General features: G+C 54.5%; 60 protein-coding genes and 2 tRNA genes (2 of these 62 cut by a window edge). 13 read left to right on the forward strand and 49 right to left on the reverse strand.

Features of this window, described 5'->3' with window-relative positions; all coding sequences use genetic code 11:
* The 3 genes in view from BM477_RS04710 to BM477_RS04720 are tightly spaced (at most 41 nt apart) and all read left to right on the forward strand, a layout consistent with a single transcriptional unit that may run on beyond the window.
* A protein-coding gene (locus BM477_RS04710; protein WP_075361520.1) for a type I polyketide synthase crosses the window boundary here: on the forward strand, window positions 1-6,296 show its 3' portion. Its footprint begins 2,899 nt before the window's first position; 6,296 of the gene's 9,195 nt are visible here — the last part of the coding sequence; its start codon lies off the left edge, out of view; the stop codon is at window positions 6,294-6,296.
* The gene (acpS, locus tag BM477_RS04715; protein ID WP_084543723.1) at window positions 6,293-6,775 is read left to right on the forward strand and encodes a holo-ACP synthase AcpS; all 483 of its coding nucleotides are present in this window, start codon (window positions 6,293-6,295) and stop codon (window positions 6,773-6,775) included. The genes BM477_RS04710 and acpS overlap by 4 nt, the downstream gene beginning before the upstream one ends.
* A gap of 41 nt (window positions 6,776-6,816) precedes the next feature.
* The gene (locus BM477_RS04720; protein WP_084543724.1) at window positions 6,817-7,458 is read left to right on the forward strand and encodes a biotin transporter BioY; all 642 of its coding nucleotides are present in this window, start codon (window positions 6,817-6,819) and stop codon (window positions 7,456-7,458) included.
* 50 nt (window positions 7,459-7,508) lie between these two features.
* Here the strand turns inward: BM477_RS04720 and BM477_RS04725 are convergent, their stop codons facing one another.
* Window positions 7,509-7,949 (reverse strand): Dps family protein, encoded by a 441-nt coding sequence (locus BM477_RS04725; protein ID WP_075361521.1) that lies wholly within the window; start codon window positions 7,947-7,949, stop codon window positions 7,509-7,511.
* Window positions 7,950-8,208: 259 nt separating this feature from the next.
* Between BM477_RS04725 and gluQRS the strand changes: the two genes are divergently transcribed.
* Together gluQRS and BM477_RS04735 are read left to right on the forward strand one after the other, a co-directional pair.
* Entirely contained in the window at window positions 8,209-9,177 is a 969-nt protein-coding gene (gene gluQRS / locus BM477_RS04730; RefSeq protein ID WP_075361522.1) for a tRNA glutamyl-Q(34) synthetase GluQRS, read from the forward strand.
* 19 nt (window positions 9,178-9,196) lie between these two features.
* On the forward strand, window positions 9,197-9,748 hold the full coding sequence (locus tag BM477_RS04735) for an NUDIX hydrolase (RefSeq protein WP_075361523.1): 552 nt from the start codon (window positions 9,197-9,199) through the stop codon (window positions 9,746-9,748).
* Window positions 9,749-9,839: 91 nt separating this feature from the next.
* Here the strand turns inward: BM477_RS04735 and infB are convergent, their stop codons facing one another.
* The 4 genes from infB to BM477_RS04755 form a co-directional block, all read right to left on the reverse strand.
* Complete coding sequence (gene infB, locus BM477_RS04740) at window positions 9,840-12,686, reverse strand: translation initiation factor IF-2 (protein ID WP_075361524.1); 2,847 nt, start codon at window positions 12,684-12,686, stop codon at window positions 9,840-9,842.
* Window positions 12,687-12,745: 59 nt separating this feature from the next.
* Complete coding sequence (locus BM477_RS04745; protein WP_084543726.1) at window positions 12,746-13,105, reverse strand: YlxR family protein; 360 nt, start codon at window positions 13,103-13,105, stop codon at window positions 12,746-12,748.
* 84 nt (window positions 13,106-13,189) lie between these two features.
* On the reverse strand, window positions 13,190-14,200 hold the full coding sequence (gene nusA, locus BM477_RS04750; protein ID WP_075361525.1) for a transcription termination factor NusA: 1,011 nt from the start codon (window positions 14,198-14,200) through the stop codon (window positions 13,190-13,192).
* Window positions 14,201-14,202: 2 nt separating this feature from the next.
* Window positions 14,203-14,667, reverse strand: coding sequence for a ribosome maturation factor RimP (locus BM477_RS04755; RefSeq protein ID WP_084543727.1), 465 nt, complete (start codon window positions 14,665-14,667; stop codon window positions 14,203-14,205).
* 67 nt (window positions 14,668-14,734) lie between these two features.
* Between BM477_RS04755 and BM477_RS04760 the strand changes: the two genes are divergently transcribed.
* Both BM477_RS04760 and BM477_RS04765 read left to right on the forward strand, forming a co-directional pair.
* On the forward strand, window positions 14,735-15,949 hold the full coding sequence (locus tag BM477_RS04760; RefSeq protein WP_158024359.1) for a hypothetical protein: 1,215 nt from the start codon (window positions 14,735-14,737) through the stop codon (window positions 15,947-15,949).
* A 189-nt stretch (window positions 15,950-16,138) separates the two neighbouring features.
* Window positions 16,139-16,891: a tyrosine-type recombinase/integrase gene (locus tag BM477_RS04765; protein ID WP_187337397.1), complete on the forward strand. Its 753-nt coding sequence runs from the start codon at window positions 16,139-16,141 to the stop codon at window positions 16,889-16,891.
* A 1-nt stretch (window position 16,892) separates the two neighbouring features.
* Here BM477_RS04765 and BM477_RS04770 read toward each other — a convergent pair whose 3' ends face one another.
* The 23 genes from BM477_RS04770 to BM477_RS04870 form a co-directional block, all read right to left on the reverse strand.
* Window positions 16,893-17,108 (reverse strand): helix-turn-helix transcriptional regulator, encoded by a 216-nt coding sequence (locus BM477_RS04770; RefSeq protein ID WP_075361528.1) that lies wholly within the window; start codon window positions 17,106-17,108, stop codon window positions 16,893-16,895.
* Entirely contained in the window at window positions 17,098-17,253 is a 156-nt protein-coding gene (locus BM477_RS08355; RefSeq protein WP_158024361.1) for a hypothetical protein, read from the reverse strand. The genes BM477_RS04770 and BM477_RS08355 overlap by 11 nt, the downstream gene beginning before the upstream one ends.
* Before the next feature lie 293 nt (window positions 17,254-17,546).
* A complete protein-coding gene (locus BM477_RS04775; RefSeq protein WP_075361529.1) occupies window positions 17,547-17,852 on the reverse strand; it encodes a hypothetical protein in 306 nt (101 codons plus the stop codon).
* Window positions 17,845-18,093, reverse strand: coding sequence for a phage holin (locus BM477_RS04780; protein ID WP_075361530.1), 249 nt, complete (start codon window positions 18,091-18,093; stop codon window positions 17,845-17,847). The genes BM477_RS04775 and BM477_RS04780 overlap by 8 nt, the downstream gene beginning before the upstream one ends.
* Window positions 18,094-18,097: 4 nt before the next feature.
* Window positions 18,098-18,853 carry a hypothetical protein gene (locus BM477_RS04785; protein ID WP_075361531.1) on the reverse strand — a complete coding sequence of 252 codons (756 nt, stop codon included), beginning with the start codon at window positions 18,851-18,853 and terminating at the stop codon, window positions 18,098-18,100.
* Complete coding sequence (locus BM477_RS08360; RefSeq protein WP_158024363.1) at window positions 18,850-18,996, reverse strand: hypothetical protein; 147 nt, start codon at window positions 18,994-18,996, stop codon at window positions 18,850-18,852. Before BM477_RS08360 ends, BM477_RS04785 begins: the two co-directional genes overlap by 4 nt.
* A 13-nt stretch (window positions 18,997-19,009) precedes the next feature.
* A complete protein-coding gene (locus BM477_RS04790; RefSeq protein ID WP_075361532.1) occupies window positions 19,010-19,357 on the reverse strand; it encodes a hypothetical protein in 348 nt (115 codons plus the stop codon).
* A 1-nt stretch (window position 19,358) separates the two neighbouring features.
* The gene (locus tag BM477_RS04795) at window positions 19,359-20,900 is read right to left on the reverse strand and encodes a hypothetical protein (RefSeq protein ID WP_075361533.1); all 1,542 of its coding nucleotides are present in this window, start codon (window positions 20,898-20,900) and stop codon (window positions 19,359-19,361) included.
* The gene (locus tag BM477_RS04800) at window positions 20,900-23,014 is read right to left on the reverse strand and encodes a phage tail protein (protein ID WP_075361534.1); all 2,115 of its coding nucleotides are present in this window, start codon (window positions 23,012-23,014) and stop codon (window positions 20,900-20,902) included. The genes BM477_RS04795 and BM477_RS04800 overlap by 1 nt, the downstream gene beginning before the upstream one ends.
* 134 nt (window positions 23,015-23,148) lie before the next feature.
* On the reverse strand, window positions 23,149-23,487 hold the full coding sequence (locus BM477_RS04805; RefSeq protein ID WP_075361535.1) for a hypothetical protein: 339 nt from the start codon (window positions 23,485-23,487) through the stop codon (window positions 23,149-23,151).
* Window positions 23,484-23,888 carry a hypothetical protein gene (locus BM477_RS04810; RefSeq protein ID WP_084543729.1) on the reverse strand — a complete coding sequence of 135 codons (405 nt, stop codon included), beginning with the start codon at window positions 23,886-23,888 and terminating at the stop codon, window positions 23,484-23,486. Before BM477_RS04810 ends, BM477_RS04805 begins: the two co-directional genes overlap by 4 nt.
* Window positions 23,885-24,298, reverse strand: coding sequence for a hypothetical protein (locus tag BM477_RS04815; protein WP_075361536.1), 414 nt, complete (start codon window positions 24,296-24,298; stop codon window positions 23,885-23,887). Before BM477_RS04815 ends, BM477_RS04810 begins: the two co-directional genes overlap by 4 nt.
* Window positions 24,299-24,320: 22 nt before the next feature.
* Window positions 24,321-24,707, reverse strand: a complete 387-nt coding sequence (locus BM477_RS04820) for a hypothetical protein (protein ID WP_075361537.1) — start codon at window positions 24,705-24,707, stop codon at window positions 24,321-24,323.
* On the reverse strand, window positions 24,704-25,015 hold the full coding sequence (locus tag BM477_RS04825) for a hypothetical protein (RefSeq protein WP_075361538.1): 312 nt from the start codon (window positions 25,013-25,015) through the stop codon (window positions 24,704-24,706). Before BM477_RS04825 ends, BM477_RS04820 begins: the two co-directional genes overlap by 4 nt.
* Before the next feature lie 2 nt (window positions 25,016-25,017).
* Entirely contained in the window at window positions 25,018-26,574 is a 1,557-nt protein-coding gene (locus tag BM477_RS04830) for an HK97 family phage prohead protease (RefSeq protein WP_075361539.1), read from the reverse strand.
* On the reverse strand, window positions 26,564-27,673 hold the full coding sequence (locus BM477_RS04835; protein WP_084543730.1) for a phage portal protein: 1,110 nt from the start codon (window positions 27,671-27,673) through the stop codon (window positions 26,564-26,566). Before BM477_RS04835 ends, BM477_RS04830 begins: the two co-directional genes overlap by 11 nt.
* A gap of 257 nt (window positions 27,674-27,930) precedes the next feature.
* Entirely contained in the window at window positions 27,931-29,373 is a 1,443-nt protein-coding gene (locus BM477_RS04840; RefSeq protein ID WP_143230208.1) for a hypothetical protein, read from the reverse strand.
* A complete protein-coding gene (locus BM477_RS04845; RefSeq protein WP_075361541.1) occupies window positions 29,360-29,710 on the reverse strand; it encodes a hypothetical protein in 351 nt (116 codons plus the stop codon). Before BM477_RS04845 ends, BM477_RS04840 begins: the two co-directional genes overlap by 14 nt.
* Before the next feature lie 103 nt (window positions 29,711-29,813).
* Entirely contained in the window at window positions 29,814-30,116 is a 303-nt protein-coding gene (locus BM477_RS08620) for an HNH endonuclease (RefSeq protein WP_222842280.1), read from the reverse strand.
* The gene (locus BM477_RS04855) at window positions 30,106-31,044 is read right to left on the reverse strand and encodes a helix-turn-helix domain-containing protein (protein ID WP_075361542.1); all 939 of its coding nucleotides are present in this window, start codon (window positions 31,042-31,044) and stop codon (window positions 30,106-30,108) included. Before BM477_RS04855 ends, BM477_RS08620 begins: the two co-directional genes overlap by 11 nt.
* Window positions 31,031-31,210, reverse strand: coding sequence for a hypothetical protein (locus BM477_RS04860; protein WP_075361543.1), 180 nt, complete (start codon window positions 31,208-31,210; stop codon window positions 31,031-31,033). The genes BM477_RS04855 and BM477_RS04860 overlap by 14 nt, the downstream gene beginning before the upstream one ends.
* A 262-nt stretch (window positions 31,211-31,472) precedes the next feature.
* Complete coding sequence (locus BM477_RS04865; protein WP_075361544.1) at window positions 31,473-31,808, reverse strand: hypothetical protein; 336 nt, start codon at window positions 31,806-31,808, stop codon at window positions 31,473-31,475.
* A 4-nt stretch (window positions 31,809-31,812) separates the two neighbouring features.
* Complete coding sequence (locus tag BM477_RS04870; RefSeq protein ID WP_075361545.1) at window positions 31,813-32,238, reverse strand: sigma factor-like helix-turn-helix DNA-binding protein; 426 nt, start codon at window positions 32,236-32,238, stop codon at window positions 31,813-31,815.
* Window positions 32,239-32,385: 147 nt separating this feature from the next.
* On the opposite strand from BM477_RS04870, the gene BM477_RS04875 reads away from it, so the two are divergent.
* A complete protein-coding gene (locus BM477_RS04875) occupies window positions 32,386-32,715 on the forward strand; it encodes a hypothetical protein (protein ID WP_075361546.1) in 330 nt (109 codons plus the stop codon).
* A 78-nt stretch (window positions 32,716-32,793) separates the two neighbouring features.
* Here BM477_RS04875 and BM477_RS04880 read toward each other — a convergent pair whose 3' ends face one another.
* Window positions 32,794-33,075, reverse strand: a complete 282-nt coding sequence (locus BM477_RS04880) for a helix-turn-helix domain-containing protein (protein ID WP_143230209.1) — start codon at window positions 33,073-33,075, stop codon at window positions 32,794-32,796.
* A gap of 35 nt (window positions 33,076-33,110) precedes the next feature.
* On the opposite strand from BM477_RS04880, the gene BM477_RS04885 reads away from it, so the two are divergent.
* Window positions 33,111-33,449 (forward strand): helix-turn-helix domain-containing protein, encoded by a 339-nt coding sequence (locus tag BM477_RS04885; protein ID WP_075361632.1) that lies wholly within the window; start codon window positions 33,111-33,113, stop codon window positions 33,447-33,449.
* Here BM477_RS04885 and BM477_RS04890 read toward each other — a convergent pair.
* The 5 genes from BM477_RS04890 to BM477_RS04910 all read right to left on the reverse strand — a co-directional run bounded on the left by BM477_RS04890 (window position 33,408) and on the right by BM477_RS04910 (window position 37,437).
* Window positions 33,408-33,482 (reverse strand) — tRNA-Asn (locus tag BM477_RS04890). The two genes, BM477_RS04885 and BM477_RS04890, sit on opposite strands and share 42 nt — an antisense overlap.
* Window positions 33,483-33,541: 59 nt before the next feature.
* Window positions 33,542-34,078, reverse strand: coding sequence for a hypothetical protein (locus tag BM477_RS04895; RefSeq protein ID WP_075361548.1), 537 nt, complete (start codon window positions 34,076-34,078; stop codon window positions 33,542-33,544).
* Between the two features lie 24 nt (window positions 34,079-34,102).
* A tRNA-Ile gene (locus BM477_RS04900) sits at window positions 34,103-34,176 on the reverse strand.
* 42 nt (window positions 34,177-34,218) lie between these two features.
* Window positions 34,219-36,156, reverse strand: coding sequence for a DNA primase (gene dnaG, locus BM477_RS04905; protein WP_075361549.1), 1,938 nt, complete (start codon window positions 36,154-36,156; stop codon window positions 34,219-34,221).
* A gap of 30 nt (window positions 36,157-36,186) precedes the next feature.
* Entirely contained in the window at window positions 36,187-37,437 is a 1,251-nt protein-coding gene (locus BM477_RS04910) for a deoxyguanosinetriphosphate triphosphohydrolase (RefSeq protein WP_075361550.1), read from the reverse strand.
* Between the two features lie 122 nt (window positions 37,438-37,559).
* On the opposite strand from BM477_RS04910, the gene BM477_RS04915 reads away from it, so the two are divergent.
* Window positions 37,560-38,771, forward strand: a complete 1,212-nt coding sequence (locus tag BM477_RS04915; RefSeq protein WP_143230210.1) for a hypothetical protein — start codon at window positions 37,560-37,562, stop codon at window positions 38,769-38,771.
* On the opposite strand, the gene dusB is transcribed toward BM477_RS04915, so the two are convergent.
* The 3 genes from dusB to BM477_RS04930 all read right to left on the reverse strand — a co-directional run bounded on the left by dusB (window position 38,768) and on the right by BM477_RS04930 (window position 42,797).
* Window positions 38,768-39,952 carry a tRNA dihydrouridine synthase DusB gene (gene dusB, locus BM477_RS04920; protein WP_075361633.1) on the reverse strand — a complete coding sequence of 395 codons (1,185 nt, stop codon included), beginning with the start codon at window positions 39,950-39,952 and terminating at the stop codon, window positions 38,768-38,770. The genes BM477_RS04915 and dusB overlap by 4 nt on opposite strands.
* Before the next feature lie 72 nt (window positions 39,953-40,024).
* Complete coding sequence (locus tag BM477_RS04925) at window positions 40,025-41,383, reverse strand: YibE/F family protein (RefSeq protein ID WP_245792873.1); 1,359 nt, start codon at window positions 41,381-41,383, stop codon at window positions 40,025-40,027.
* Window positions 41,384-41,402: 19 nt separating this feature from the next.
* Window positions 41,403-42,797: a glycine--tRNA ligase gene (locus BM477_RS04930; RefSeq protein ID WP_075361552.1), complete on the reverse strand. Its 1,395-nt coding sequence runs from the start codon at window positions 42,795-42,797 to the stop codon at window positions 41,403-41,405.
* A gap of 180 nt (window positions 42,798-42,977) precedes the next feature.
* Between BM477_RS04930 and BM477_RS04935 the strand changes: the two genes are divergently transcribed.
* A complete protein-coding gene (locus BM477_RS04935) occupies window positions 42,978-43,373 on the forward strand; it encodes a Fur family transcriptional regulator (protein ID WP_075361553.1) in 396 nt (131 codons plus the stop codon).
* Here BM477_RS04935 and uppS read toward each other — a convergent pair.
* The 9 genes from uppS to hrcA form a co-directional block, all read right to left on the reverse strand.
* On the reverse strand, window positions 43,370-44,164 hold the full coding sequence (uppS, locus tag BM477_RS04940) for a polyprenyl diphosphate synthase (protein ID WP_075361554.1): 795 nt from the start codon (window positions 44,162-44,164) through the stop codon (window positions 43,370-43,372). The two genes, BM477_RS04935 and uppS, sit on opposite strands and share 4 nt — an antisense overlap.
* Before the next feature lies 1 nt (window position 44,165).
* Window positions 44,166-44,894, reverse strand: a complete 729-nt coding sequence (gene recO, locus BM477_RS04945) for a DNA repair protein RecO (RefSeq protein ID WP_075361555.1) — start codon at window positions 44,892-44,894, stop codon at window positions 44,166-44,168.
* 8 nt (window positions 44,895-44,902) lie between these two features.
* A complete protein-coding gene (era, locus tag BM477_RS04950; protein ID WP_075361556.1) occupies window positions 44,903-45,874 on the reverse strand; it encodes a GTPase Era in 972 nt (323 codons plus the stop codon).
* A gap of 61 nt (window positions 45,875-45,935) precedes the next feature.
* Window positions 45,936-47,264, reverse strand: coding sequence for a hemolysin family protein (locus BM477_RS04955; protein WP_075361557.1), 1,329 nt, complete (start codon window positions 47,262-47,264; stop codon window positions 45,936-45,938).
* The gene (ybeY, locus tag BM477_RS04960) at window positions 47,264-47,722 is read right to left on the reverse strand and encodes an rRNA maturation RNase YbeY (protein WP_075361558.1); all 459 of its coding nucleotides are present in this window, start codon (window positions 47,720-47,722) and stop codon (window positions 47,264-47,266) included. The genes BM477_RS04955 and ybeY overlap by 1 nt, the downstream gene beginning before the upstream one ends.
* Window positions 47,722-48,783: a PhoH family protein gene (locus tag BM477_RS04965; protein WP_084543731.1), complete on the reverse strand. Its 1,062-nt coding sequence runs from the start codon at window positions 48,781-48,783 to the stop codon at window positions 47,722-47,724. Before BM477_RS04965 ends, ybeY begins: the two co-directional genes overlap by 1 nt.
* A 112-nt stretch (window positions 48,784-48,895) precedes the next feature.
* Window positions 48,896-49,660: a 16S rRNA (uracil(1498)-N(3))-methyltransferase gene (locus tag BM477_RS04970; RefSeq protein ID WP_075361559.1), complete on the reverse strand. Its 765-nt coding sequence runs from the start codon at window positions 49,658-49,660 to the stop codon at window positions 48,896-48,898.
* Complete coding sequence (dnaJ, locus tag BM477_RS04975; protein WP_075361560.1) at window positions 49,660-50,757, reverse strand: molecular chaperone DnaJ; 1,098 nt, start codon at window positions 50,755-50,757, stop codon at window positions 49,660-49,662. Before dnaJ ends, BM477_RS04970 begins: the two co-directional genes overlap by 1 nt.
* 8 nt (window positions 50,758-50,765) lie before the next feature.
* Complete coding sequence (hrcA, locus tag BM477_RS04980; protein ID WP_075361561.1) at window positions 50,766-51,806, reverse strand: heat-inducible transcriptional repressor HrcA; 1,041 nt, start codon at window positions 51,804-51,806, stop codon at window positions 50,766-50,768.
* A 212-nt stretch (window positions 51,807-52,018) separates the two neighbouring features.
* Here hrcA and BM477_RS04985 point away from each other — a divergent pair, with 212 nt between their 5' ends.
* Window positions 52,019-52,909 carry a DUF3097 domain-containing protein gene (locus tag BM477_RS04985; RefSeq protein WP_187337398.1) on the forward strand — a complete coding sequence of 297 codons (891 nt, stop codon included), beginning with the start codon at window positions 52,019-52,021 and terminating at the stop codon, window positions 52,907-52,909.
* Window positions 52,910-52,949: 40 nt separating this feature from the next.
* On the forward strand, window positions 52,950-53,258 hold the full coding sequence (locus BM477_RS04990; protein ID WP_075361563.1) for a thiamine-binding protein: 309 nt from the start codon (window positions 52,950-52,952) through the stop codon (window positions 53,256-53,258).
* 12 nt (window positions 53,259-53,270) lie between these two features.
* On the opposite strand, the gene BM477_RS04995 is transcribed toward BM477_RS04990, so the two are convergent.
* The 3 genes in view from BM477_RS04995 to trmB are tightly spaced (at most 54 nt apart) and all read right to left on the reverse strand, a layout consistent with a single transcriptional unit that may run on beyond the window.
* Window positions 53,271-54,824, reverse strand: a complete 1,554-nt coding sequence (locus BM477_RS04995; RefSeq protein WP_075361564.1) for a family 20 glycosylhydrolase — start codon at window positions 54,822-54,824, stop codon at window positions 53,271-53,273.
* Between the two features lie 54 nt (window positions 54,825-54,878).
* On the reverse strand, window positions 54,879-56,144 hold the full coding sequence (gene hemW, locus BM477_RS05000; protein WP_075361565.1) for a radical SAM family heme chaperone HemW: 1,266 nt from the start codon (window positions 56,142-56,144) through the stop codon (window positions 54,879-54,881).
* Window positions 56,141-56,314, reverse strand: partial view of a tRNA (guanosine(46)-N7)-methyltransferase TrmB gene (gene trmB / locus BM477_RS05005; protein WP_075361566.1) — the final stretch only. The gene runs 654 nt beyond the window's last position; only the last 174 of its 828 coding nucleotides appear in the window; its start codon lies off the right edge, out of view — the gene reads right to left on this strand; its stop codon occupies window positions 56,141-56,143. Before trmB ends, hemW begins: the two co-directional genes overlap by 4 nt.

Below are 56,314 nucleotides of genomic sequence, written 5' to 3' on the forward strand. Positions count from 1 at the left end.
GTCACGATCGACTCCCCGTCGCAGTTTACGACTTATTGGCTGGCGTTGCAGGGATTGGCTCCGTCAATGTTGCTGGGGACAAACTCACTCAGCTACCCCAGGTTCATCCCGACCCCAAAACCCCTTTCGGGGTCGTGAAAGACCGAATCACCGTTACTAAAAATATCTGGGCTAGCCACCTATCCGCCACCGGAGCAGTACTGTCTGAAACAGAAGCTGGAGAAGAGTTAGAACTACCCGCAGCTTTAGCTGACGCCTTAGTTGGCCCCTGCTGGCCAGCCATTTATGCTGCCTTAGGCTCAGCTCATTTAGCTGATGGCTACCCCGTCATTGAAGGTCTTTTGAACGCGGTCCATTTGGATCACTGTATCGATTTAGAGGTCCCCTTAACGCAACTAGTACACCAGCATTTGTTGCTAGACGTGACCGCGCAAACGCAGCTTCTTGAAGAATCCGCTTCGGGACGGATTGTGACGGTAAACTTAGAACTCTTCGCCGATGGCACCCGAATCGCCCGCCTGATTGAAAGATTCGCAATTCGCGGCCGGATCACCACTACCGAAGCCGCCTCAACAGTTGCTGGTTTCGGCGGACAAGGCCGAAGGATTGAGATGACTCCACGCGCTTTTACCCGCCGTGTCACAGTTTCAGCACCTTCGGATATGACTCCGTTCGCAATAGCCTCTGGGGATTACAACCCGATCCACACCTCCACTAATGCGGCCGCACTGGTCGGCCTAGACGCGCCCCTAGTCCATGGAATGTGGCTGTCGGCAGTCGCTCAAACAGTACTGTGTGGCGGCACTGAGACAGGCGCTCCGCGACAGCTTCACGGCTGGACCTACTCTATGTACGGCATGGTACAGCTCAATGACGAAATCGAAATTCTAGTTGAGCGAATCGGTCGCACCACTGGTAGTGAGGACGCCTACGAGGTGACTTGCCGAATTGGAGAAAAAGTAGTTTCTCGGGGGCAAGCTGTCCTCGCTCCTCTACGCACCGCCTACGTCTACCCCGGACAGGGAATCCAGCAGGTCGGAATGGGGGCTAAGGACCGGCAAAAATCAGCCTCGGTACGGAATGTCTGGGAAAGAGCTGATCAGCACACCCGCCGCCAACACGGTTTCTCAATCATTCAAGTTGTGGACCAAAATCCCACCGAGTTGCGCGTCAATGGGCAACTGCTGCGCCACCCTGACGGGGTTATGAATCTGACACAGTTCACGCAGGTGGCTTTAGCGGTCGTCGCGTACGGGCAAACCATGCGCTTGCAAGAATCGCATGCCCTCGTGCCGAATTCTGTATATGCGGGGCACTCCCTCGGTGAATACACGGCATTGGCATCAGGAGCCGGAATTTTCGATCTCGAAGCAGTTATTGACGTGGTCTATTCACGCGGATCCGCCATGCACGCGCTGGTCGAACGCGACAGCGAAGGTCGTTCCAACTATCGCTTGGGGGCTCTGCGACCCAACCAGTGCGGAATCTCTGCCACTGAAGTGGAAAACTATGTTGAGACCCTCGCACAAGAAACCGGCGAGTTTCTCCAAATCGTGAACTTCAACCTAGAGGGTCAACAGTATGCGGTAGCCGGCACGGTAGCCGGCCTTGCGGCACTCGCTGAAGATGCTTCACGAAAAGCTCAAGCCCACGGCGGGAAGCGCCCCTTCATGCTGATTCCCGGCATCGATGTGCCTTTCCATTCACGTGCATTGCGTGCCGGAGTGCCCGCTTTCGCCCAAAAATTGGATGAGCTGCTGCCCTCTGAATTGGATTATCAAACCCTTGTTAATCGCTATATTCCAAACCTAGTCGCCCGCCCCTTTGAACTGAGTAGAGACTTCGCTGAGGCAATCTGCGCAGAAGTCCCCTCCTCAGTTTTGGAAGAGCTACTAGCCGACGGCAATCAGTTTGAACAGTTAGTAGCAAACTCTCCCGGAGCGGCCGCACGAATCCTGGTGATTGAGCTACTCTCATGGCAATTCGCTTCCCCGGTGCGCTGGATTGAAACCCAGGCACTACTCTTCACCGATAAATCACGAGGCGGATTAGGGATTGAGGAAGTAGTTGAAGTTGGTCTGGCCCAAGCTCCCACCTTAGCGAATCTGGCTGCGAAAACCCTCAAACTACCGCAATTTAGCCAAGCTCATATTCAAGTGAAGAATGTGGAACGTGACGAGGCCGCAGTTTATGCTACCGATACCACCCCGATTCCACCACGCGTTTCCACAGTTTTAGAGGAAACTCAAAACGAGGCTTCCGATCTAGATACCGAGCCAGCCTGGGAGACGCCCTCGGAGCCTCAATCGGAGCAAGCTAACCCCACCAATATTCCTAACACCCCGTCAAATAACGAGCCACTACCAGAACTGACCTTTGGCCCTAGCGAAGCACTGCTCACCCTATTTGCACTACAAACTAAACTCTTACCCGATCAGATCACCCCCATTGATACAACAGACAGTCTGACGAACGGGGTCTCTTCCCGACGTAACCAGCTGCTGATGGATATGAGCACAGAGCTAGGAGTCGCCAGTATTGACGGTGCTTCCGAAGCTGATCTAGCGACTTTGCAAACTCGAGTAGAGATTGCCGCCCCCGGATACGCCCCCTATGGCCCGGTGCTCGCTGACGTCATGAGAGCACGCTTGCGTACTATATTGGCTGGAGCTGGCCTGAAAGCTAACGAAGTCGCAGAACGAGTCACCGGCACTTGGGGCCTTCCCAGCTCTTGGATTGCCCCTGTCGAGGTGGCTCTGGTTCTGGGCACCCGTGAAGGTGAATCAGTGCGTGGCGGTAACCTCAACACTTTGGGGGCAGCCACGGCTAGTTCGCAAAAACAGGCACATGAACTCATTGATGCAGCCATCCAAGCCACCGCGCAAAGAGCCCAGGTTTCGGTAACTTTACCTCAAGCTGGAAGTAGCGGAGGGGGCGGCGTAGTAGATTCTGCGGCCCTGTCAGCCTACGCGGCATCCGTCACGGGCCCTTCCGGGGTACTAGCGCAAACCGCGCGTCTGATTCTCAGCCAGTTAGGTTTAACTAATGAGGCTGCACCAGCTTTAGCAGAAAACGACACTGATTTAGTTAATGCAGTGGAAGCTGAACTGGGACCGGACTGGCTAAAATCTGTCCAACCCGTATTTGATCCTCGCCAAGCCGTCCTCTTTGATGATCGTTGGGCCAGCGCTCGGGAAGAATTAGCCCGAGCAGCAACCCAATCCCAAGCAGTCAAGCCAGCTCGATTCACCGGCGCGGGAGAAACCGTTGCTCGGCAAGCTAGGTGGTGGGCCGAGCAGCTCACGGACGACGCTATCGCAAATTCTTTCCGCAAGGCAGCTGAAGCAGCTCTCACCAGTACAAACGGAATCTATCAAGATGAGATTGCCCTGGTCACGGGCGCGGCACCCGGTTCGATTGCTACCGCCCTAGTGGAGCGGCTCTTAGCTGGCGGCGCGCTGGTAATAATGACGGCCTCTCGCGTGAATCCGGCACGTATAGATTTTGCCCGTAAACTCTATGCGGAACATGCCGCAGCTGGGGCGGCTTTATGGTTGGTGCCCGCAAATCTTTCCTCCTATCGGGACGTGGATGACCTCATCGACTGGATTGCGTCCGCACAGGTCGAAACAAAAGGTGACGCCACCACAATTATTAAACCTGCACTGACCCCGACCCTAGCTTTCCCCTTTGCGGCTGGGCCAGTCTCAGGCTCGGTTGCCGATGCGGGAGGGAAAGCTGAAGCGCAGAGTCGTCTCTTGCTCTGGAGCGTGGAGCGGATGATTGCCCGCCTTTCCGAAACTGCGGAAGCTGCTTCTGCGGATGCCCGAGTCCATGTGGTTTTACCTGGCTCACCCAATCGTGGCACCTTCGGAGGTGACGGCGCCTACGGCGAGGTCAAGGCCGCTTTTGATGCGATTTGCAACAAGTGGTCAGTCGAAGCGGGCTGGCCTGAGACTATCACTTTAGCCCACCCGCAAATTGGTTGGGTTGCGGGAACGCACCTAATGGGCGGCAATGACGCCCTAGTGCCGGCAGCCCGCGCAGCCGGCATCGAAGTATTCACTCCGTCTGAGATTTCTACAAAACTCCTTTCTCTATGCTCCCCCGAGGCGCGCAAGCAGGCACAAGAGGGACCGCTGAAGCTAGATTTGAGCGGTGGACTGGCTACCTCTCAGATTTCACTTCCGAATCTGGCTGCCCAGGTGACGGCCGAGGGATCGCTGAGTTCTCCGACCTCTACGGTGGGGGAATCCGCACCGGTAGGTGCAGCGACTGGGGCGCTTGTTCCGCCAGCCACCATTGGGGCGCTACCTTCGCCACGACAGTGTGAGATCGCCACTGGCACAAGGTTGCGTGAAGTTACTGCCGACCTTTCTGAATTGGTCGTGATTGTTGGAACCGGCGAGGTTTCGGCATGGGGTTCAGGACGCACGCGAAGCGAAGCAGAATACGGCCTTAGCCGTGACGGAAGCGTCGATCTGACTGCTGCGGGCGTATTGGAACTGGCGTGGATGATGAATCTAGTCCACTGGTCTGAAGATCCTGCTCCAGGCTGGTACGATCAGTCCGGTACGCCAGTACCGGAAGCAGAGATCTTTGATCGCTATCGCGACGAGGTGGTAGCTCGCTGCGGGATCCGCACCCTCGTAGATGATTCAAATTTGGTAGAGCAGGGGTCAATTGACGTTGCCACCGTCTACCTTGACCGCGATATTGAGTTCTCTGTCGCCAGCGAAGCTGAGGCACGTGATTACCTGCTAGCTGACCCGGCCTCTACCAAAATTCGCGCTGGCGACGACGGTGAATGGCTAGTCACGAAAGCGGCCGGCGCAATCACCAGAGTACCTAAGAAAGCAACCTTGAGCAGGACTGTAGGTGGCCAGCTACCCACCGATTTTGATCCGGCACGCTGGGGAATTTCTGCCGCATTGCTGGATGGTTTGGACCGGATTGCGGTGTGGAATCTGGTCACTTCCGTGGATGCTTTCCTCTCCTCCGGTTTTACTCCTGCGGAACTCCTACAAGCGATTCACCCCACCGAGGTAGCCTGCACTCAAGGTACCGGGATTGGCGGAATGGAATCCTTGCGCAAGGTATTCTTGGACCGTTTCTTAGGTGAGGAGCGACCGCAAGATATTTTACAAGAAGCCCTCCCGAATGTAGTGGCAGCGCACGTTATGCAGTCCTATGTGGGCGGTTATGGGGCGATGATTCACCCGGTAGCTGCCTGTGCTACCGCTGCTGTGTCAGTGGAAGAAGGGGTAGATAAGATTCGAGTCGGGAAAGCACAATTTGTGGTGGCCGGCGGCATTGATGACTTGGGTGTTGAATCTCTGACCGGCTTCGGGGACATGAACGCAACCGCAAATTCTGCAGAAATGGCCGCTAAGGGAATTCCAGAACGCTTCTTCTCCCGCGCCAATGACCGGCGCAGGGGTGGCTTCGTGGAAGCTGCCGGTGGTGGCACTGTACTGTTGGCACGCGGTGATGTAGCGGCCCAGATGGGTCTGCCTGTCCTCGCAGTAGTCGCTCATGCGCAATCTTACGCGGATGGTTCTCACACTTCGATTCCAGCACCCGGGATTGGGGCTTTAGCGGCAGCTCGGGGTGGCCAGGCTTCGACTTTGGCACGTTCTTTGCAAGGTCTAGGTTTGACTGCAGACGACGTACGGGTGGTTTCAAAACATGACACTTCTACGAATGCAAATGATCCTAATGAAACTGAGCTGCATGCGCGCCTGTGGGGCGCGTTGGGACGCCAGCCGGGTAATCCTCTGTTTGTGGTTTCACAGAAGACTGTGACCGGTCACGCAAAGGGTGGTGCGGCACTATTCCAGATTGCTGGTTTAACTGAGATTATGCGCAATGGTAGGATTCCAGGGAACTTGGCGTTGGATTGTGTGGCCCCTGAGATTGCCGCCTCAGGCGGAGATTTCGTGTGGCTGCGCGAACCACTCGAGCTGGGTGCGGGGAAGATCAAAGCAGCTGTCCTTTCCTCCCTTGGATTCGGGCATGTTTCAGCAGTGATTGTGTTGGCGCACCCGGATTGTTTCGTGGCGGCGCTAGAGGCAGCGGGCGGCAGCGCGACCGAGTGGCGTGATCGTGCTAATCAGCGACTGCAGGCCGGGGTGCAACGTCTTGAGGGTGGCATGGTTGGTGCCGCAAAACTGTTTGAGCCAACCTCGCAGCGTCGTCTTCCTACGGAAGGCGCACATGAGTCTGAGATAGCCATGCTGCTGGATGATGAGGTTCGCTTGGGGGCGGAAGGGTTCTTTCCACGGGCAGATTCATGAGCAGCATCGCGATTGGCTCTAGGCCAAGATTTTCCAGCACCTTTGTTACGGCCCCACCTCTTCCGAAGGGTTACAGCCCGTGCGCAGTAGGCTTCGATTTGGTGGAAATACCCGGTTTTTCAACACAGTTAGAGGAACCGGGGAGCCATTTCAAAAACCTGTTTTCGTCTGCTGAGCGCCGCTATTGCGAGAGGAGCAGTAACCCCGCGGCTGCCTATGCAGCACGCTGGGCTGCCCGCGAAGCCTTCTTCAAGGCTTGGTCAAGTACCCAATTCGGCTGCCCCCCATCATTGGCGGACGATCCTCGGTTATTCGCGCAGGTTGAAGTGATCTCAGATGCTTGGTCACGTCCGAACTTACGTTTGCGGGACGAAGTTTCTGAAGTTTTCTCAGCCACTCTGCCCGGGGCGCATTCCTTTCTGTCACTCAGCCATGACGGAGACTATGCGGCTGCGGTGGTGATGCTGGCTTCACTTTAACCGCTCAACCAAGATTTGTTCAATATTTTTAAGGAGCTTTCATGTTTCAAACCTCTCGCCCGGAAACTTCCGTGGCAATTCCTCCTCTGTCTTCATTTGCGCCCCGGTTTCCCGTTCTCTTGGAGAAACTCTCCGACACCCGCTTGAATACTTTCTCACTGGCATTGGTGGGAGCGGCTCTGTTGGGGATTTCCGCTCAGTTAAGTTGGAATATTGGGGTGGTACCGATTACCGGCCAGACCTTCGTAGTGATGGTGTTGGGGGTGGCTCTGGGTGCTAAACGTGCAGCGGCTACCGTCCTGTTTTATCTTTTCGCGGGTTTAGCTGGAATGCCTTGGTTCGCTAACTTCGCCGGTGGACCGTTGATGGTGTTGCGCCCAAGCTTTGGCTACCTGCTGGGCTTTGTGGCGGCGGCAGCGTTAGTGGGTTGGTTTTCTGAACGAGGGTGGGATCGCTACAGTGGCAAGGCCTTATTAATGTACTGCTCAGCGTCTCTATTGATTTACGCTTTTGGAGTGCCCTATTTGGCGCTGGTGCTACATTTCTCTGGAGCTGATGTCTCCGCGGTCGCAATCTGGTGGATCGGAGCAGGAGTTTTTGTGCCGGGCGACGCTGTGAAATGTGTTTTGGCAGCTGTGCTTTCACCGGCGGCTTGGTCGCTGGTGGCCAGATTCTCTCGGTAATAGTTTTGGGCCCAGCGAAGTCGCTGGGCCCAAAACTATGAAACGCAAGTTTACTTGGAGTACATGCGAAGCATCCAAGCCTTCTTTTCCAGCTCACGTGCGGTTGCAATCAGCAGGTCAGCACTCAACGGGTCAGAGGCATCAATCTGCTTGATGTACTTCTTCATGGTGTCAGCGGTCTGTGCTAGGGCGGCCTCAATCAGCTTGTAGCCGTCGGGAACGTCAATGACACCCTCGGGCATCGGCTGCAAGGTGGTGGTACTAGACACGGTGGCGGAACGACCATCGGAGACCAACCCGATAGCGGCCAGGCGCTCTGCGAACTCGTCCAAATCGGTACGTGCCTCATCAACAACGCCGTCTAGGAACTCGTGTAGGGACTGGAAGCCAGCGCCCTGGATGTTCCAGTGAGCCTGCTTAGCCTGCAAGGATAGTTCGGTCAGGTCAACTAGACCCTGCTGCAATGCTTCTTTAACTAGATTCTCAGACATAATCTTCACCTCTTCTCCCCAATCTTTTTGGGGCTCTAAATATATGAACAATTTCATCCTAGACATATTCCCGACAGAATGAAAGGCGACACGGAAAGACCTCCCGCATAATTGGGACTTTTCCGCATCATAGCAACGATTCTGCCCAAAAAGAATTAGGGTTAACTTAGTGCTTTGCATAAGGTAAGCTAAAAGGCTAAGTTTTGCCTTACCCAGCCAGATTTTTGGCATCTAAACGAAGCTTTGTAAACTAGCAGACATGACTGCTACTCCCTCATCTTTCATTCCTATCAACTCTGCTGGTGGAGCCGGACGATATGCACCCTCGCCTACTGGGGATTTGCATCTGGGGAACCTGCGCACCGCAGTGATCGCCTGGTCTTTAGCCCATTTGAGCGGGCGAGACTTTAAGCTGCGGGTAGAGAATCTGGACCGCGTTCGGGCCGGCAGCGCAGATGGGCAGTTAGCTGATTTAGCGGCGCTGGGCCTGGCTTGGGACCAGCCGGTGGTCTATCAAGATTCAAGGATTGCCGTCTATGAGGATGCGATTGAGCAGCTATCACAGCAGGGGTTGGTCTATGAGTGTTACTGCTCCCGGAAGGATATTCGCGAGGCCACTTCGGCCCCTCATATTTTGCCGGGCACCTATCCGGGCACCTGTCGTAATTTAACCGATGAGGAACGGGCTACCCGACGTGTCGTGCTTTCCGAGCAGGGCCGCTCCCCTTCCTTACGCCTGCGCAGTGAAGTGAGTGAGTTTACTGTGCAGGACCAGTTCGCGGGTGCTTTCACCGGCCCGGTGGATGACGTGGTGATTCGCCGCGGGGATGGCGTCATAGCGTACAACCTAGCTGTGGTCATTGATGATGCCTTCCAAGGAATTGATCAGGTCTGCCGCGGTGATGATTTACTTTCCTCTTCTCCGCGTCAGGCTTATCTGGCTAGCCTTTTGGGGCTGCCACCGGTGACTTACGCGCATGTCCCCCTCGTCCTGAACCCTGCCGGAGAGCGCCTGGCGAAACGTGATGGCGCCGTCTCTATGCGTGACTTGGCAGGGCTGGGCTGGGGTGCAGACCAGGTTTTGGCGTGGATTGCGAGCAGTTTGGGTGTCGAGGGTGCCGAGGGCGCCACAGGCTTGACTCTCCCTGAGGTGGCCCGTCAGATTTCTTGGGAAACGGTTAATAACGGTCCCGTGATTTTTGATCCGCCCCAGTTAGCTCACGCATGATTGTAAAGTTGGTGTGACCGTGCCGAAGCAAAACAGCCATCAGAGCTTGGATTTAGTGTGGGAGGAAGCGGCGGTGGGCGGTGCGGATTCTTTCCGCCTACGTTCGGCGGCCCTACTCATTCATGCTCAACAGATCTTATTGGTTCATAATTTGGTGCACGATTTCTACTACACGGTGGGCGGCGCCGTCCGTCATGGGGAAAGTAGTTTGGAAGCGGTGGCGCGGGAGGTACGGGAAGAAACTGGGCTCACGCTTCGCCACTCTCGTTTAGTTTTCCTTTATGAAGTCTTTTATCAAGATCAGCTATCAGAGTCGGATTTGCGCTGCCATGAGATTAACTTGTTCTATTTGCATGAGTTGACCCAAGAGGAACGCACTCGAGTAGACGCGAAGATTCATGAAACCAAGTCTGGGTCTGAGCGTGGATTGGATTTACCTTCCGGTGAGACCTTAGAATGGCTGGATTTTGCTGCTCTCTCAGATAAGGTAGTCTTCCCTAGTTTTCTTCCTGATCGTCTGCTCCGGCCTCTTCCTGAACAGTTTGAACATGTGGTGGAAGGAGCGAACTAAAAGCAGCGCACAGATAAAACGCCGGCGGGAACACTGCTATGCATTCCCGCCGGCGTTTTATTTGGCGTCTGCTCAGAGACTATGAGCTAGCTCAGTCGCGAGCCTTTTCACGCATCTCCCAGGTCTCAATGATGTCGCCTTCCTTGATGTCCTTTGCGCCCAGACCGATACCACATTCGAAGCCCTCCCGGACCTCAGTGACATCGTCCTTTTCGCGACGCAAGGATTCTATCTTCAAGTTCTCCGCAACAACTACGCCATCGCGCACCAACCGAGCATGGCTGTTACGGCGAATGGTGCCACTACGAACAATCGAGCCGGCAATGTTGCCGAACTTGGAGGAGCGGAATACCTGACGGATTTCCGCGGTACCTAGAGCGACTTCCTCATAGATTGGCTTGAGCATACCCTTCATCGCGTTCTCTACGTCTTCAATCGCAGAGTAGATGACAGAGTAGTACTTGATTTCTACGCCTTCGCGGTCAGCCATTTCACCGACACGCTCAGCGGGCCTAACGTTGAAGCCCAAAATGATGGCGTTATCCACGGTAGCCAGGTTGACATCGTTTTGGGTAATCGCGCCAACACCGCGGTGAATGATTCGCAACTGAACTTCTTCGCCCACATCAATCTTATTGAGGGAGTCTTCCAAAGCTTCCACAGCACCGGAGACGTCACCCTTAATAATCAGGTTCAAGGTGTCAACCTTGCCCTGCTTGAGAGCCTCATCGAAGTCTTCCAAGCTGATACGCTTGCGACGCTTCGCCAGCTGGGCAGCACGCTCAGCTGCGGCACGCTTGTCAGCAATCTGACGTGCGGTGCGATCATCTGGTGCAATCAGGAAGGAATCGCCTGCGCGTGGCACTGAGGTCAGACCCAGTACCTGCACGGGACGGGCCGGTCCTGCCTCTGTGACGGACTTGCCGTGCTCATCGAACATGGCGCGGACGCGGCCGTAGGCTTGTCCTGCCACCATGGCGTCACCGACTCGCAAGGTACCGCGCTCCACGAGGGCGGTCACAACCGAGCCTCGCCCCTTATCGAGGTTGGCTTCAATCGCTACGCCGCGGGCGTCACTGTCGGGGTTAGCCTTCAGTTCTAGCTCCGCGTCAGCGGTCAATAGGACTGCTTCCAGTAGCTTGTCGATATTCATGCGTTCCTTAGCAGAAACGTCAACAAACATTACGTCGCCACCGTATTCTTCAGCCACCAAGTTGTATTCGGTTAGCTGTGCCCTGATCTTGTCAGGGTTCGAATCCGGCTTATCCACCTTGTTTACCGCAACCACAATCGGCACATTCGCCGACTGTGCGTGGTTGATAGCTTCCACGGTCTGGGGCATAACGCCGTCATCTGCCGCAACCACCAAAATGGCAATATCGGTGACCTTCGCACCACGGGCACGCATAGCTGTGAAGGCTTCGTGACCGGGCGTATCAATGAAGGTGATGGCGCGGGAGTCGCCCTCGTGGGCAACCCGCACCTGGTATGCACCAATATGCTGGGTGATACCACCGGATTCTCCGGCAACTACGTCGGTGTGACGGATTGCGTCCAGCAGTTTAGTTTTACCGTGGTCGACGTGACCCATGACGGTAACTACCGGAGGACGGCTCTGCAACTCAGAGTCATCGGTTTCGAGCTCTTCAGCTTCGAGGTCGATGTCGAAGGATTCGAGGAGTTCACGATCCTCATCCTCTGGGGAAACAATCTGCACATCGTAACCTAGTTCTATACCGAGGGCCTCGAAAGTTTCCTGGTCAAGGGACTGAGTGGCGGTAGCCATCTCACCGAGAGACATCAGTACGGTAACCAATGCTGCGGGGTTGACGTTAATCTTTTCCGCAAAATCAGCTAGCGAGGCACCAGAACGAATCCGCAACGGAGTGGATCCGTCGCCACGGGGAACCTTGACGCCGCCGATGAGCGGAGCATTTTGCTCTTCAAACTCTGCCTTGCGTGCGCGTTTCGACTTCTTGCCTCGACGCGGGCCACCACTGCGACCAAAAGCACCTTGCGTGGAGCCACGTCCACCGCGACCGGCAAAGCCGCCGCGAGGACCGCCACCGGGGCCGTTCTGTCCACCGCCGGGACCGCCACCGAAGCCACCACGACCACGGCCGCCTCCGGGGCGGCCCTTACCTGCGGGGGCGTCACCGGCGCGTGCCTGCGGGGACTGTCCAGGCATCATATTCGGATTCGGACGAGGTCCAGATCCACGACGCTCTTCTCCGGCTGCAGCAGGATTGCCACCGCGTGCACCAGCGGGACGAGCACTAGGTCGACCCTGGCCCTGTCCGGGCCGTCCACCGGGACGACCCTGGCCGGAACGGCCTCCGGGACGCGGCATACCCTGATTCTGGGCGAAAGGATTGTTGCCTGGGCGCGGGCCCGGACGGGGCCCGCCAGTGCCTCCGGGTCGAGGCATCCCCTGCGACTGCGCGAAGGGGTTATTACCTGGGCGAGGCGCAGCCTCACCGGGCGTGGGAGACTTCGGCTTTGACACTGGCTTAGGTGTTGCTTTAGGAGCCTTAGCAGGCTTCGGGGTCGCCGAAGGTGCGGCCGGAGCCGGCTTCTTCGGGGCGCTTTCAGCCTTATTTCCAGGCTTACTCTCGGGCTTCTTCTCAGCCTTAGCCGCAGGTTTGGGGGTCTGCGCACTCGGCTTAGGAGCGCGCTTAGGTTTGGGAGCGGCTTTCGGTACTTCACCGGTGCCGGCTTCGGCCTGCTTAGCTGAGCTGGCAGGGGCCGGTTTCTTTTCGCTCTTCTTTGCATCTGAGCTCTTAGCCCCTACAATATCGCGCATCCGGCGCGCTACTGGGGCTTCAATGCTTGAGGACGCAGACTTGACGAATTCGCCATTGTCTTTTAATACTTGAAGCAGTTCTTTACTGCTAATTCCGAGCTCTTTCGCGAGCTCGTGGACACGCAACTTGGCCACGTTTCTCCTGTTCTGGAATCCATCCCAAAACAGGATGGATGATTAATATTGCTGGCAGCTCATCGCTGGGTACTCATCGGGTGCCCATCAGCTTCCAACCCGCTTTCATCTGCTACGCAGCGGCCCGCACTTTGCGAACCGGAAGGAGTTCCTAAAATCTCTTCAAAAACTCCGGCCCGAACTTCCAACTGTGATAGTCGAAATGCTCTCAAGAAGGCTCTTTGCTTCTCGGCCTTGGCGACACATTCAAGGCGAGGATGTATCCACGCTCCCCGACCCGGTAGTGTCCGCTTTCGATCTACGATTAGTACACCATCATGGACAACCAGTCTAAGCAGTCGGCTAACGCCATCTGCCTGCCGACAGCCCACACACATCCGTGCGGGCATGCCACTAGCTAGGGCTATGTCACTACTCATACTACTGCCTTCACCTTGAAAATGCCTATTTTCGAGGGAAAACTCACGTCTTCAGATTCGGCGTTTCGGATCAGCGACGCCAGCTCAGTTGCTTTCGGACTCTTCTGCCGACTGATCATCTGCACCCAGATTCTCAGTATCGGCGTGGATATCGATCTTCCAGCCGGTCAGACGGGCCGCTAGGCGAGCATTCTGTCCTTCTTTACCGATCGCCAAAGAAAGCTGGAAATCCGGCACGACGACGCGGGCAATCTGCTCCTTCGCGTCAACGATTTCGATGGAAGATACCTTGGCAGGAGAAAGCGCATTGGGAATATAAACGGCGGGATCTGTGGAGAAATCCACAATATCAATCTTTTCACCGTTCAGTTCATTCATCACCGCACGCACACGCTGACCCATTGGGCCAATACATGAGCCCTTAGCGTTCACACCTTTCGTAGCGGAACGAACCGCAATCTTAGAGCGGTGTCCGGCCTCACGGGCGACGGATTCAATAATCACGTCACCGTTTTCAATCTCAGGAACTTCGCGAGCGAAGACGCCCTTGACCAAGCCAGGGTGGGTGCGAGACAGCAGAATACGCGGGCCACGTTCAGTGCGAGCCACTTCCACCACATAGGCGCGTACCCAATCCCCGTGGCGCAGTTTCTCTCCTGGCACCTGCTCAGATTCGGGGAGAACAGCTTCAAAATCACCGATGTCTACCTTCAACACGCGCGGGTCACGCCCCTGCTGGATGATGCCAGAGACGACTGTGCCTGCCTTGTCTTTGAAAGCACCGAGGACCTCATCATCCTCGGCCTCACGCAAACGCTGCACGATAACGGAGCGAGCCGTCGCGGTAGCGATCCGGCCGAAACCATTCGGGGTGTCGTCGAACTCGCCAATCACGGTGCCATCTTCATCAATTTCGCTTGCCATTACAGCGATTGCGCCGGTTTTTGGATCAATCTCCACACGCGCGTCACGGATAGCGCCAGGCATATTGTGGTAAGCCTTCAAGAGAGCTACCTTGATGGCGTCCAGCAGAGTGTCCATGGAAACACCCTTCTCGGATTCAACCATCCGCAAGGCCTGCATATCGATTTCCATAATCACTCCTCCGTTTGCGACAAATCGACCCGACTACGGGCCGACAGAATAGATTCTAACGGTATCTGCCGTTCCTTGCCTGAAGCTTCGACAGTAATCTGGGTATCTGTTACCTCAATTAGTCGACCGGATACTCTACCTTCGGTTTTTGTCTTTATTTTGACCAGTCGCCCAAGGGTTCTCCGGTAGTGCCGCGGAGTAATCAGTTCTCGTTCTGCTCCGGGTGTACCGACCTCCAGAGTGTAGGCGGTAGGAAGCGGATCTAATTCGTCCATCTCCTGAGAAATCAGGCGGCTGGCCGTCTCAACGAGAGTCCCAGGAACCGAGCCGGGTCCATCGATTTTATCGACATCAACAATCACTAGCGGGTTCTTACCCTTGGTAATGGTAAGTTTCTCCACCATCAGTTCAAGCTCAGCAAGAGACTGGTTTAGGTGCTGAGTGATATCCTCCACACTCTTTTTCAAAATTCCCTCCTCGGTTCTGTACCAAATATTGTACCCGTGAGATAATCAAAGGGTGTTATCAAACTTAGTGCCGTTCAATATTTTCCCCTCTCCGCGTTCAGATCAGCGGGAGAATGACCCCTTGCCACCTCAGGGACGGCGAGGACGAGGACGCCTCGCCACCCTGCCGTTAATGACGGGTCTGACGGTACTTGCATTGTCTTTATCCGGTTGCTCAACTCTTCGGTTTGAGACCAGTGGCGACCCGCTCACCCAGTTGGGACGCAATACGCAGATTCGTGAAGTAGTGGTGCGTACGGGCGTGCAATTGAATCAAAACTGTGCGGAGGTGACCTCTGCTTTGCCGCCAGAACAGGCCGGCCCAGCACAAAGGACCTGCGGGAATCTCTCTAGTGTGGTGCAGCAGCTGGGCGGAATCTGGGAAGGTAACTTGGAGAAGCCAGAGAATGAGCGGCTTCGTGACCCGCAACTGCCCAAGGACTCTCCAACGGCAGTAGCGATGAGCATGATGGAGGCGGCTGCAGCCGACCGTGATTTAGCTTTGGTGGCTTCGTATTCTCCGCTGGCAACGAACCTCAAGATTCAGCAGTGGCGCCTGCAGCTGATAGCCAGCCAGTTCGCTTCAGCAGCTGGCATCAACGCGGTTCCCCTCCCTGACTTGGGCAAAGGAAAGCCGGTTGATTACCAGACACTACTGCCGGTTCACGATAAGGCGCGCGAACTGACTGAAGCTCAGCTTCCCATCTCCTCCCCCTACGTAACTTCCCCAGAGACTTCACCTGAAAGCCCTGCTGCGGGCTATCTAACCTACCTGCAGGTACGCGATGACGCCCGGGAGCTTGCCCGAGATACCGACCCCAAGCCTGAGCTGGTCAGCGTTGATGAACAAATGCAGTTCCTGCATCAAAGCTGGTGGACGCTACAGACTTTGTTAGCCCGAAAAGATAAGCCGAGTGCTCAGGCTTTAGCTGCTTTAGATAAGCAGCTTAAACTGCTGGAAGAGCGGATTGACAAACTGGAAGCTGAGGGCGCTCAGATGGAGCTCACGCTCTCTTATCCGCTCCCTGAAGCGTTAGCAGGGACTGAAGGTACCGATGGGCAAATAGCCTATGTTCTGCGTTCCCTGGCAGCATTTGATCTCAAGCAGTTTGGGGCGACCCCAGTGAAGGAGATGGAACTGCGAACACAGAGAGCCGCAGATTTCGACCAAGCGATTGCGACTGCGGTAGCACTGGGGAAAGGAGCTGTGATTCTTGACTCACTAGCTCCAGCAGTCAAGTAACTCCCCCGCATAATCAGAAACACAAATAAAGCCTCGGGCAACTGCCCGAGGCTTTAATCTGCTCCCGCGGCAGGACTCGAACCTGCAACCGTCCGATTATCGGTCTAAAACGCGCGTTTTGCGTTTGGCGGCTTAGACTTGACCATGGTTAATACATGGAAAACTGTTCTTGGTCGGTACGTAGTTCACTTGCAATCTCTAGGACGGTCTAAGGGCACTATTCGCCTCCATGCTCATTACATCAAGCAGTTTGCCCGCCATGCTCCAGCTCCCGCGTTAATGACGGTGGAGGCCATCGAGCACACCCTCGCTAATCCTGAGTGGTCGCCTGAGACACGTAAAAGTGCTAGAAGCGTGGCAGTAGTGTTTTTCGGGTGGACGTTCAGACAAGGCATTACGAGAGATGTAGCGGGGCACTTAGATACTGTGAGGGTGCCTCAGGGTGTACCGCGTCCCGCGCCGGATAATATCACTGAGCGGGCTTTGAATCGTGCGCCGTTGCGTACTAGGCAGATGATTCTGTTAGCTAGGTACGGCGGCTTGCGCTGCTGTGAGATAGCGGTGGTGCACGGCGATGATTGGGACGGCCAAATGCTACTTGTCCATGGTAAGGGTGGTAAACGGCGGCTGGTGCCGATTTTGGACGAAAGACTCACTACTACGCTGGATTTACTGGAAGAGTTCCTATTTCCGGGAAAGATTGACGGCCATCTTTCCGCGGATCGAGTGAATCGGATTATCTCTAACGCTTTGCCGGGTAAATGGACGGCTCATACTCTCAGACACCGTTATGCGACGGCCGCTTATGCTGGGACTAGAGACTTATTAGCGGTTGGCAAGTTGCTAGGGCACTCAAGGCCGGAGACTACCCAAAGATATGTGTTAGAGCCTCAAGACGCGCTATTAAACGCGGCGAGAGCGGCGAGAGCGGCGAGCGCCTAGACTAACTGATACCTGATTGCCGCTTGACGCGCGGGCGGTTGGCTTGCCATTCGTCGATTGTTTCGGGCAGCCACACTGACATGTCACGACCTTTTTGCGCAGATATCACGGCGTCAGGGGGTGGGAGCATGCCTTTTTGGATATACCCTGAGATAGTATTTACGGACAAGCCGAGTCGTCGCGCTACTGCCGCTGCGGCTAGATATCTAGTTGGCATTCTTCTGTCCTACCACGAGGGCGGCAACCATAATCGCGGTCATGAGGGATAGCGTACCTGCCGCGAGGTATGAGTCTTGCCTATAGGCGATAGCTGCGGCGAGAGCGGCCCCTGTTGCTGAGAGTCCTAGTGCGAGTTTTTTCATGGCTAACTCCTGTTGAAAAGTGCGGAGAGGACCCCGACCCCTCGTGTGAGGGGTCGGGGCTTCCCGGCTTCAGCTACTTCTTTGACATTTTGTCTTTGATGTAGTCAACAAGCTGTAAGCTTGCTAGAATGGAGCCAGGAAGAGCAATGATGATCGACAGAATCAACATTATCTTTCCTTTCCGTTACCCCCCGGCCTACCCGGGGGGTTTTATTGTTTCCGGGTTTCCCCTTCAACAGTTACTATTATACCCACACTATAGATTGATAGCAACCTATAGAGTGAGTGGCGTGTCACATGCCCGCTTTGCGTAGCCTAGCGGCATGATCTTCATTTATTCCGCCTTGACTGCTGATGTGATTGGCTAGGTCGCGGCGAATTTCTCCGATTTGATGGCCTTGTGCTCGTTGCATGTCCTCAATCCGATTTAGCGAATCTTTCACACTTGAGCCGTGATTAGGCTCAATAGAAGCAGTTACAGTACCTAGCTGATTCACCGCCTTATTACTGTTATTCGCAGCACGGTTGGAAAGGACCACGGCCACGGCCGAGAGGAACATTCCGACGCCTGAGATTAATTCAGGGAGAGTACTAGACATCACCGGATAGATCACCATCCCTTGGTGTGTGAGCGGCGGCCGTAGCTGTACCAAGAACGGATGCGGCCAGCGCAATCCAGAGCGGCGCGGTCTGCTGATCTAGCACACCGTAGACGATCAGCAAAGGCACTACAGCAGTAATGACGGAATAGGCCCATCTACGAATGTTGGGGGTTAGCCAGGAGAGGGGCTGCGGTGATGGAGCGTGATTATGGCTCTGAGAGCGTTTTGGAAACTTCATAAGATCATCTCCTGTTAATGATTCGTTGGACTTCGTTGCGGCGATTCCCAAGAATGGCGCTGCGAGCGGGGTCGTTCCCGAATACTCCTAGCTTGGTCAGGCGCACTAGCTCACTTGTGGAAGAGTCGCGGGCAAGCCGGTAAAGGTAAGTGACTCGCGCTTGGACTGCGTCATATTGGGCTCCCAGCTTGGCGCGGCGCGTAGCGCCGTCCCCAAATTCCCCGGCCCACACCCGGAGAGCAAGGCTCTTCACATCTGCGGCAGGCGGTTTGAGTGCCGGCTTTGCGGCCGGCTTAACAGCTGGCTTAGGGTCTGGCAGCGAGATTTGATTCGAGCCATACCCTACAACGTAGCGCGGGGATCGGGTAGCGTATTTTACCTGGCCGCCAGATCTGCCGTTTACACTACCGGTGTTGCCATCTAAGGTGACGATTCGTCCGCGGTTCCAGCCTACGAAAATGCCGACGTGGTCAATGCGTTTGCCGCCAAAACTGAAGTAGACAGAATCGCCACGTTTAAGGCCACTCGCGCCATTATGCCATCGACCTTTTTGTTTATACCAGTTAGCGCCGCTTGGCGTATAGGCATGCTTAGGGACTACAGTTCCGAGGATACCCGCGACTGAGGCCCAGTAGCTAAGTGCCATCGCGCACCAGTATCCATTCATTCCATACCAGGTGTTGAATTTAGAATGGGTCGAGGATGAAGAATATCCAACGTCTGCTTTAGCGACGTTCAGCAGTTTATCTCCGGCGTTCATTCTGCAGTCTCCTTATCATCTAGTTCAGGAAGGATGTCACTTAGTTCCTGGTCTTCAGGAAATTCAGTTCCTGCGTCTGAGTCTTCATTAACCAGTTCATCCTGAGCGGTGGGATCTTCCACCGTGAGGTTTTCTTGTTCCATTACTTTCTTCTCCTTATTGATCGATAACAGTTGACGGGTCATAACAGATTGCGAAAATTTCGAGCGTCCCGGTGTAAGCTCGATGAGCTTTAACCTCAATCCGAGCCCCATTTGGTGTCACAGCGACAGGTGTAGCTGTGATATGAGAGCGGCCTACCGTATGGGTGGTGACAGAAATGATGGGGGTTGAGGTGAATCCGGCTTTTGTCAGGTTCAAATCCCAATAATCTTCTTGACCGGCACTGTAGTTCACTGTGACTGGGCGCTTGAGGATTATGGGTTTAGCGACTTTTTCCAGCTCAGCAAAGTTTCCGTTTAACTGTTCAGCTTTTAAAATCGCGCCTGGTGAGAATGTGTGCATATTATCTGATCCTTGTTAGTGTGAATGTCGTATGCCAAAAATCTGGACGAATAGTGTGAATGATTCCGGTGATGGTAGCGATTTGATTTTCGCCCCGAAATTCTGTGTCAATCCGTGTCATAAGCTCCGTTGAAGCCAGCTCAGGGTTATTCAGGCTATCGATAGTCACTTCGCGGAGCTGCATAGCGTCAGCTGCCTTCTGTGCTAGACGCTGCGCTAAAGCGGCAGCACCTGCATAGAGGTTCGTTGTGACTTCTGTAGTCTTCATCCCCCAAGCTTTCCAACGTCCCTTTGGATCTAACGCGGTGTAGGTTTCTTCGTAAGCGTTCCATTCGGCGTCTTCGTTAAGCAGCGCTTTGAGATTGGTTACTTTAATTGCCGTGGAAATTTCGCTTGACTGCCACGTGGCATCTGCTTCAATAAAGGATGGGTTCACACGGTCCGATAGCTTAAACAAAGGGTCGGTGGCGTTGGAATCCCCGGTGAAAATCACGGCATTATCCGCTCGAATATACCACGGGCTCGAAAGCGAGTTAGCTACTAAATCCAGGTGCTGAACTAAGCTGGATTCGTAGACGGTCCGCGTCAGGAACAGATTATTAGGGTTGAAGCTCTCTTCTAAAAGGTAAGGAATCTCGTGAGGAGCCAGTAGGCGTCTTATTCTATCTTCAGGCAGTTCCTTTTCGTCAGTAACGTTGCCATACCTGGCTATGCTGGCCAGCTCTGCGACTCTGTCATGGGCTGTGATAGTAACGGTGTTGTAGCCGGTTTCTTTAACCGGGGAAATCTGGACGGATTCTATTTTCCCTGTAAACAAAACCTTTCGGAGCTTAAAGTTGACTATTCTTACTTCTACGCCTTTAGTAATTCTCATGCTACGAGGGTCACGAGCTTTCGGAATAACGAAAGTGGCAGTTCCTATCTGCGCGGCGAGGGCAGCTCCTTCGACTTCAACTCCACGAGTGACTTTTACCTGACTCATGCCGTCCATTACCGGGACAAACTTCCATTCGGTCGCGCGATCTAGAAGCCGGTAGGTGTTGAGAATGGCGGATTCGCTGTCTAAGACGATGGTGTTAGCAGGGATTGGGGCTGCGTCTAAGGTCGCGTCATCAAGACGGCTGCTATTGAGAGCGAAGGCGTCGTATAGGTTGTAGATTTCCATTTCTACAGAGATTTGACTGGCCGGGGTACCTTCCTCAGCGGCGACGAAGCGCTTAACCTTGGAGGAAGGCGCGTGCCAATGCAGCGAATCAGCCCCTAATAACTCTATTGGGCTACCGTCGTAGTGAAGCGTGATGGTGTGTGAGCTATATCGTGGCAACTTAAATGTCATCTCGCCATGACGAAGCGTGATGGTCTTATTTGAGCTAGATGTTCCAACTCTCACTGTAAGCTCATAGAGAGTGTAAGGAGTGAAGCCGACAGGGTTAAGCAGAATGGGCTGATCGCCATGAGCCGTGAGGTGCCACCAATCTCCAGATACGGTGACTGCAGCGTCGAAGTCTTCTGTCCTGATAGATTCTACTTGCTGGAATGACATTACCTTCCACCTACTTTCTCGTAAGCCTTGATAGCTCGAACGATTTCTTGACCGGTCTGGGCGTCGGCTCTCCACGTGGTAACGGTGATGTTATAAGTGACGTTTTTTGGAGAGTTTAGACGTGAGTGAGCATTACGGTGAAGCGCCGTGGGTTCTAGCTGCAGCTGCGCTTTAAGCATCGGGCCGCTGTAATCTGCGATGTCTTGGGTTAGACGGTTCAGCGCCTGCTTAACTTGTGGGCTTGTTTTGGTAAAGCCAGCAACTAAAGACTTCATAATCATCTCGCCGGCAGGGGTGAGCAGGCGCTTGTCTTTATCGGCTGGCCCTTTCCAGCTAGGCAGCATGTCAGTGAGTTTGCCTAGAGTGCTCCTCACGTATCCAAACATGTTCTTGATACCATTGATGAAGCCTTGGATAACGCTTTTACCTACACCATAGAGAAGATTTCCAATATTGCCTATCCCTGACATGATTTTGCTGGGAAGCTGGCGAACTACCCCGACGATGCCTTGCAAGCCGGATGCTGCAGCGTATTTGAAGGCATTCCATGCAGCGGTGAGAATGCGGCCGACTTGGGCCCAGTCTCCATTCCAGACAGCTTTAATCATGTTGAGCACGGTTCGGATAACTACTAGAACAACGTTGATATAGGTGCTGACCACAGTCTTTATTCCGGCCCAGACTTTGCTCAGCACAGGCGCGACATACGTCTGATAAAAGTTGACTACGACTTCAGCAGCGGCTTTCATACCGGCCCACGCGGCTTGGACCCCGTTTCTGACTGTCTCACTGTTGTTGTAGAGCAGGACAAAGCCAGCGACTAGCGCGGCGATGGCAGCGATTACTAATCCGATAGGATTAGCTGTTAACGCTACGTTGAGCAGGTGTTGAGCTATGGCTGCGGCCTTTGTGACTCCGTTCCAGATAGTCATGAGAGTACTGGCTTTACCCATAATCAGCGCGTAACCTGCTTGGGCTACAGCGACGGCTGCTAACGCCGTCTTGTAGGCTTTCCAAGCAGCTACTATGGCAATCACTGGGATGGCGAGTTTCTTGATAGTCTCTCGGTTGTCTATTAGCAGTTTTGTAAAGTCTGCGACGGTTGGAACTACCGAGGTAGCTATAAAGGTGCCAAAGTCTTTCAAAGCGGGCAAGAGCGTTCCTTGAAGGAAGTCTGCTAGCTCTTTAACTACTGGAGAGAGATTAGTCTTAATCCATGCTCCTGCGGCCTGTAGTGCAGGTAGGCCGGTGCTGGTCATCCAGGTGCTGAAGCTTTCCCAAGCTGGCTGAAGTCTCAAGATGGCGTTGTCAATGAAAGCTTGGACTTTGGGGATTAGCTCTTCAAACTTAGGGCCCAAATAGTCAAGTAGTGGCATCGTCTTCAAGCCAAAGTATTCAACCATCTGGCTACCCATAACTTTTATACGATCAGTCCAGTTCGCGGTTGCTTTTGCTGTTCCCCCTACTTGCTTCTCAATCGCGGCTAATACGAGCGATTGTGCTTCTCCCATCTTGTTAGATTCGACTAGCGTTGCGATTCTCTGTTTCTCTTGCTCAGTGAAGGTCACGCCAGATTTTGAAAGGCTTGCTAGTCCTTTGACAGGGTCATTAAGTGCTTTACCTAACTGGACGGCGTTAGCTTCAGCTGTTCCAAAGCCTGCTGCAGCTAGATCAATGGCTGCTTGCGTGGCACGGTCGAAGTTGCCGCCTACCTTATCAGCAGTCTTAGCTAGCTCCCCGAAGGTAAGCAGCTTAGCTTGAGTTTGTTTAATAACGTTCTGGTCCACGCCGTAAGCTCTAGCTTGCGCGTCAGCGTATTTCACCAGGCGATTAGCTACAGCGTCTGTCCTGCCGGCGAATAAGTTCATAGACTCGGTGATGTTCTTAATCCGAGTATTTGACGTTCCTGCTTCTTCGCCGGCATGGATCAGAGCGGCTGTGGTTCCAGCTACTGCTGCGGCGACTACTGTAGCGCCTATCTTTAACTGGTGAGCGGCTTTTTTGCCGCGCGCGGCAAGACCTGACAGGCCAGATTGCTTACCAAGGTTTCCCATGGCGCGCTTAAACTGCTTCGTTTCAGCTAATACAGAGACGATGACTTTCTGGCCGGCCATGTCTTACTCCTCGTTAATCTCGTTTATTACAGTTAGGAAAGTGTCGTGCTCTCGCAGGGTTAATGCAGCGTATTCACCTGGCGGGATACCGGTAGCGAGAACAAATTCAGCTTTTGCCCGCGCGTGGCGGGTCCTTATTTTCCCAGGACTGATTTGTCCTCAATGGGGGGTAGAGACTCCATCAGTGCGGCTGCGGCTGCGGAACGCTTAGGTGCGGGGACTTTATCGGCGGCGGCAATGATTCGCTCGACGTCTTTCATTTGTAAAGTGCGCGCGTCCTCTACAGAGAGGGTGTGTCCTAGACGGCTTGCGGCAGTGATGGCAGTTAGCGCCATCTGCTGGGCAGTGTTGAGGTCTTCAGGGTCAAGGTCGCCTAGGAACTCGGCGATAGTCTCGACTTCACCGATGGTTATATTCGCTTCGAATTCGTCGAGAGCGGTAACTTCTTCGGTTTCTTGTGCTTTCTTGTTCATTTCAAATCTGCCTTTTCTAGTAGGTCGCTAATACCTTGATTCAGCTGGTCAAGGATTTGTGTCTGTGCTGCCTGCATAGCTGTTAGGTAGAACGGCTGCGGGCGAATGTGGTGCGCGGGCCAGCCATAGTGGATTACACCGGCGTAGGGCACTCTGGCGCCGCCTGCTCTGACTACAGCTTTTGTTTTGCCGCGGCCTGCGCGTAAGCTGCGGGCAAGTTTCCCGCTCTTTCCTCGGGGGACCGCGGGGCGGGCCCGCTCGATTACGCTTTCACCGATTTGGTGCATGAGGTCTTTCATGTCACCAGCGGCGGCTCCTGCTTGTTCGAGTTGTCTGAGGGTGCGGTTAAGACCGGTGACCTTCAGTCGAACCGCACCCTCAGTCAGTCTTTGCTCGGTCACTGAGTAACCTTTGCCGGCTTGCCAGTGAGTGCCATTTCCACTTCGAACTCGTAGGCTTTCTTGCCTGCCGCTCCACCGATTCGCGAAACGTCAGGTAGGGTGCCTGTGCCTTTGAAGTGAGGTTGGGTAGCCGTCGCTGTAGCGTTGCCGTGGGGTGCTACCTCGTAGGCCGCTTCTTCGCCGGCATGGTCGAAAAGGTACATCATTAGGCTTGACGGGTCAGTTGACTGTACGGCCTTGATTTTCAGCGCCCAGTCGTTAGAGCCGCCATTGGCCACGTCTGCGAATGTTTGTAGATCAGAATCTGCGGGTGAAGATTCCAGTGTCCACTCCACAGTGTTGTCGTAGAAGTCGGTGGTGCCGATTTTTAGTTTCAGACCGGTACCGAAAATGCGTTTAGGGGCTGCCATTATTGTTCTCCTTAAAAGTCAGTTATTCGGAATTTCCGAACAACTCGAGGTTGTAGGTGACGATGATGTCGATAGCGGGGTATGCCTGGTTATCGGAAATCACTAGTGTGTATGGGGCGCTAATGCCTTCGATTTCCGCGATTTCGTCCATTTCCGTGAGTTTTTCGAAACATTCCCATGCCAGCTTGTCAAGAGCGTTGTGGGCAGTTTCTGAAGCTCGGTGGATGATGCGGATGCGGAATCGCCAAGCGTAGGGGTGCGCGAAACTCTCTGGCTCTGATTCCATCCCGTCGGAATGGACGATTATCGCGGGCACATTAGGCCGGCGCGGGTCTGTCGTATAGACAGTGGCCGGTAGGTTGCTAAGTGCTGCCGCGATTGTTTCCCGCGCGGTAGTGATTGGGTTCATGCAATACCAGCTCCGATAAAGGGGGCTAAAGTCGCATAGACCGGGGTGAGCGGATCACGAGCGAGCCGTACTGTTGCTCCCATGTCAGACATTGGTGCAAGCACTCCACCGGGTGCGTCTTTTCTGTGATAGAGGTCGGATGCCACGGTGAGTACAGCGTGCTTGTAAACAGGAGCAGGGATGTCTGATTCTCCAATGTGCTTTTTCAAAAGCTCGGTAGCGGTTTGGAGCGCGTCTTGGACTCCGGGGGACGATTCCCCCGGAGCGCCAATCCACGCAGCGAACTCTGCTGCTTGAATATCTTCCATGATTACTGGGTAATCTTGATGGCTTTGAACGCGGCTGGCACTGGCACGTAGTGAGCGGCATAACCGTAGACGGAGAATACGCCGGTAAGGTCGGCCACGTTCTCGTCTTGGAGACGCCACGGGGCTCCAGCGGATTCCTTTACTCGGATAGCAGAGCGAGATACGGCGGCTGCCTTCTTGCCGGTTAGCGATGGAGTCCAGATAACGGGCACGCCCGCTAGCTCAGCTTTCGGTACTGAGATAGTCAGGGTGCCTAGCTTGTCAGTAGGTGATTCCGTGATCTGGAGTGCTGACTTGTGCTCCTTCAATGCGAACAGGCTCATAAAGACTTCGCGTGATACCAGCAGTGCGTCCAGGTTGTAGGGAGTATCGTCGAAAGACTCAACTGCGGTGAGCATGGTGTCAACCCAGGTAACGGGCGTAGCCTGGGCAAGGTTATCGATGGTAGCCATCGGGTTCGTGACAGCGGTAGTGTAAGTGGATGCGACTAGTGCCTTTGTCGCCTTCTCGATTGCTAGAGCGTAGCGGCGTGCCATACGCTCGAAGTTGTCAGAGACGAGTGATTCGCTGGCACGCTGGATGGCCTGCTTGCTCATCGTGGTGTAACCGCCATAGGTTTCAACAGAGACTGATTTGATGGTGTCTTTGACTAGCTTGCCGTGAGGGAGGGTGTCGCCTTCTTTGGTCTGCTTAGCCACTGCCAGCTCGTCTTCGTGTTCCTGGACGTATTCGAAGGTCATTCCGGTAGCTGGTAGATCAGCAGAATGGGTGAACAGGTTTGTAAGCTTCTGTTTCTTTTCCATGTCTGCCTGTAGACGTTCTACCCAGATGGGCCGGGCGATAGAGATTTCCGAGGTTGTACCCTCGAAATCTCGGAGCGCTTCAGTGGCTCGTTCTTCACCTGCTGCGACTGCTCGCACGTAGGCGCCGAAAGAGCGGAATTGTGAGAGCGGGTGCTTCTCTTCCTGCCCGGAAGCAGAATTGGCGGCAAGCTGTTCCATCTGCAGCGCCAGCTTGTCAAGAGCAGAGCGCTGTGTCTCTAGCTCTTTTTGAATCTTTGGATCATCCATGGGGGCATTCCTTTCATTGGGTTCTTTTGCCTTGGAGCGGATATTGGTAACAGTTGTGTCTGGATAAGCGGGTACTGGCACCAGAGAGACTTCACGAACTATCACGTCAGACATGTGTGTGATGTGAAGGTTGTCGTCTTCGTCGTATTCTTCGGTGTATTTGCCAGCCTCGAAGCCGATTGAACACTTGGAGAGCACTTCATCTTTGAGTAGCGTTAGTGTTTCGGCTGCGCGCTGGGTGGTCGAGAGTTTCCCGGTAATCCATAGGCCATCTTCTCGTGATTCCCATGAGGTGATACGCCCAATAGGTTCGTCATGGCAGTAAAGAATCGGGGCTGAGTCTGCGACAGTCACAGAACCCGGCGCAAATCGCTCGTATAACCATGGGTAAAGTCGTGTCTCAGAATCGAAAGGGACAGCTAGCGCGTCAAACTCTCGTGATTCGTCTTTAGGGGCTGCCGTTGCTGCAGCGCGGTATTCAAGACTCATTGGGTGTGTCTCCTAGTGCTGGTAGTTTTTCGATTTCGCGAACTTCTGCAACGGTGAGAAACTGAGCTCGCAGGCCAATCTCGTGCGCTTCATACCTGGTCTTGGTATCAGTTCGTAAAAAGCCATCAATGTTTGCTCTGGCCACCGTGCCACGCGGCAGCAGACTCGTGTAGGCGTCTTCAATCTCGGTGAGGTATGCCATGAGGGTGAATCTCACGAAAGCAATGTCTTGCTGTTCCTGGTTGGAGTAGGTGCCGCCTTGATCTAGGGCAATCATCATGAGGTGGGCTGGGATACCAAACATCCGGGCGATTTCTACCGTGTTAGCGTTCTGCGCTTCTATCCACTGCATTTCTTCAGGAGTGAGCAGTACCGGCGTGTACTTCATTCCTGCACCGAGTACTAGCGGGCCACGGTTATATCCTGCTGCCTTAGTGATTCGTTCTTTGTATTCTTTCGCCTGGTCTGGGTTCAACACTTGGTCAGTTGAGAAGATAGCGGGAGGAATACTACCTTTGTCCAGCCAGTTATCAGCGTATTCACGAAGTTCCAACGCTCCTTGCACCGTGTTAGAACATGCCTGTAATGGGCCGATTCCTCGCTGTTGACCAGGCTGGCTGGCTAGTTTTAGATGGCGAATGTCAAACTTGGTTAGCTTCTGGCCGCGCCATGAGTAGCCTGTTACTTCACCGGCTTTATCGGTCAAGATTCCCACTTCTAGGGGGTTTAACACGTCTAAGGCTGTGGGCACGTTGTCGGAGCGGCGGCGTGTAATCAGCCAGAAAGCTTCACCGCGCTGGGCTAGAGAGTTTGCGGTCAGCTTGTTAAATCGGCTACGGCTCACGCCTGCCCGGGGTTCGTCGATAAGTGCGAATGTAGGAATAGTTTCCCCATTACGCCAACAATCAAAGTCGATTTGTCCGACAGCGGTTTGTAAGAGCATGATTGCTCGAAAGACTGAGGATAGAGAGAGTGGTTGGTCGATGCTGCGGCTGCGGCGGGCAGGAAAGATTGGGGCTGGGCTGTGGCCGTCAGCGTCGTATGCTGCACGCTGCTCTACGAGTCCTAACCTCGTTGCTAAAGTCGCTAATCTGCTCATGGCTCAAGGGTGTGGCAGCCCTTGGACGATTCGAAGTCATTAAGGTCTGCGGCGGCGTGTCACGCGCTGTCTCCAAGCATCTCTGACTGCGTAAACGCCTGGATGTCTTTCTGCTTCGTGCCTGGCTAACTCTTTCATGGCTTCGTTGCTTTTCCGATACGGTAGTGAGCGCCATTCACAGCGGTAGCAGATAGCTATCGTGGTTGCTCCTTCGTCGAGCGCGTACCCTTTCGGGTGGGTGGGCTCTGGCCTGCGGCTTACCATGCTTGCACACCTATTTCTTTCTTTGTAGCGGCGGCCCACATAGCGATAGCTAGAGCACGTAGAGACTGAATCGGGCCATCTGATTTCTCGATGCTGAAGGCCATAGTCCCGCCTATGGATCTAATAGCGACGGCTTGGAGGTCACGCACGACGCTATCGCTACCGTTGTGCATGATGTTGCCTTTTTTGGCTTTGTCGAAAATCATCTGGCAGGCTGTAGCGTAATCGCGGCTGGTGAGAGTTTCAAAAGAGATTCCTGCATCACTTACGGCCTGGTTAAGTGTGCGGTTGGGTCCTGAATCATCAGAGTAGAATCTTGTGGATCCAGATGCATGCAGCTTGGCCAGTGCCGGGATGACCCAGTTTGTTCCTGGTGTTACTTTCATGATTTCGCCGTAGATCACCGTGCCATCAGGGGTGGTTACTGGCCATGCTGCAGCTAGGCTAGCTGCGCCGCCATCGGCAGCGACATCCCACGCGAAGGTTACCTTATCGAAGGCGGGCATTTCTGGCCGTGGATCAGCCGTAAGGCCAGCCCAGATTCCTAGGTCGATAAGGCTGTCGCGTTCATTCATTGCCGGCAGATTCAGATAGGAGCGCCGCCAGCTTCCAAGATTTTCTGATTGACCTAGAGCCAGAATCTTCTCATAAGTCTGCGTGTGCCCAATGGCTGGATGAAAAGCAAGAGTCTCGCGCCCGTATGGGTCTTTGTCTGCTGCTACTTCGTCAGCGCTCCATTCGAAGTATGCTATTCGAGAGTTAGGATCATCCACTGATGCGCGGCCCTCGTCAATGAGTTTATTCAAGTATGCTGACCTGCCTGTCCCGCGCGTTGAGACAATCCAAAGCTGCGAATCCAGCACAGTGAGCTGGGTAGGGTTGATAGCAACTTTCAGGGCCTCACCTGCTATCTCGTCAAATGCCCACGCTTCATCAATATGTGCCAGGTGAACGGTGTCGCCGTGAACGCTTTTAGGGGTTGGGGCGAATGGGGAAACTGTGGACTCTCTGGGCAGGTATTCCAGCACTTCGGAGCCCTGACCTTGGAGTGCGTGGAAATAGCTTTCATTCTCTTTGCGGTCTGCTCCTAGGGCTTTAACCATCTTCTTCCACGATTTACGAGCGTCTTTACCAGTCTGAGCCGTCATTACGATGGTGTGGTCGTTATAAGAGAGCAGCCTATCAATCATGACAGCGCGTGAGAGGTGGGACTTACCTGCCTGCCGTGGCACCGTGACCACCACCGTCTGATACTGGTATGCGCCGGGGTTATTGACATCTAGCTCCATAGCCACGTCAGCTACGTAACGCTGCCATGGCATCAACGCTCCACCGAGCAAAGCGCGGGCCACCGCATCGACACATTCCCCGCGCGTTGGTCGTGAGAAGTTACGCTTGGTTGCGTATTTAGCTCCTGCTGCTTCACTGCTGGGCATTTGTCATGACCTGTTGGAAAGCAGCGTGGGATAGGTTCTCTAAGGTGATAGCTAGAGCATCTAAAGTCTTATTGCCCTGGGCTAGCGGTTGCGGCATGTCAGCTAGCATGTCATTGAGCTGCTTAGCAAGGTTGGTTGTAGCGATAGTTTTCTTGCCCTGGGCTAGTCCCTCTCCTACCGCGCGTGATAGCTCGACGATCATAGCGCAACGTAGCTCATGATGGGCCTGAATCAGTCCTTGACCACGTAGAGTCTCAAGATAGTTACGCGCGTGCTTCTCCATGGGGGTGGCATCAGGCTTAGCCGCTTCTAACTCAAATAGTTCTAACTGTTCCATAGCGTTTCACTTCTTTTTTTTATTGGTATCGTGCCGTTTCCGGCCCGTTTTATATGGGTTCGGGGGGATAAAAAGACGGGGGGCGGGGTCATCTGTTGATTGTCTATGAGAAAAAACCAGCCCAGTTGCCATTTGTCTCGGCCGGTCTAATCACAGAGGGCGGGCGATTCTGCCGGCGACTATTACATTCGTTGTGTGCTGGTCGTAGGTTTGTTAAGGCGTCACTGCCGCCATCAGACCTAGCTATCACGTGATCTATTGTTAGACCGTATCGGCTGCGTCTTGACAGCGCGGGGTCGATGCGGTCCCCACAGAGCCAGCATGTCCAGCCGTAAGTGGCTGTGACTAGCTCCGCTAGTTTCTTGATAGTTGCTGCGTTAGCCCAGCTAGCTGATTTAGAAGGCAAGTGCGAGTTCCTTTCTCCTTTCTTCTTCAGCTTTAGCGCGGGCTTTAGCGCGGGCTTTAGCGGCTGCTGATTGTTCGCTCATCCAAGCTAGAGCCCTTTCCTTTGAAGTAGCTAGATGCGGATAGCGGGCTTTGAGCATGGCTGCATGGTCTTGCAGTGATTGTTCTTCTTCTGCTTTCTGGCGTGCCAGGCGTTCTTCTAGCTCTCGTTTACGTTCTTCTTCTTGTTTGCGTTTGAGTTCTTCTCTGTGTTCTTGGCTCTTTCTCCAGTAAGAGCAGGTGGTGCAGTCACAGTTGCTGCGATAACGATGTTCCATCATGGTAAATAGCTCCTTTAGTGGTATTTCTTCAGCGGAATCTTCAATCACGGTACGGTCGACTACCCCGCTAAGGCGGGTAGTCCCTTTACCTTGGTAAGGAAGGCTAGAATCTAGTTCCGCATGGGAATGACCGACGTATTTGTAGTCTTGTTTTTTGATTCCCACGGTCGGTTCAACCGCGTTAGTGGTCTTCCGGACGCCTGCAAGTCTCATAGCGAATCTGGCTCTGCGTAGCGCTATGGCAGCGTCGTGCTGGATAGTCGCAAAGTTGATTAACTCAACTATCTTGGATTTCACTATCTGAATGAACGAAGTAGATGGTTTACCTCGAAGAATGCCGCCCCTGCGCCATGCTATGAGTCCTAGCTGTTCCATCTCCTGAAGCAGGCGGCGCACCCATCTCTCTGATAGGCCAGCCTTATCAGCAATCTGGGTGGCTGTGATTCTGCCTTCTGCTCTACCGTAGGGGAACGAGTTAGCCAGGACTGTGAGCACGGTTCTTTGGCCCTGCCACTTCCCGCCTGCTAGTTCTCCCCAGCCACGCTTAGACAGCTGATTCAGTAGCGCGTCACAACGCCATGCAGCCGTAGGCTTTCTACGATTTGCCATGACGATTCTCCCTAATCAGGTCATTGAGAGCACTGGTAGAAGCGACATAGGCAGCGCCATTAATGGCTAGCCAGACTAACTCACCAAATGCCGCTGCCACGATCAGACCGATAAATGACAGCAAAGCACAGAGCCAGATGATGATTCCAGTAACGTTTGGGCGCATTATTCTGTGTTCCCTTCATTCAAGACTTTCCAATCCAGCAGCAGATTCTTCAGCTCGGTATTCAAACGAGTAATCTCGTTACCGAGAAGTACTGCTTTGTCTTTCAACAGTGGATTAAAGTAAGTTCCTTGAGCTATAAACCGAGCCAGTTCATGGCGGGCATGGCGCGTTTCTAAAGAGCAGACTCATAGTATCTGACAAAGGTCATCCACTTCTTTAGCAAGTGCTAACTCAGATGCGTAAGGCCGGCGCTGACGCTCATTCATTTCTGCGTTTCCATCCTGCGCACGTTGTCAGGGCCCGTAATAAAGAGCTCTCCCTGCCGTGGATCATGGTCAAATAGCTCACCAGCTGCGTTCGTGAACATGAGTTTTGATTCACTGTTCAAAGCAGGAAGCTTCACGCTGATTTTGTCTTGGAACAAAAGAGTGCCAGAAACATCACCGGGTTTAACTTTCAACTGGTAAGTAATAACACCTTCGTTACCCGTCTCCACCACGCGGGCAGTAACGTTAGCTAGTTCCTCAGTCAGTTTCTCGTGACTAGCTCCCTCACCAATCTGGCAAAGCAGGGCAATAAACTCAGTTTCAGTGGTCATTTTGTTAAACATTCCTTTTAGATAGTTGGGACACATAGTTAAGAAAGCCCTCTGCACGTTTACGATTCTGAGGGTGCCGCAACTTAGCTAATGCTTTTGATTCAACCTGCCTGACGCGCTCCTTTGTGACTCCGAAAACTTCACCAATGAACTTCAGAGTTTGCGGCGGGTACCCAAGCAGTCCGTAACGCATAGCAAGCACCATGGCCTCACGCTCAGTCAGACAATCAATAAACCCTCTAATCTCAGGATCTAAAATCTTAGGGCACGTGATTGCCAGACGATTCTCCAAGCCGTCAACGGCATAGCGCAGACCTTTAATCAGACCAAGCGCCAAATCAGGACGCTCAGCTTGCACCCGCTTTTCAACAAGGTTAATCTTCCGTCTAATCGCGGAAAACTGATTAGATTCAAAAGTTACTCCTGGCATCAGTAAGCACCCACAATCGCGTTGCCGAGTTCAGCGAACACAAAGCCAGTCAACAGGCCAAGCAAAGCCATAGCGGCGATAAAAGTTAAAGTCTCAAAGATTCTCATTTTGATGTCCTTGAATCACCAAGGGCGGTACAATCACCGCATGGGCACTTTTGTAGATTTGCATTCAAAGATGTACGCATTATGGTTTCCACGAAACGAAGTAAAAGACGTGTATTACGCGCTGATGTACGGCCGTGGCATTTTTGCTTTTGACATTCCCCGTGGTGCTGGCGGCCATTACGGGATTGATATTTTGAATCTGAAAGCGATTCGCCGGTGGACGCTGTGGGACTTTGATACTTGGCCCTCGACGCCAGAGCAGAGATTACTTGTTGTGGAGCTCGTATGGAATGACCATGACGGCTCTCTGGAGATTCAGATGATTGAAGATGTTGAAGCGGCAAAAGCTGAATTCCTGTATGAGGATTAGCAGATTCTAAAACCTGAACGCTTACAACATTAGGCTCACCGCAAGCTTCACAAGTTGCAGTTATTACTAATTTTTTGCTCATTCATCGTCTCCTTCGTCGATTAGCGGAGTGCTGAGCGCTCCGAGTTCAGCAAGTTTTTCTACGTCGCCTAATGTCCACGAAATTTGTCCTTTTAAGCGGCGCGAGATTTGGGGCTGAGAAATGCCCAAAGACTGGCCAAGTGCCACCTGACGCACGCCAGTTGATTCAAGCCAGTCATTAACTCGGCTTGTAACGAGAGTGTTAATTTTGCCCATGCGCTCAATATATGCGTTTTGCGCAAGTTTTATGCGGGCGACACGCGGCGTGTCACGCTTCACTTGCCTAAGTTATGCGCGTGGCGCATACTGTAGGCATGACTACATTAACTATTGCAAACACTGAAACGCCTACAATTTCAAGCATTGTTGCCGCCAATATCCGCGCCGAAGCTGCACGGGCTGGAATAAATCAGGTCAAACTAGGCAGAATGTTAAATATGACACAATCGCAAGTTAGTAGGCGTTGGAACGGGTCATTAGTGTGGACTTTAGATGAGATGGGGGCAGTCGCACAGTTGTTAGGCGTTAGCGTGGCAGATTTAGTAACTCCACCGCGTGGAAATAGCGGCAGATACACTAATCCCCCGGCACCTTACGGCACCGGGGGTGATTGGCTCCCGCGGCAGGACTCGAACCTGCAACCGTCCGATTAACAGTCGGATGCTCTACCATTGAGCTACGCGGGATTACGAGAAGAAACTTTAGCATGATAATTCACGCCTGCACAACTCGAAAAAACACCCGCTCATTCAGCGTCTTGAATCCCCGCCAAATCGCGCAATTCTCGCTCAAAATCATCCAGCACAGAGTCCTCTACCCTAACTTTTTCACTAGAGGTAGATATCACAATAAAGAGTTCTCCAGCTTCATCGCGGCGGATTGTGCCAGTAATCGAACCACCCTCGACCTGACGCTGACGAACCATCACTAGAGAGTGCTCCAGATGATCCTGTGCCGTGTCCATGAACTCACGAGGGTCCCTATCCAACAGTTGTAATGCGACTGGTTCAACCGAGCGGTTAGTCCACCACAGCTTCAGTTCTCGCTGCTTACCCGCGAAGGTCATGCGTTCAATCATGTACCAGGGCACAGATTCTTCCAAAACCTCACCCACCAGATGTACGCCGGCAGAGTTCACGACTACCCATTTCCCAGCTGCCGTCGTTTGGGCGGATTGCGCCTGTCCTTCGGGCACTAGCGCAGCTAAAGCCGCTGGCATTTGACTGTTTTTGGGCTCGCTTCCAGCTACATTTTTCGATGATGAGCGACCAAACCAGCCCATAGCGCCTCCTTAAGATAGCAAAAGTGCCCCGACTGGGGCTTGAACCCAGGACCGACGGATTATGAGTCCGCTGCTCTGACCGACTGAGCTATCGGGGCGACGCGTATAGAGTAACGAATTTTCTTCCGCAAAGCGAACTATCAGTTACCTAGTTGTCGTCGGACCTGTTCCAGTTCCATCAGATGAGTGAAGAGTTTGCGTCCTTCCTCGTCATCTCCGGAAGCCCGCTGCAAGGCGCCCCGCAGATCCGCAATCTGGCGGGTCAACCACATCCGGTAAATGCTCTTAATCACACTAACCGCGAAGCGTTTCTCCCCCTCAACCGAGTCCGAAGGCAGCGACTTCACCATTAGGCTAGTTAAAGCTCCATCCAAGGTCCCGCCTGAGGCCTCACGAATCTCTTCATTCCAGCGTTTCACCGCATGGGATTCATCGCTTTCAATCAGGAGTTCTTGGAAACGGCGTACTCCCCCGACGGAGCGAATCAAGTCGTGGACCGCCCGCAAAGTGGGCACCGTGAAAACATCGCTAGCGTAGCTATCGAAATCTGCTTCCACCGCGGCGGCCGGCCTTTGCAAGATGGCCGCCATGGCTTCCCCCTCGGCACGGATTACAGGATCTTGCAAGGTCTTGCCACGACGCGGGGAGGGACGGGCCGAGGGCGTCTGCGGTGAGCCGCCAGCGAACTGCTGGGGGCTGCTGCCCTGCCTTGAACGTGAACGGTAGGAGCGGACAGCTTTGAGTACCTCATCTTCCGGTAAGGAAACCCAGCCGGCCAGCTCACGGGCATAACCAGAACGCAAGGCTGCGTCACGTATGCCCGCCACGATCTGAGCTGCGGCCCGCATGCCGGTGGCGCGCCCTTCCACAGTGTTCAAATCTAGGCCGCTCAAGGCGGTCCGAATCACGAAAGCAAATAGCGGCTCACGCTGGTTAACTAGATTAACGACCGCCTGATTGCCCTGTTGGAGGCGCAGATCGCAAGGATCTAGGCCGCTCTTTTCGATTGCCACATAGGTTTGCGCGGCAAAGTTCTGGTCTTCCGCGAAAGCCCGCAGGGCGGCCTTTTGTCCGGCGGCGTCACCGTCGAAAGTGAAGATTACTTCACCGCCACGCACCTGCCCGTCAGAAAGGACCACGCCGGAAGCTGAGTCCATGCTTTCACCAATCAGCCGGCGCAAAATCTTGGCGTGCTCAGACCCGAATGCCGTGCCACAGGTAGCTACCGCGGTGGGAACGCCAGCGAGGTGGGCTGCCATCACGTCGGTGTAGCCTTCCACCACCACGACCTGTTTCAGTTTTGAAATATCTCCTTTAGCTAGGTCAAGCCCGTACAGTACCTTCGATTTTTTGTAGATCGCTGTCTCTGGAGTGTTTAAGTATTTAGGCTGGTCTTTCGCGTCGGTTAAGATGCGGGCACCAAATCCCACTGTCGCGCCTGTGATATCGCGGATTGGCCACATCAGACGCCCTCGGAAACGGTCATAGGTGCCGCGTGAGCCCTGCGAAACTAAACCAGATGCCACCAGTTCAGCTTCTGTGAAGCCCCGCCCCCGCAGATGCCGAGACAGCGCATCCCAACTATCGGGAGAGTAACCGATTCCAAATCTGGCTGCCGCGTCCCGGTCAAAACCGCGACTGGCAAGGAACTCACGACCGGCCCGTGCCTGCGGGGTGGCCAGCTGCTCTTGGAAGAACTGCTCCGCCAGACGATGAGCCTCAATCAGGCGTTGCCGACGTCCCGGCTCTTCGGTACGGCGCGGCCCCTGACCTTCTTCATAGTGCAAAGTAATGCCGGTCTTATCAGCTAAATACTCTACTGCTTCAGTGAAAGAAAGATGATGCAGCTTTTGCACGAAAGAGATTACGTCTCCGCCTTCGCCGCAACCAAAACAATGCCACACATTCAGTTCGGTCCGAACATGGAAAGATGGGGTCTTCTCATCATGGAAAGGGCAAAGGCCCTTCTCGGAGTTCATACCGGCAGGACGCAAGGAAACATGTTCACCCACAATATCGCGGATACTAGCGGCCTCACGGACCGCCGCAATATCTTCGCGCTTTATCAAACCTGCCATGACAATAGTTTATCTGGTGAGTCAAGCCGACTATTGGCTTGACAGCATTCCGCAAAGGCTGGCGTGCCATTGATTAGCGGAGTTATCCGTCATGGAAGCAATCTGGTCAACTACCACACGCATCCGCTGTGCATCGTTTTCAGCCATCCGCCAACGGGCGGCAAAGAGCGGCTCCATCCGGTCCGGACCCGCCTCCCAGAAGGCATCCGCTAAATCATAGATGAGGGTACGCTGCTGCAGGTAGATAGGCTCAGTTTCCCTTGGCATCATGACGAAATGTGTGGCCAGGCCCTTCAGCACGGTAATCTCCGCCTGCGTCTGCGCGGGGACCTCAATCCGACCGGCGTAGCGACCCAGCGGATCCGTGCCATGAATCTCTTGGGTAAGCTCTACTGCGGCAGTCACGAAACGTCCAATCAGCTGAGAGCTCATATCTTTCAGCCGTGCGAGAGCACCATAAGTGCCGTCAAAATCATGCACCCACCAAGGCTCCCCGGTAAGACGACGCAAGGCGGCATCGAGATCGTCAGCAGAGAAACGCGCACCGTACCAAGCTTGTGTAGAAGCAAAAATATCAGCGCGGAGATTTTCCCAAGCTGATGGATTCGGGTTCAAATAGCCGGTCTGGACAGCGTCCTCAACGTCATGGACGGAGTATCCAATGTCATCGGAGAGATCCATAATCTGGGCTTCAATAGATTTTACCCCGGGGATCGCACCTTCTCTTGCCCATTCGAAGACATCCCGAATATCGTCATAGTAGCCGAACTTATGGCTACCCTTTGGGCATTCTCCTGCAGCCCAAGGATACTTAATGGTGGCATCCAGACCGGCCCTGGTCAGATTCAAACCGGCGGGGCTACCATCTGCTGCGACAGCTTTCGGTTCGAGGAGCACCAAAAGCCGTAGGGTTTGCGCGTTTCCTTCAAAGCCGCCGCAGTCTTTAGCCACCTCAGCTAGGGCACGCTCCCCATTGTGACCAAATGGCGGATGCCCTAAATCGTGGCTCAAGCAGGCGGCATCAACAATATCGGGGTCACAGCCAAGCATTTTCCCCAGTCCCCTACCCACCTGCGAGACTTCCAAGGAGTGCGTCAAACGAGTGCGAATATAGTCATCAGAAGAGGGACCCAGCACCTGCGTTTTCGCCCCCAAACGACGCAATGCCGCCGAATGTAAGACGCGTGCCCGGTCTCTTTCAAAAGCTGAACGCAGCGGCGATTTGGGCAACTCAAAATGTGCTCTCATCTGATCGGCTTCAGAATATTCGTAGCGCCGCATTAATCTCCTCCAAGGACCTGCAAACTAGCTAGCTGTCTGAGATAGCCTTAACAGATCAAAATCCGTAAAACAACTAGCTCCAATTATGGCATCTTTGTAGAAAATTAGGGACAATAGAACACGTGAATGAGACAATCCGTTCGACAGAACCGCCACCAATCACTTCCACCTTGGTGCATGCGCCCCTCAGGCACTCCGCGGCATGGTGGAAAAGTGGCATAATTGCGGATATTCCTGGCCATATGGGAGCTGCAGAACTGGATTGGCTGAGCGGCAGCCTCCGCGACTATGCGAAAGTTGGTTGCACCGCCATTTTGGTGCGCCCCTCACAGCTTGATTTTGATGCAGATTCGACTCCTTTAACCAATCTGATTGAAAAAGCTAAAAACACCGGGATGCGTACCATTGTCCGGGTTTCCGGTGGCGGAGAGTTCATCAACGGGGTTTTCACTGAGTCCCCCTCGGCCTTCCGGTATTTCGAAAAGGGTCCCGAAAAAACCTTGGAACGCGCTAGATTTGCCCTCCAACATGGCGCTGACGGCATCGACCTAGGCTTCCTGATTGCCCCCGAAATGGATCCTTCCCATGAGTCATCCCTGAATCAGCTTGACTCTCTAGTGAAGGCGATTCACAAGTTCGCCTATAATCATCACCCTGGCTCGATTGTTGGCGGCTTTGCACTGATTCAGCCGGAGAGCACTTACCAGCACTACTTAGATTCCTATCTGTTCCATCATCTGCGGGACAACCGATTGCTGGACGTAGCATGGGATGCGAAGTCGATTCGTGACCGGATTACGCGCACTTTGGACAGCCGAAACGAGTTGGGACAGGTCAGTGTGTGGCGCACCTCCTCCACCTTCACCGACACTGTTCCGCAGGAGATGACTAAAGCCTGGTACCAGCATGATTCGGGCCGGCGCCGCCGCGCGTTGACGATGCTGGCAATGGCGTTACCCGGCGTGGTTTACTTCCGCGGCAACCGCATTCTTGATTTGCCGTGGCTTCTCGCTGAGCCCAGTGTCAAAGCCATGACTGCCGACGATATCGCCCATTACCGCACCATGATGACCGCGGCCGCGCGTTTGCGTCTAGCTCGCGGACTGGGGGTTGGTTCCCTAGCTTGGGTCGAGGGCGCACCTTGGGCTAACCGTGACGTAATGGTGCAAGTTGGTACCCACACTCTGACCGTATTGAACACTTCAGATGAGGTGATTACGGTCCCCAGTGGGATGCGTCCCCTGCTCTCTTCTGAACATCTCGTCTTGGATCATACGGATCCTGATTCGCAGCTGGTACGTCCGGGCGAATGCGCTTGGTTTGACGCCCCTTAGCCTCCTGAGGCATCAATTTCAGCGTCAGCTAATTGCAGTTTTTGTGTTTCGTTAAGTTCCGGGGAGTCCAGCCATCCTTCGGGCAGATGGGGACGTTTCTCTCCGCCGGCGCGGCCGCGCTTACCTTGGGCCGCCTCCGGATAGGCTTGGGTGAGGTCGAGGGCGTCCAAGCGGTCTTGTAGTTCCTGCTTGGTCGACACCAAATGGAGAGCATGGCGTTGTGGCCCACCGATTGCGTAGCCACGCAGATACCAACTGATATGTTTACGCATTTCCCGCATCGCCCGGTTCTCTGAACCGAACTCTGCGATCATCAGATCCGCGTGCTCCAAAATCATCTCTGCGACTGTCTGCAAATCCGGTTTAACCCGCTGCTTAGAGCCTGCCAAAGCCGCAGTTAGGTCGGTGAAAATCCAGGGCCTGCCCTGGCATCCTCGACCCACTACGATGCCTGCGCAGCCGGTATCTTCCATCATGTTGACAGCATCATCTGCCTCAAAGACGTCACCGTTGCCCAGTACCGGAATGTCCAGCATTTCCACGAGGCGACCAATCTGATCCCAGTGTGCCTGCCCTGAATAGTGTTGCGCGGCAGTACGGGCGTGCAAAGCGACCGCGTCAATTCCAGCATCTTGCGCAAGCAGCGCAGCGCGTTCAAAAGTCATATGGTCATCATCAATGCCGGTGCGCATCTTCACCGTCACCGGCACCCCGTAGGGTTTCGCGGCGGCCACAACTTCTTGCACGATAGCAGCGAAAAGTTCATGCTTCCAAGGGAGCGCAGCGCCTCCACCCTTGCGAGTGACTTTGGGTACCGGACAGCCGAAGTTCATGTCAATATGGTCAGCTAGATCCCGTTCGCAAAGCATTTGAGCGGCCTGACGCATAGTGGCGGGGTCCACGCCATAAAGCTGGATGGAGCGCACCCGTTCAGTCGGGTCAGGCGTAATCATCCGCATGGTCTCAGGGGTTTCTTCCACTAGAGCACGCGAAGTAATCATCTCGGAGACATAAAGACCGGCAGGCGCGTCGATTCCCTTCTGTGCCTTCGGCAAGTCAGCGGCCAGCTCAGCGCTCAGGCCGGCTTCGCCAGCTTCCCGGCAGAGACGACGGAAAGGCGCGTTAGTTACTCCCGCCATGGGAGCTAAAATCACTGGCACCCACAGTTGTAAACGACCAATTGAAAGTGGCGACAAAATAGACACTGAACCTTTCTCAGCTTGATTATCCCAGCACGGGGAGGAAACTGCCCGCTAATTGTCTGTATCTGAAGCAGAATACGCAACTGGAGCCAAAGCCGCACCCAAGAGGGTGGTAAGCGGAATCGCCAGCACCAAACCAATCGAGGCGACCAGGGTGCGAGCAAGTTCCTCTGCGACCTGGCCGGAACTCAGAATCCCCCACCAGGGGCGGTCCACTAACATGACCAGCATCAGTAGTGGCAATGCGGTACCTGCATAGGCGAAAGCAAGGGTGTAAACGGTGGAAGCAATATGGTCACGGCCAATACGCATCGCCGACAGGAATACCGACCAGACGCTGGCCTCCGGATTTGACTGGTGTAACTCCCATACGGCAGAAGCTTGAGTAATGGTGACATCATTGAGCGCACCGATGCCCGCAATCATAATGCCGCAGGTCATGAGTGCAGAAAGGGAAACTTGCGGGAGCGCAGCAGAGAGGTTTTGAATATCGTCTCCACTGCCTATCAGTACCAGAGCGCTGGTTGCCCAAAGCGCCCCCAGAGTTGTCACTGCCAAACCAAAATAGGTGCCCAGTAAGGCGGTCGTCGTTTTAATGGAAACCCCGTGCGCAATATAGACCGAGGCGAGAATCATCGCTGAAACCCCCACCAAGGTCACCAACAGTGGGGATTGTCCAGACATCAAAGCGGGAACCATAAACAATACGATTGTGGCTACGGAAACTGCCAATCCAATCATTGCCAGCAAGCCACGCTTCAGGGCTACCGCTAGAACCAGCACCAGATAGATGATTATCAAAGCTATCAAAGGGGTGCTTCTTTCCCCATCAAGGTACACGTAGAAGTCTTTCTGGCCCAGATTGATACTCTGATCCGTACCGGTGCCCGGTAGCACGTTCTCTGTCTTAATAACTTTGACGCGGTGGCCTATTTGCAGACCGGAGCTAACTTCCGGAGGGATATGCACCCAGACAGCCTTTTGTTCCTTCTCTGTCCTAGTGCAAACCAGATTCTCTGCTTGCGCTTGTTCCAGCTGCCTGGTGGCACAAGCTGAGCTATCTACGACTTGGACAATCTCAACCTGCTGGCCGGCCTCAATGAATGGCTGCGAACCAATCTGTGGCACATTCGAGGGCCACAGCCAAACCAGACCAAAGAGGGTTACCAGAATCAAGGGCACCACAACTGCGGTAAGCAGAACTCTAATCCGCCTGCGCCCCTGCGGGCTTAAGACCAGGGGCTGATTATGGTCATGTGAATGCGAGCTGTCCTTCCGGCCGGAGTTAGCACTAGGGGAATCCCCCTCGGCCTGACTGGAAAGCGATAGTTTTCGGCGACTAGGCATTCCGGGGCCGAGGGCGGGTTGTGTCCCCTCGCCCTCGGCCCCGGAATCTAGACGCGCGTTCATAGTTTCACTGGGTGAATAATCAAGCGCCAAGCAAGCGGGTTGCCAGCCAGTTCTGCACCTCGGCGAGAGGCACCCGGACCTGCTCCATGGTGTCACGGTCACGGATGGTGACAGCCTGATCTTCCAGGGAGTCGAAATCGTAGGTGATGCAGTACGGGGTGCCAATCTCGTCTTGCCGACGGTAACGACGACCAACTGCGCCGGCATCGTCATAGTCGACGTTCCAGAACTGACGCAGCTGCTGCGCTAGTTCCTTCGCTGGCTCAGTCAGTTCAGCCTTGCGGGAAAGCGGCAAAACCGCGACCTTCACCGGGGACAGGCGCGGGTCCAGTTTCAGCACGATGCGCTTATCCACACCGCCCTTGGTGTTGGGGGCCTCATCTTCAGTGTAGGCTTCCACCAAGAAAGCCATCAGGGAGCGGGTAAGACCAGCGGAAGGCTCAATCACGTAGGGCACAAAACGCTCGCCTTGCGCCTGATCGAAGTATTCCAGCTTCGAGCCCGAGTGTTCCGCGTGAGTGGAAAGATCGAAGTCGGTACGGTTTGCGATGCCTTCCAGTTCACCCCATTCAGAGCCTTGGAAACCGAAAGTGTATTCAATGTCAACGGTGCGTTTTGAGTAGTGTGAGAGCTTCTCCTGCGGATGCTCATAGATGCGCAGGTGCTCCGGGTCGATGCCCAGGTCGGTGTACCATGCCATCCTTTGATCAATCCAGTACTGGTGCCATTCCTCATCGGTGCCGGGCTTGACGAAGAATTCCATCTCCATCTGCTCAAACTCACGGGTGCGGAAAATAAAGTTACCGGGGGTAATCTCATTACGGAAGGACTTACCAATCTGGCCAATTCCGAAAGGTACCTTCATACGAGCAGTGGTCTGCACGTTCGCGTAGTTCACGAAAATGCCCTGGGCAGTTTCGGGACGTAGGAAGTGCAGTCCGGACTCGTCATCGACCGGACCTAGGTAGGTCTTAAGGAGGCCGGAGAATGCCCGCGGCTCAGTCCATTGACCGCGCGTACCACAGTTCGGGCAGGCCACATTTTCCATCTCAACAGTGTCGGGGTTGTCAATATTGTGCTTTGCCGCATAGGCTTCTTGCAGGGTATCTTGCCGTTGCCGCTTGTGGCAGCTTAGGCACTCGATCAAAGGATCCGTGAAGGCTTTGAGGTGGCCGGAAGCCTCCCACACCTGCGGGGGCAAAATTACGGAAGAATCAAGACCGACAACATTATCGCGTGAGCGGACCATGTATGCCCACCACTGTCGCTTAATGTTTTCTTTCAGTTCAGCGCCCAAAGGACCGTAATCCCAGGCAGAGCGTGTGCCTCCATAAATTTCGCCCGAAGGGTAGACGAAGCCACGGCGTTTTGCCAAGCTAATGACGCTATCTAGACGCGAGCTGCTCTGTGCCACTCTCGTTCTCCTTAATATTCTGGTTGAAAACACATCTGGCTGACGTGTCGATTGCTAGTTTATCCTGTCTTGTCTACTAGTCCCACTCTGGCACGGTATCTGTTCGTGCTTCGTGAGGATTGCCATGATTTGAGGTAAAATCTAGGGAACAATAAAGCCATCAGTAAAGGATTGGTTGCCATGCAAAGAATGACTCGCCAGCGCGCCGCCATTGAGCAACTGCTATCAGAGCTCGATGAGTTCCGTTCCGCACAGCAGCTTCATGACGACTTGCGCAAGTCAGGAAACACGATTGGTTTGGCCACGGTTTACCGGACCCTGCAGCAAATGGCTGAGGCTAAGGAAGTAGATGTTGTCCGGGGAGCTGACGGCGAAGCTCTCTACCGCCGGTGCACCGGCTGGGAGCATCATCATCATTTGATTTGCCGTGAATGCAATAAGGCCGTGGAGATTTCTTCCAAGATCGTGGAACGCTGGGTACATGAGGTCGCCAATCAGCATGATTTCACTGAAGTGCAGCACGCCGCTGACATGATTGGCCTATGCAAGGAATGCGCGGCTAAGAAGAAAGCCTAGCTGCCTTCCAAGTTTTGCACCTGATCTACTGCGCCCCCAAAGCGTCTCTCCCGGTGCGTGTAATCATCAAGGACCCGCCAGAGGTTTTCCCGTCCGAAATCTGGCCAGGCTTCGGGAACGAAAACACATTCCGCGTAGGCAATCTGCCACAGCATATAGTTGGAGATTCTTTGCTCTCCAGAAGTGCGAATAAGTAGATCCACTTCGGGCAAGTCAGGCAGGTAAAGATACTTGGCGAGGGTCTTTTCCGTAATCCGATCGGGGTTGATTTCTCCGCGCACGGCAGCTTGAGCGAGGCCCCGAGCCGCGTCAACTAGTTCAGCTTGTCCCCCGTAGTTCAGGTTCATGACGAGGGTGAGTCCAGTGTTGTCTTTCGTCAGGGCTGCAGCCCGCTCCAGCTCACTAATAACCGATTTCCACAAGCGTTGGCGACGCCCGCTCCAGCGCACCCGAACATTCCAAGCATCCAGTTCATCACAGCGGCTCCGGAGCACCCGCCGGGAGTATCCCATCAAGAATTTCACTTCCGCGGGAGATCGCTTCCAGTTCTCAGTGGAGAAGGCGTAAACCGAAAGGACTTTGACACCAGCTTCAATAGCGCCAGCGATTGTGTCCATCAGGGCGTCCTCACCGGCTTCATGTCCGGCAGTGCGAGGAAGCCCCCGCTGGTTAGCCCACCGGCCATTACCATCCATAATGATGGCAATATGCTGAGGAATACTGAGCCTGTCCCCCTCGCCAATTTCAGGAAGCGAAATATTCTCTCTCGGGTCTGGAACTCGCTTGGACATTTCAGCCCCTCTCTCTCACTGCAACGGAACGGATTTTACGTTCCACATGCCACTGCGTGTATTTGGTCGCCAGAAGCGCCAGATCATGTGCGATGGCTGGAGGGGCAAGGTCTGCTTCCTCCCAGTTACCTTTGGTTAGTTGAGCCCCCAGTTTAATCACTTCGCTACCCGGATTGAAAGCATTAGGGCTGAGACAATCTTCGCAGACGACGCCGCCAGATTCGACGCTAAAAAACGGTTCCGTAATCATGTTTGAACAAACCGCGCAAACTGTCCAACTAGGTGACCAACCTGCAATCGTCATCAGTCGTAACAGATATGAGGCAACCACCAGATCGGGGGCGTGCCGCCGTCTGGAGAGAGCATTCAATGCCCCCACTAGGAGCTCATAGATGCGCGGATTTGGTTCATCATCTTCCGCCACCTTTTCAGTGGTTTCCACCATTACCGCGCCCGCCGTGTAGAGATCATAATCGCGGGTAATAAGCTGATGATACGGGTAAATCACGCTGACTTGCGTTACTGTGTCTAGGCTCCGTCCCTCATAACACTGCAGATCAACCACGCTGAATGGTTCCAGCCGTGAGCCAAAGCGCGAACTGGTCCGTCGCACTCCTTTCGCGACGGCACGAATTACGCCTTTCTCTGGACTGAGCATAGTAATAATCCGGTCTGCTTCGCCAATCGGATGGGTCCGCAGGACAACCGCATGCGCACGATAGAGCCGCATGAGAGCTCCTAGAAGCCTAAGCGACCCAGCATTTTCGGGTCGCGCTGCCAGTCTTTTGCGGTGCGCACATGCATGTCAAGGAAGACTCGGCGTCCCAGCAGTTCTGAAATCTGCTTGCGGGCTGCTTCCCCGACGCTTCGCAGACGCTTGCCTCCAGCCCCAATAATGATGCCTTTTTGACTATCACGTTCCACGAAAAGGTTCACATGAATATCAACCATCACGGGTTCTTTCCCTGCCCGCTGCGCAGCATTATGGGGTTCGCGTTCAATGATTTCTTCGACCTGCACAGCGAGAGAGTGCGGTAGTTCCTCACGCACGCCTTCCAGGGCGGCTTCACGGATCAGCTCCGCAATCATGACGCGCTCTGGCTCGTCAGTGATTTCGTTTTCCGGGTAGAGCGGCGGAGACACCGGCAGATGCGACATGACGATGTCTGCTAGCCTGTCGACCTGATGTCCGGTCAGGCCAGAAACCGGCACAATCTCAGCCCAATCACCCAGCTGGTCAATATCCAGCAGATGCTTCATCAGTCTTTCAGGGGAGACTTTATCCGTTTTGGTAGCAATCGCAATGACGGGAGCGCGTGCCTCTTTCAGCTCGGCCGCAATGTATTCATCGCCCGGGCCAATCTTTTGGTCTGATGGCAAGCAGAACATGATGACATCCACGTCCGCTAGGTTCTCTCTCACCATATCGTTCAGACGCTTACCGAGGAGGGTGCGGGGGCGATGGTATCCGGGAGTATCAACTAGCACGATTTGGCCTTGCGGACGGTGAACAATACCGCGCACCGCATGTCTGGTTGTCTCTGGACGGTCAGACATGATCGCGATCTTTTGCCCCACCATGGCGTTAGTGAGGGTGGATTTTCCCACATTGGGTCGTCCCACAATGCAGGCGAAACCGGCCCGATAATTCTCTGGGACGTCGCTACGGATGAGACCGGAAAGGCTCTCAGAGTGGTTTTCTTCGGTCATTAAATATATCTCCTCGTCATTGGTTGACAGTGCCCCGACCTAGCGGGCACCTGTTCACAGCCTACTCTGATTCGGCAGGCAATGCGCGGACATGATAGTACGCGACTTGTTTTCTGCGTCCCATGGCTTCTTGGGCGATAAACTCTAGGTTCTTCACCACGACCTTCGCACCAGGCAAAGGCACCTTGTTCAAAACTTTTGCGACCAGGCCGCCGACTGAGTCGACGTCCTCGTCCTCGAGCTCAATCTCGAAAATCTCCCCCAGGTCGTCAATCGGATAACGGGAAGGGACCTGCCAGACGCCCTCGGCTACCTGGGCGGGCTCTTCCTCAATCTCACGATCATGTTCGTCAGTGAGCTCCCCCACCACCTCTTCAAGGAGGTCTTCCAAAGTCACCAAGCCCGCAATCCCGCCCCATTCATCCACCAAGATGGCCATATGGAAAGAATCTCGCTGCATGAGACGAAGCACGTCATCGGCATATAGGATTTCAGGCAGGAAATGGGCCTGACGCATCACCTTCGTGACCGGGAGGGTAGCGGTTTCTGGATGCGCCATCAGGTTCCGGGTAACGTCCTTGAAATAGACTAGGCCCCGAATATCATCTGAATCCTCACCGATCACCGGCAAGCGGGAGAAACCAGAGCGGACAAAAAGCTTCATGGCGTCACGAAGATTAGCCGTTGCATCAATCACAATCATGTCGGGACGCGGTAACATTACCTCCCGTACCAAGGTTTGCCCCAGCTCAAAAACAGAGCGAAGCATCTTCCGGTCTTCATCTTCAAACAGTTCAGCTTCGCCGACCTGATCGACCATTTCACGCAGGTCATCAGCCATCTCACGGCGAGCTTCCGCTTCTGTCTGAGTTGAAGCAGGACGCAGGCGTCGCAGTGAACGGGTCACCGGTTCAAATAGACTATTCAGCTTCACCGCGAAAGCAGTCAGTGAACGCAAGAACAGCATGACGCCGCCCGGCCACCGGTAGGAGAACTGCCGCGGCACAACAGAAACCGCAACCGAAAGCAACAGCCAGTTACCCAGCAGCGCAATCAGAGCAATCAGCCACCAGACCCAGCCGCTTTGCACCAGTACTAGGGTCAAGAACACGGTTGCCACAGACTGCATAGCTAAACGAAGCGAACGCACCGACCGGTCGGTGCGGGCGCGATCAGAAACCTGCGCCAGAACCAGCTTAGCTCCTTCACGTTCATCGTCCACCAAGTCCTCAGCACTGGCTTTAGACAAATGCTCCAAGGCGGTTTCCACAGCATTTAACAGGCCTGCCACTAAGAAGGCAAGCAGGGAAACAACGGTCAGAATGATGACCGGGATATTCTGTTCAGAAGCAACCGGGGCAGCCTGTAAAAGCAAAGGCAAAACAGTCATTAACTGTTCCTTGAAGCTAAGAACTCAAGCAACAGACGACGCTGCAGACCAAACATCTCTTTCTGTTCCTCCGGTTCCGCATGATCATAACCCAGTAAATGCAAAATCCCATGAACCGTTAGCAGGAGCATTTCTTCGACCGCAGCGTGGCCAGCCTCCAAGGCTTGCTGCCGAGCAACCTGCGGGCAAATCACCAAGTCCCCCAAAATACCTTCAGAAACTGGAGCAGCTTGCGTGCCGGGACGTAGTTCATCCATCGGGAAGCTCATCACGTCGGTCGGGCCGGGCAAGTCAAGCCAACGAATATGCAGCTCTTCCATCGGGTCAGGATCAATAAACATGATAGACAGTTCCACCTGGCTGGAAACATGCATCTGATCTAGCACGTAGCGGGCACACTCAACGAACTCAGTCTCGTCGATCTGCTCCTCAGTCTCATTCGACACTTCAATGCTCATCAGTTTCTTCTCCTTCGTGAGCTCCGATTGGCGGAATGCTCTTGATTGTATCCGCGGGCCGCATCCCAGCGCTCATAGGCGTCAATGATTTTGGAGACCAGCTCATGCCTGACCACATCTTGGCTGGTCAGGTGGACAAACTCAACATCCTCGACCCCCTGCAAAATACCTTCGATTACACGCAAACCTGACTGTACGCCGCCGGGTAAATCAACCTGGGACACGTCACCAGTCACCACCGCAGTGGAGTTAAAGCCCAGGCGGGTGAGGAACATCTTCATCTGCTGCGGGGTCGTATTTTGAGCTTCATCCAAGATAATGAAAGCATCATTGAGGGTGCGTCCACGCATGTACGCCAAAGGCGCCACTTCAATCGTGCCCGCCGCCATCAGTTTCGGGAGCGCCTCTTCATCCAGCATGTCATGAAGAGCGTCGTAGAGGGGACGCAGATACGGGTCAATCTTGTCCGTCAAAGTACCTGGGAGGAAGCCCAAAGACTCCCCTGCTTCCACAGCGGGACGGGTCAAAACAATCCGCCTAACCGAACCCGACAAGAGGGCGCGAACAGCTTTCGCCATGGCCAAATAGGTTTTACCGGTACCGGCTGGCCCAATGCCGAAAACCACAGTGTTGTCGTCAATAGCATCCACATAGCGTTTTTGGCCATCAGATTTTGGGCGAATCTTTTTGCCCCGGACACTGAGCACATCCAGGTCGGTAGCTTGAGCTGCAGTACTGGCCGCCGCCCTAGTGAGCAAAGAAACCGCATGGGAAACCGACTGGGCATCTAGTGGCGAACCCGTCGCCGCAACCGCGATCAGCTCCTCAATCAGGTCGACAACCATTTCCACTTGATGGACCGGTCCAGAGATTGAAATCTCGCCGCCGCGGGTTACGATCCTCAGCTGCGGGAAGCCGCGTTCGATGACCCGCATGACATTATCATTGACCCCATACACTAGGACCGGATCAACCTGCTGCGGAATCGTCAGATTCCTGGTCGATAGTAGCGATGTGGTTACTGGGGTTGAGTCCAGCTCAACCGAATCATTGTCGTTCATTCAATCTTTCTTAAATACCGTGGGTGTTGCGATCAGTTACCCCTGCCTCTAGTTTAACGTGTCCTGGAGTCCGATGGGGCTCAGCGACGGAAGTCGCCCTGCCGACTGAGGATTAATCCCACAGGCCGAGCTGCTGGGTAATCACCGAGAGCGCAACCACGCCGGCGGTACCAGAACGCAAGACGGTCGGCCCCAAACGCACGGCGATTGCACCAGCTTGAGTCAGTTCCTCATATTCGGCCGGGCTAATCCCGCCCTCGGGGCCAACCAGAATCCAGATTTCACCGGCCTGTGAAAGCTCACGCAAATGGCTACTAAAGCGTGCCTCATCAGCCTCATGCAAAAGCCAGACTTGACCGCCGCGACTAGACGCCTCGGCAACCAGTTTCGCCAGTTGCTTCGTGGTAGCTACCGACTGAACGGCAGGTACCTGGGCGCGCCGCGACTGCTTGGCGGCCGCCCTCACTGCGTCTTGCCATTTGCTAACGCCCTTTTCTGCTTTCGGCCCTAGCCAGCGCACAATGCTACGGTCTGACTGCCAGGGCACTACCTGATTGACCCCAATTTCGGTGGCCTGAGCAATAGCTGACTCATCCCTTCCGCCTTTCGCTAAGGCTTGCACTAGGACGAGGGCGGGCTCAGTAACATCTCGACTGGCTGGACCAGTAATCTGCACGGTAACAGTCTTAGAGTCCACCGATTTCACTTCGGCGGGAGCTCTCCAGCCCTGCCCATCGACCAGATCAAGGGCCTCCCCCGCCTGCAGCCGCATTACCTGAATATGCTTCGCTTCGCCACCGCTGACCGTGAGGGAATCCCCCTCGGCCAGTTGCTCTACCGAAGTCTCAGGATCTGCAATGAAAACCGGATTAGTCATTAGTTCCCTGTCAGCTTGTCCCGGAGCTTATCAAAAACTCCACCAGAAGAAGCCTGCTCTGAGTAGGCTTCGTCGCGTAGCTGCGCCAGCTGTTCCATCAGTTCACGCTGCTCACGGTTTAGCTTCTTCGGGATTTCCACATCTATGCGCACGTGCATATCGCCGCGACCACGCCGACGCAAATGGGTGACCCCCAAACCTTCCAAGGTGATTTCATCACCTGGCTGAGTGCCAGCTTCCACCGTGATTTCTTTCTCCCCATCCAGAGTTGAGATGGGAAGCGCAGTGCCGAGGGCGGCAGTGGTCATCGGCACCGTAATCTTCGTGAAAACATCATCACCTTGGCGGCTCAGAGTCGGATGCGGAATCTCATGGAATTCGATGTAGAGATCTCCGTTAGGACCGCCGGCCGGCCCTGCCTCGCCCTCGCCCGTCATCCGGAAACGGGTGCCGTGGTCAACGCCGGGAGGAACCTCCACGGGGATAGTGCGGCGCGCTCGCACCCGGCCATCCCCCGCACACTCAGTGCACGGGGTAGGAATGATAGTGCCATACCCGGAGCAGCGCGGACAGGAAACATTCGTCATGACTGCACCCAGCAAGGACCGCGTCATCCGCTGCACGTAACCATTGCCGTGACATTCCGGGCAGGTTTCTAGGCTGGTACCAGGCTCACAGCAGGAACCGTCACAGCGCGAACACCGCACCGCGGTGTCAAGGGAAACTTCCTTCTGCGCCCCGAAAGTTACCTCTTCCAAAGTCACATCCATGACCGTCAGAGTGTCTTGTCCCCGCCGTGCTCGCGGAACGGGACCACGCATGGACCCGCCACCGGTGGCGGCAGAGAAGAAAGTCTCAAAGAGGTCTTCGAAGCCGAAGCCTCCGCCACCGTTGCCGCTACCGCCCAAGTCGTATTGTTGACGTTTTTGCGGGTCAGAAAGCACCTCATAGGCGACGGTTACTTTCTTGAACTCCTCTTCAGATTCTGGACCTGCCACATCTGGATGCAATTTTCGCGCAAGCTTACGGTAGGCGCGCTTGATTTCTTCTGCAGAGGCCTCCTTGGAGACACCCAGAATTTCATAGTAATCAGACAAAATAATCCTTATCGTACGGTTGGTTCAAGAATCTTCGATAGATAGCTGGCCACGGTTCGCACCGCAGACATTGAACGAGCATAGTCCATCCGGGTCGGGCCAATCACACCCAGTTGCGCACGCGACTGAGCACCGCCATAAGAGGATGCAATCACCGCCACCTCGCGAAGCGCCTCATGATGGTTCTCCGACCCGATAGTGACATGGATACCTTCCGGCGCATGCTGCGACTCCTCAAAGAGACGCAAAAGCGCAACTTGCTCTTCCAGGGCTTCAATAATCGGGCTCAGCTCCCCCCGAAAATCCGGACCGGAACGGGCCAGGTGAGACATTCCCGAAACTACCAGTTTCTGCGTATAAACCGGTTGCAGGGTTTGCGCCAGGGCGTCAATAATTGCGGAGACCACACCCACCTGCTCCGTCGGGGTTGCCCGCACCAAATCCTCCAAAGAGGCGGCGAAAGCACCAGATTCCAAACCCACACACAAAGCGTTGAGTTTAATCCGGAGCGTCTCCAGCACGTAGCTATCGAAGGGCTCAGCAATATCAATCGTGTGCTGCTCCACCATGCCAGAATCGGCGATCACCACAATCAGGATACGCATGGGAGAAAGCGGCACCAACTCAATATGCCGCAAGGTCGCGCGAGCCACCGAAGGTACCTGCGCCACCGCAGTATGGTGAGTAATCTGCGACAGCAACTGCACGGACCGACGCATCACGTCCCCCACACTGAGCGGCTCAGTGAGGAAGGTTTGAATCGCATTGCGTTGCGCCTCACTGAGCGGCTGCAAGGTCGCAATATGGTTCACGAACTCCCGGTAGCCTTTCTCCGTGGGGACACGCCCCGCTGAAGTATGCGGCTGATAGATATAACCCTCTTTTTCCAGATCAGCCATATCATTTCGCACAGTGGCAGGCGAAACCCCTAAACGGTGTTTTTCTACTAGGGCTTTCGACCCGACCGGCTCATGCGTGGCAATATAGTCCGCGACCAGTGCGCACAGCACGTTATGGCGTCTCGGCGCTAACGCTTTTCCTTCAGCCATCACACACCTCCTGCGAGTCGTCTGGGGAACTCTAGAGTCACTATTCCTCTCATAAACTTAGCACTCTCACCCCCAGAGTGCTTGCTGTGTAATCCTCAAGTGAACACGGCGGGAATCAGGTCACATTTGCCCAGCCCCGACGCCCTCGTCCCCCCTCGGCACGCCGAGGATGAACCTCGCCTCATCGACGCCAACACATTAGCCTTATACGCATGGACAGATACGGAAAAGATGTGCTGGCCAGCAACCCGCATGTGCATGGGGAATTTGCTACCGAGAAGCGATCTCGCCCCATCCCCGTGACACGTGGAATGGTCCTAGAAGAAGTCGAGACAGGCTGGTGCGGCGCCGCTATTCGAGTGGAAAAATCCGGCGGAATGCAGATTGTTTCTCTGGAGGACCGCCGTGGCCGGGTACGTTCCTTTGAACTGGGTCCAGGTTTCCTCTTGGAGGGCGAACCCGTGATTTTGCTGCCTCCGCAGCGCCAAGCCAAACCCCCGCAGAAAGTTAATGCGGCAGGCAACAAACGCACAAACTCAGGTTCCGTCGCCGTCCCACTCGGGCCAGCTAAAGTGGCTCGTCCCTCCAGGATCTGGGTAGAGGGCCGCCACGATGCAGAGCTGGTTGAGCATGTCTGGGGTGATGACCTTCGGGTCGAGGGCGTAGTCGTGGAACTACTGGACGGCGCCGATAATTTGGCGGATATTTTAGAAAAGTTCCAACCCAACGCCCAGCAACGCGCCGGAATTCTTCTTGATCATCTCGTTTCCGGTTCAAAAGAAACCAAAATCGCGCAAGACATTATGCGCCGGTGGGGTGAGGATGCTGTCATGATTAGCGGTCACCCCTATATTGATGTTTGGCACGCGATTAAGCCCAGCCGGCTGGGGTTAAGCGCATGGCCGCAGATTCCCCGGGGCACCGATTTCAAGGTCGGTACGCTGGCTGCTCTAGGCTGGCCTCACGAGGACTACTCTGATGTGGCCCACGCCTGGCAGCGAATGCTACGGCAGGTGCGTGATTTTTGGGATTTGGAGCCGGCCTTCCTAGGGCGCGTTGAAGAACTCATCGATTTTGTTGCCCCACCCCCGCAAGATACTTGATTTTTAGGTAATCCCAGCTAACTTTCTGGAGGAAATCATCATGATGTTTCAGTTCTCTATCGCACCCACAATGACCCCTAATGTGGAGGCGGAAATGGCCGAAATTATTGCTGACGCTGTTGCGGTCATTCGCGCCTCTGGCCTGCCGAATGAAACTAACGCTATGTCCACCACCATTGAGGGCGAATGGGATGAATGTATGGCGGTAATCAAGGAGGCCTGCGAAGCGGTCGCTAAGCATTCACCGCGCGTCAGCCTGTTCTTGAAGGCTGATATTCGCGAAGGCATGACCAATGGTTTAGAAACCAAGATGGTTGCCTTGGAGGCAGCCCTGAAAGCAAAAGGCTAAACGCCAAGCCACCTAGAGGCGGGCGCTGAAGTCCTCCCAGTCCCGGTCAGCTTGCGGCGTCCAAGCCACTTCAGCAATCGCCGCCAGGCGCGGGTACATCAGATAGAAAGCGTCATCTAGGCCGCGTACCGTCTCACCCCAAAGGGGAGCTTCTACGCCCTGCAGGTGGGCTTGAACTGCTGGTGGGAAATCCTCATCGGGATTCCAGTTGTAGCTAGTTTCGGTTGGCAAACCTTCCGGACAGGCCCAGGTAAGCCCGCGCGGATCATCTAGGCTCAGTTTTTGATCTAGGTAGGCGTGGTGAGCATTGGAGTTAATCAGACTACAACCGGTTTCGAGGACGCGCTGATTCAGTTTCTCGAGCAGTTCCTCCCCGTACTGAGTGGTCCAGAACTGTACGGTATCGCTGGGACCAAGATCCATCAATGCTCCCTCTTCCCAGAGGATTACCTGACTGAAACCAGTTTCTCGAGCAATCTGCAAAACCCGATTCATGGCCTTCAGGTAGCCTTCCATCCCTAGTTTTACAATCATGTGCATCGCTTCATCTCCGCCTAAATGCAAGGGAGTGTCCCCCACTAGGCGATACATTTGGCGGAACAGATGGCGGGCGAAGGCCCAGGTAGCTTCGTTGTTGAAATCAAGGTAGGAGTGCCCCACCTGCCAGCTAGTCCAAGCAGGAACAGTACTCTCCCCTACCTCATTCACCTGCGCTTGGACGGAGGCGCCGGCGGTTGCCAGCTGCGGTAGAGCATGCATGACAACATGGTTATGCCCGGGGAACTCAACCTCTGGGATGATTTCAATATGGCGCCGACGCGCATAATCACGCAGCTCCAAGAACTCTGCTTGCGTATAGTAGCCGGTGTGCCCCTGCGCTACCCCGCTAAAGTCGTTATGGTAGTCAACCACCACCCCTAGAGCCTCTTCAGGCTTATCAAATCCGGGGTCCTCTCCGGACTGGCAGGCGGTCGTACTGCCAATCCTGTGCAAAGCCGTGTAGTCGGTGTCGTCTCCGTCTTCACGTCCTTCATTGGTGATTTCAATCCGCCAGCCCTGGTCGTCGATAATGTGCAGGTGCAAAATATTGAGTTTGTGGGCGGCTCCCGCGTCGATAATGTCACGAATTTGCGCGACCGTTAAAAAGCTACGGGCCACGTCCACCATCTGACCGCGGTAGGAATAGCGCGGCTGATCAATAACCTTGAGCAAAGGAATTTCTGCCCGGTATTGCAACGCCAGCTGTAGCAAGCTAATCACTGCATAGAAGGCCCCGGCGGCGTCACCGGCTACAACCTGCACCGAGTCCGGAGTGATTTCCAGCCGGTAGGCTTCTGCTGGCAGAGAGCCATCTGTTGAGGTGTTAACCGTGGTTTCACGTTCGGGAATGCAGAATAAGGGAATAACCTCTAAGGCTGAGAGAACTTCAGCGGCGTATTCTCCCTCGGGAACTAGCGTGCCAAGGCTCAAAGTAGCGCCCTCGTCCATAATCTCAAAATGCGCGGGCTTGGGCACTAAACCGCGATGGTTAATCACTGAAAAATAAGGAACCGCACTGTCACTCATCTTTCCATTATGGCACAAGGCTGCAGGTTCTTCGCGGGCTCAGATAACGCCGGGTTAAAGCAGCTGACCGGTCACGTAGTCGGCCATCAAACGCCCTCGTAGAGTTAAAACCAGCCGCCCCACCCTGACTGCTTTCGCATCCAAGAAGCCAGCTTCCACCAGCTCTTGTACTCGCTGATTCAGAGCTACCCCATCCTCGGTTCGTTCCGGAAGCGAAGCCAGCAAAAGACCTTCCCGAGTGCGAATCGCTAGCATCACCTGCTCCAGGTGGCGTGCGTCGGCGTCAATAACTTCCGAACCCGCACTGGGAGAGATCCCGCCTTCCACTCTTTGCGCGTAGGCTGCCGGATGTTTCAGATTCCACCAGCGGGTGCCGCGCATGTGCCCGTGCGCTCCGGGCCCGAAACCCCACCAGTCGTGATCACGCCAGTAGGCTAGATTGTGTTGGGAAGCATGCCGGAAAAGTCCCTGCCCTGGGTCGTCGCCGTTTTCAATCCGTGCCCAGTTGGAGATTTCATACCATCCGTATCCGGCCTCCGTTAAAAGCTGATTAACCATCTCATATTTGGTGGCCTGATCGTCGTCGCTGGGATTCGGTAGCTCTCCGCGTTTGACCTGCGCATGCATTTTAGTTCCCGGCTCAATGATCAGAGAGTAGGCGCTGATATGGTCGGGCTGATAAGTGATTGCCGCCTTGACGCTGGCTTCCCAGTCGGCAAGACTCTCCCCTGGGGTGCCGTAGATGAGGTCCACGGATACGTCTAGTCCGGCTTCACGCGCCCATTCCACGACCTGCGGGACCCGGGCGGGGTCATGGCTCCGATCTAGGGTTTTCAGCACGCTGGGCACTACCGATTGCATGCCGAAAGAAACCCGGGTGAAACCCGCCTCAGCTAGGCTGTGCAGGTAGGTTTCGTCGACCGAGTCGGGGTTTGCTTCAGTCGTTACTTCCGCCCCGGCTTCCAGCCCGTAGTTTTCTTTCAAGGTGCCGAGGACGTGGCCGAGGGCGCTGGCCAACAGTAGGGTTGGGGTGCCGCCACCAAAGAAAACGCTACGCAGTTTCCGATCCGGATAGCTGCTGCGCTGCAGAACCTGACGAGACCAGATGATTTCCTGCTGCAATGTCTGCGCGTAGGTGGCTCGGTCTGCGCCCGGCCCGAACTGTGCAGTGTAGGTGTTGAAATCGCAGTAGCCGCAACGAATCGTACAAAACGGCACATGCAGGTAGGCGCTGAGCGGGGGTAGCTCCTGCCCCGGGGCGGGGGCGGGCAGGCGCCCATCTGGCGGGAGGGGCAGACCAGCCGGTTGAGCTGGGCTCATGGCAACCTGATAGCGGTCAGGTCGCGGACGCGTCTTCCTGCGTCCAGTCCGCGCTGTTCAAAGCGGGTCATGACGCGGCCGGAGAAACGCGGAGCGAATCCGCCCAGGTCCCCTTCCGGGTCGAGCGGGTCGGGGCGCTCACCTTCATGCGGATTAGCGCAAAGCGTCAT

Origin of the sequence: Boudabousia marimammalium (assembly GCF_001936115.1) — a bacterium.
Taxonomy (GTDB): Bacteria; Actinomycetota; Actinomycetes; order Actinomycetales; family Actinomycetaceae; genus Boudabousia; species Boudabousia marimammalium.

Coding starts and splice junctions, on each gene's coding strand:
- era (WP_075361556.1), bottom strand. CDS start 45,874: ATGACCGAAGAAAACCACTCTGAGAGCCTTTCCGGTCTCATCCGTAGC.
- ybeY (WP_075361558.1), bottom strand. CDS start 47,722: ATGAGCATTGAAGTGTCGAATGAGACTGAGGAGCAGATCGACGAGACT.
- BM477_RS04990 (WP_075361563.1), top strand. CDS start 52,950: ATGATGTTTCAGTTCTCTATCGCACCCACAATGACCCCTAATGTGGAG.
- BM477_RS04970 (WP_075361559.1), bottom strand. CDS start 49,660: ATGACTAATCCGGTTTTCATTGCAGATCCTGAGACTTCGGTAGAGCAA.
- recO (WP_075361555.1), bottom strand. CDS start 44,894: ATGCGGCTCTATCGTGCGCATGCGGTTGTCCTGCGGACCCATCCGATT.
- BM477_RS08355 (WP_158024361.1), bottom strand. CDS start 17,253: ATGAAAAAACTCGCACTAGGACTCTCAGCAACAGGGGCCGCTCTCGCC.
- BM477_RS04800 (WP_075361534.1), bottom strand. CDS start 23,014: ATGGCCGGCCAGAAAGTCATCGTCTCTGTATTAGCTGAAACGAAGCAG.
- BM477_RS04725 (WP_075361521.1), bottom strand. CDS start 7,949: ATGTCTGAGAATCTAGTTAAAGAAGCATTGCAGCAGGGTCTAGTTGAC.
- BM477_RS04805 (WP_075361535.1), bottom strand. CDS start 23,487: ATGAACAAGAAAGCACAAGAAACCGAAGAAGTTACCGCTCTCGACGAA.
- BM477_RS04870 (WP_075361545.1), bottom strand. CDS start 32,238: ATGCCAGGAGTAACTTTTGAATCTAATCAGTTTTCCGCGATTAGACGG.
- BM477_RS04860 (WP_075361543.1), bottom strand. CDS start 31,210: ATGCGCCCAAACGTTACTGGAATCATCATCTGGCTCTGTGCTTTGCTG.
- BM477_RS04830 (WP_075361539.1), bottom strand. CDS start 26,574: ATGAGTCTTGAATACCGCGCTGCAGCAACGGCAGCCCCTAAAGACGAA.
- BM477_RS04955 (WP_075361557.1), bottom strand. CDS start 47,264: ATGACTGTTTTGCCTTTGCTTTTACAGGCTGCCCCGGTTGCTTCTGAA.
- BM477_RS04745 (WP_084543726.1), bottom strand. CDS start 13,105: ATGAGTAGTGACATAGCCCTAGCTAGTGGCATGCCCGCACGGATGTGT.
- BM477_RS04770 (WP_075361528.1), bottom strand. CDS start 17,108: ATGCCAACTAGATATCTAGCCGCAGCGGCAGTAGCGCGACGACTCGGC.
- nusA (WP_075361525.1), bottom strand. CDS start 14,200: ATGGAAATCGATATGCAGGCCTTGCGGATGGTTGAATCCGAGAAGGGT.
- BM477_RS04995 (WP_075361564.1), bottom strand. CDS start 54,824: ATGAGTGACAGTGCGGTTCCTTATTTTTCAGTGATTAACCATCGCGGT.
- BM477_RS04815 (WP_075361536.1), bottom strand. CDS start 24,298: ATGGCAGCCCCTAAACGCATTTTCGGTACCGGTCTGAAACTAAAAATC.
- BM477_RS04865 (WP_075361544.1), bottom strand. CDS start 31,808: ATGACCACTGAAACTGAGTTTATTGCCCTGCTTTGCCAGATTGGTGAG.
- BM477_RS04885 (WP_075361632.1), top strand. CDS start 33,111: ATGACTACATTAACTATTGCAAACACTGAAACGCCTACAATTTCAAGC.
- BM477_RS04790 (WP_075361532.1), bottom strand. CDS start 19,357: ATGCACACATTCTCACCAGGCGCGATTTTAAAAGCTGAACAGTTAAAC.
- BM477_RS04845 (WP_075361541.1), bottom strand. CDS start 29,710: ATGGAACAGTTAGAACTATTTGAGTTAGAAGCGGCTAAGCCTGATGCC.
- BM477_RS04875 (WP_075361546.1), top strand. CDS start 32,386: ATGGGCACTTTTGTAGATTTGCATTCAAAGATGTACGCATTATGGTTT.
- BM477_RS04835 (WP_084543730.1), bottom strand. CDS start 27,673: ATGAGCAGATTAGCGACTTTAGCAACGAGGTTAGGACTCGTAGAGCAG.
- dnaG (WP_075361549.1), bottom strand. CDS start 36,156: ATGGCAGGTTTGATAAAGCGCGAAGATATTGCGGCGGTCCGTGAGGCC.
- acpS (WP_084543723.1), top strand. CDS start 6,293: ATGAGCAGCATCGCGATTGGCTCTAGGCCAAGATTTTCCAGCACCTTT.
- BM477_RS04795 (WP_075361533.1), bottom strand. CDS start 20,900: ATGTCATTCCAGCAAGTAGAATCTATCAGGACAGAAGACTTCGACGCT.
- BM477_RS04985 (WP_187337398.1), top strand. CDS start 52,019: ATGGACAGATACGGAAAAGATGTGCTGGCCAGCAACCCGCATGTGCAT.
- BM477_RS04775 (WP_075361529.1), bottom strand. CDS start 17,852: ATGTCTAGTACTCTCCCTGAATTAATCTCAGGCGTCGGAATGTTCCTC.
- BM477_RS04785 (WP_075361531.1), bottom strand. CDS start 18,853: ATGAACGCCGGAGATAAACTGCTGAACGTCGCTAAAGCAGACGTTGGA.
- BM477_RS04780 (WP_075361530.1), bottom strand. CDS start 18,093: ATGAAGTTTCCAAAACGCTCTCAGAGCCATAATCACGCTCCATCACCG.
- BM477_RS04855 (WP_075361542.1), bottom strand. CDS start 31,044: ATGGCAAATCGTAGAAAGCCTACGGCTGCATGGCGTTGTGACGCGCTA.
- BM477_RS04820 (WP_075361537.1), bottom strand. CDS start 24,707: ATGAACCCAATCACTACCGCGCGGGAAACAATCGCGGCAGCACTTAGC.
- uppS (WP_075361554.1), bottom strand. CDS start 44,164: ATGTCCAAGCGAGTTCCAGACCCGAGAGAGAATATTTCGCTTCCTGAA.
- hemW (WP_075361565.1), bottom strand. CDS start 56,144: ATGAGCCCAGCTCAACCGGCTGGTCTGCCCCTCCCGCCAGATGGGCGC.
- BM477_RS04965 (WP_084543731.1), bottom strand. CDS start 48,783: ATGAACGACAATGATTCGGTTGAGCTGGACTCAACCCCAGTAACCACA.
- hrcA (WP_075361561.1), bottom strand. CDS start 51,806: ATGGCTGAAGGAAAAGCGTTAGCGCCGAGACGCCATAACGTGCTGTGC.
- BM477_RS04910 (WP_075361550.1), bottom strand. CDS start 37,437: ATGCGGCGCTACGAATATTCTGAAGCCGATCAGATGAGAGCACATTTT.
- gluQRS (WP_075361522.1), top strand. CDS start 8,209: ATGACTGCTACTCCCTCATCTTTCATTCCTATCAACTCTGCTGGTGGA.
- BM477_RS04935 (WP_075361553.1), top strand. CDS start 42,978: ATGCAAAGAATGACTCGCCAGCGCGCCGCCATTGAGCAACTGCTATCA.
- BM477_RS04925 (WP_245792873.1), bottom strand. CDS start 41,383: ATGAACGCGCGTCTAGATTCCGGGGCCGAGGGCGAGGGGACACAACCC.
- BM477_RS04720 (WP_084543724.1), top strand. CDS start 6,817: ATGTTTCAAACCTCTCGCCCGGAAACTTCCGTGGCAATTCCTCCTCTG.
- BM477_RS04895 (WP_075361548.1), bottom strand. CDS start 34,078: ATGGGCTGGTTTGGTCGCTCATCATCGAAAAATGTAGCTGGAAGCGAG.
- BM477_RS08360 (WP_158024363.1), bottom strand. CDS start 18,996: ATGGAACAAGAAAACCTCACGGTGGAAGATCCCACCGCTCAGGATGAA.
- BM477_RS04840 (WP_143230208.1), bottom strand. CDS start 29,373: ATGCCCAGCAGTGAAGCAGCAGGAGCTAAATACGCAACCAAGCGTAAC.
- BM477_RS04825 (WP_075361538.1), bottom strand. CDS start 25,015: ATGGAAGATATTCAAGCAGCAGAGTTCGCTGCGTGGATTGGCGCTCCG.